This is a genomic window from Lysobacter alkalisoli (assembly GCF_006547045.1).
Lineage (GTDB): Bacteria > Pseudomonadota > Gammaproteobacteria > Xanthomonadales > Xanthomonadaceae > Marilutibacter > Marilutibacter alkalisoli.
Genome location: NZ_CP041242.1, coordinates 2,342,758 through 2,399,550, shown reverse-complemented (window position 1 = coordinate 2,399,550; position 56,793 = coordinate 2,342,758). Strand labels below are relative to the sequence as shown.

General features: G+C 66.5%; 55 protein-coding genes, 1 tRNA gene and 1 pseudogene (2 of these 57 cut by a window edge). 31 read left to right on the top strand and 26 right to left on the bottom strand.

The window, feature by feature from the left end; genetic code table 11:
- The 4 genes from FKV23_RS10465 to FKV23_RS10450 form a co-directional block, all read left to right on the top strand.
- Positions 1-857: the 3' portion of a hypothetical protein gene (locus tag FKV23_RS10465; protein WP_141623792.1), read on the top strand. Its footprint begins 391 nt before the window's first position; the window shows 857 of its 1,248 coding nt (coding positions 392-1,248); its start codon lies off the left edge, out of view; the stop codon is at positions 855-857.
- A gap of 13 nt (positions 858-870) precedes the next feature.
- The gene (locus tag FKV23_RS10460; RefSeq protein ID WP_141623791.1) at positions 871-1,770 is read left to right on the top strand and encodes a hypothetical protein; all 900 of its coding nucleotides are present in this window, start codon (positions 871-873) and stop codon (positions 1,768-1,770) included.
- A 1-nt stretch (position 1,771) separates the two neighbouring features.
- Entirely contained in the window at positions 1,772-3,355 is a 1,584-nt protein-coding gene (locus FKV23_RS10455; protein ID WP_141623790.1) for a hypothetical protein, read from the top strand.
- A gap of 125 nt (positions 3,356-3,480) precedes the next feature.
- Entirely contained in the window at positions 3,481-3,873 is a 393-nt protein-coding gene (locus tag FKV23_RS10450; RefSeq protein WP_141623789.1) for a host attachment family protein, read from the top strand.
- 34 nt (positions 3,874-3,907) lie between these two features.
- On the opposite strand, the gene FKV23_RS10445 is transcribed toward FKV23_RS10450, so the two are convergent.
- The 9 genes from FKV23_RS10445 to FKV23_RS10405 form a co-directional block, all read right to left on the bottom strand.
- Entirely contained in the window at positions 3,908-4,486 is a 579-nt protein-coding gene (locus FKV23_RS10445) for an exopolysaccharide biosynthesis protein (RefSeq protein ID WP_279633049.1), read from the bottom strand.
- 152 nt (positions 4,487-4,638) lie between these two features.
- Positions 4,639-5,766, bottom strand: coding sequence for a serine hydrolase (locus FKV23_RS10440; RefSeq protein WP_244243981.1), 1,128 nt, complete (start codon positions 5,764-5,766; stop codon positions 4,639-4,641).
- Positions 5,763-6,875 carry a serine hydrolase gene (locus FKV23_RS10435; protein ID WP_141623787.1) on the bottom strand — a complete coding sequence of 371 codons (1,113 nt, stop codon included), beginning with the start codon at positions 6,873-6,875 and terminating at the stop codon, positions 5,763-5,765. Before FKV23_RS10435 ends, FKV23_RS10440 begins: the two co-directional genes overlap by 4 nt.
- A 23-nt stretch (positions 6,876-6,898) precedes the next feature.
- Entirely contained in the window at positions 6,899-8,053 is a 1,155-nt protein-coding gene (locus FKV23_RS10430; protein ID WP_244243980.1) for a heparan-alpha-glucosaminide N-acetyltransferase domain-containing protein, read from the bottom strand.
- A gap of 115 nt (positions 8,054-8,168) precedes the next feature.
- Entirely contained in the window at positions 8,169-9,584 is a 1,416-nt protein-coding gene (locus FKV23_RS10425; protein ID WP_141623785.1) for a PQQ-dependent sugar dehydrogenase, read from the bottom strand.
- Positions 9,585-9,844: 260 nt separating this feature from the next.
- Complete coding sequence (locus FKV23_RS10420) at positions 9,845-11,791, bottom strand: AsmA family protein (protein WP_141623784.1); 1,947 nt, start codon at positions 11,789-11,791, stop codon at positions 9,845-9,847.
- 173 nt (positions 11,792-11,964) lie between these two features.
- Positions 11,965-14,223, bottom strand: coding sequence for a PAS domain S-box protein (locus FKV23_RS10415; protein ID WP_141623783.1), 2,259 nt, complete (start codon positions 14,221-14,223; stop codon positions 11,965-11,967).
- 107 nt (positions 14,224-14,330) lie between these two features.
- Positions 14,331-14,723 (bottom strand): response regulator transcription factor, encoded by a 393-nt coding sequence (locus FKV23_RS10410; RefSeq protein WP_167285159.1) that lies wholly within the window; start codon positions 14,721-14,723, stop codon positions 14,331-14,333.
- A 192-nt stretch (positions 14,724-14,915) separates the two neighbouring features.
- Positions 14,916-15,518, bottom strand: a complete 603-nt coding sequence (locus FKV23_RS10405; protein ID WP_208543157.1) for a response regulator transcription factor — start codon at positions 15,516-15,518, stop codon at positions 14,916-14,918.
- A 468-nt stretch (positions 15,519-15,986) separates the two neighbouring features.
- On the opposite strand from FKV23_RS10405, the gene FKV23_RS10400 reads away from it, so the two are divergent.
- The 15 genes from FKV23_RS10400 to FKV23_RS10330 all read left to right on the top strand — a co-directional run bounded on the left by FKV23_RS10400 (position 15,987) and on the right by FKV23_RS10330 (position 29,440).
- Positions 15,987-16,544, top strand: coding sequence for a DUF4136 domain-containing protein (locus FKV23_RS10400; protein ID WP_141623780.1), 558 nt, complete (start codon positions 15,987-15,989; stop codon positions 16,542-16,544).
- 54 nt (positions 16,545-16,598) lie between these two features.
- Complete coding sequence (locus FKV23_RS10395; protein WP_141623779.1) at positions 16,599-16,859, top strand: hypothetical protein; 261 nt, start codon at positions 16,599-16,601, stop codon at positions 16,857-16,859.
- A gap of 173 nt (positions 16,860-17,032) precedes the next feature.
- On the top strand, positions 17,033-18,019 hold the full coding sequence (locus tag FKV23_RS10390; RefSeq protein WP_141623778.1) for a formylglycine-generating enzyme family protein: 987 nt from the start codon (positions 17,033-17,035) through the stop codon (positions 18,017-18,019).
- 4 nt (positions 18,020-18,023) lie between these two features.
- Positions 18,024-18,371, top strand: a complete 348-nt coding sequence (locus FKV23_RS10385) for a DUF1622 domain-containing protein (protein ID WP_141623777.1) — start codon at positions 18,024-18,026, stop codon at positions 18,369-18,371.
- Complete coding sequence (locus tag FKV23_RS10380; RefSeq protein ID WP_208543156.1) at positions 18,368-18,859, top strand: YidH family protein; 492 nt, start codon at positions 18,368-18,370, stop codon at positions 18,857-18,859. Before FKV23_RS10385 ends, FKV23_RS10380 begins: the two co-directional genes overlap by 4 nt.
- 9 nt (positions 18,860-18,868) lie before the next feature.
- The gene (locus tag FKV23_RS10375) at positions 18,869-19,252 is read left to right on the top strand and encodes a hypothetical protein (protein ID WP_141623776.1); all 384 of its coding nucleotides are present in this window, start codon (positions 18,869-18,871) and stop codon (positions 19,250-19,252) included.
- A gap of 64 nt (positions 19,253-19,316) precedes the next feature.
- Positions 19,317-21,641 (top strand): arylsulfatase, encoded by a 2,325-nt coding sequence (locus tag FKV23_RS10370; RefSeq protein WP_208543155.1) that lies wholly within the window; start codon positions 19,317-19,319, stop codon positions 21,639-21,641.
- A 92-nt stretch (positions 21,642-21,733) separates the two neighbouring features.
- On the top strand, positions 21,734-22,948 hold the full coding sequence (locus FKV23_RS10365; protein ID WP_167285158.1) for a hypothetical protein: 1,215 nt from the start codon (positions 21,734-21,736) through the stop codon (positions 22,946-22,948).
- Between the two features lie 106 nt (positions 22,949-23,054).
- Complete coding sequence (locus tag FKV23_RS10360; protein ID WP_141623774.1) at positions 23,055-23,807, top strand: hypothetical protein; 753 nt, start codon at positions 23,055-23,057, stop codon at positions 23,805-23,807.
- A 45-nt stretch (positions 23,808-23,852) separates the two neighbouring features.
- The gene (locus FKV23_RS10355) at positions 23,853-24,326 is read left to right on the top strand and encodes a glycine zipper family protein (RefSeq protein WP_141623773.1); all 474 of its coding nucleotides are present in this window, start codon (positions 23,853-23,855) and stop codon (positions 24,324-24,326) included.
- A 25-nt stretch (positions 24,327-24,351) separates the two neighbouring features.
- Positions 24,352-25,164 carry a transporter gene (locus FKV23_RS10350; RefSeq protein WP_141623772.1) on the top strand — a complete coding sequence of 271 codons (813 nt, stop codon included), beginning with the start codon at positions 24,352-24,354 and terminating at the stop codon, positions 25,162-25,164.
- Positions 25,165-25,178: 14 nt separating this feature from the next.
- Positions 25,179-25,964, top strand: coding sequence for a bestrophin-like domain (locus FKV23_RS10345; RefSeq protein ID WP_141623771.1), 786 nt, complete (start codon positions 25,179-25,181; stop codon positions 25,962-25,964).
- A 30-nt stretch (positions 25,965-25,994) separates the two neighbouring features.
- On the top strand, positions 25,995-26,744 hold the full coding sequence (locus FKV23_RS10340; protein ID WP_141623770.1) for a carbonic anhydrase: 750 nt from the start codon (positions 25,995-25,997) through the stop codon (positions 26,742-26,744).
- Positions 26,745-26,873: 129 nt separating this feature from the next.
- Positions 26,874-29,180, top strand: a complete 2,307-nt coding sequence (locus tag FKV23_RS10335; RefSeq protein ID WP_244243979.1) for a patatin-like phospholipase family protein — start codon at positions 26,874-26,876, stop codon at positions 29,178-29,180.
- Positions 29,180-29,440 carry a hypothetical protein gene (locus FKV23_RS10330; protein WP_141623769.1) on the top strand — a complete coding sequence of 87 codons (261 nt, stop codon included), beginning with the start codon at positions 29,180-29,182 and terminating at the stop codon, positions 29,438-29,440. The genes FKV23_RS10335 and FKV23_RS10330 overlap by 1 nt, the downstream gene beginning before the upstream one ends.
- Here FKV23_RS10330 and FKV23_RS17235 read toward each other — a convergent pair.
- From FKV23_RS17235 to FKV23_RS10310, 6 genes are all read right to left on the bottom strand, one after another.
- A complete protein-coding gene (locus FKV23_RS17235) occupies positions 29,437-29,595 on the bottom strand; it encodes a hypothetical protein (protein ID WP_167285155.1) in 159 nt (52 codons plus the stop codon). The two genes, FKV23_RS10330 and FKV23_RS17235, sit on opposite strands and share 4 nt — an antisense overlap.
- A gap of 119 nt (positions 29,596-29,714) precedes the next feature.
- Positions 29,715-29,790: transfer RNA gene (locus tag FKV23_RS10325), tRNA-Ala, on the bottom strand.
- 70 nt (positions 29,791-29,860) lie between these two features.
- Positions 29,861-30,070, bottom strand: coding sequence for a hypothetical protein (locus FKV23_RS17375; protein WP_208543154.1), 210 nt, complete (start codon positions 30,068-30,070; stop codon positions 29,861-29,863).
- Positions 30,067-30,447 (bottom strand): hypothetical protein, encoded by a 381-nt coding sequence (locus FKV23_RS17370; RefSeq protein ID WP_208543153.1) that lies wholly within the window; start codon positions 30,445-30,447, stop codon positions 30,067-30,069. Before FKV23_RS17370 ends, FKV23_RS17375 begins: the two co-directional genes overlap by 4 nt.
- A gap of 13 nt (positions 30,448-30,460) precedes the next feature.
- On the bottom strand, positions 30,461-32,647 hold the full coding sequence (locus FKV23_RS10315; protein WP_208543152.1) for a xanthine dehydrogenase family protein molybdopterin-binding subunit: 2,187 nt from the start codon (positions 32,645-32,647) through the stop codon (positions 30,461-30,463).
- A 45-nt stretch (positions 32,648-32,692) separates the two neighbouring features.
- A complete protein-coding gene (locus FKV23_RS10310) occupies positions 32,693-33,178 on the bottom strand; it encodes a (2Fe-2S)-binding protein (protein ID WP_141623768.1) in 486 nt (161 codons plus the stop codon).
- A gap of 84 nt (positions 33,179-33,262) precedes the next feature.
- Between FKV23_RS10310 and FKV23_RS10305 the strand changes: the two genes are divergently transcribed.
- Together FKV23_RS10305 and FKV23_RS10300 are read left to right on the top strand one after the other, a co-directional pair.
- Entirely contained in the window at positions 33,263-34,252 is a 990-nt protein-coding gene (locus FKV23_RS10305) for an XdhC family protein (RefSeq protein WP_141623767.1), read from the top strand.
- Positions 34,249-34,944 (top strand): nucleotidyltransferase family protein, encoded by a 696-nt coding sequence (locus FKV23_RS10300; protein ID WP_141623766.1) that lies wholly within the window; start codon positions 34,249-34,251, stop codon positions 34,942-34,944. The genes FKV23_RS10305 and FKV23_RS10300 overlap by 4 nt, the downstream gene beginning before the upstream one ends.
- 37 nt (positions 34,945-34,981) lie before the next feature.
- Here FKV23_RS10300 and rnd read toward each other — a convergent pair whose 3' ends face one another.
- Positions 34,982-36,091 (bottom strand): ribonuclease D, encoded by a 1,110-nt coding sequence (rnd, locus tag FKV23_RS10295; protein WP_244243978.1) that lies wholly within the window; start codon positions 36,089-36,091, stop codon positions 34,982-34,984.
- A 236-nt stretch (positions 36,092-36,327) separates the two neighbouring features.
- On the opposite strand from rnd, the pseudogene FKV23_RS10290 reads away from it, so the two are divergent.
- Together FKV23_RS10290 and FKV23_RS10285 are read left to right on the top strand one after the other, a co-directional pair.
- Positions 36,328-38,159 (top strand): annotated as a pseudogene (locus FKV23_RS10290) (SUMF1/EgtB/PvdO family nonheme iron enzyme).
- Between the two features lies 1 nt (position 38,160).
- On the top strand, positions 38,161-39,075 hold the full coding sequence (locus tag FKV23_RS10285) for a M48 family metallopeptidase (protein ID WP_407067624.1): 915 nt from the start codon (positions 38,161-38,163) through the stop codon (positions 39,073-39,075).
- Positions 39,076-39,227: 152 nt separating this feature from the next.
- On the opposite strand, the gene phaR is transcribed toward FKV23_RS10285, so the two are convergent.
- From phaR to gluQRS, 3 genes are all read right to left on the bottom strand, one after another.
- The gene (gene phaR, locus FKV23_RS10280) at positions 39,228-39,728 is read right to left on the bottom strand and encodes a polyhydroxyalkanoate synthesis repressor PhaR (protein ID WP_141623763.1); all 501 of its coding nucleotides are present in this window, start codon (positions 39,726-39,728) and stop codon (positions 39,228-39,230) included.
- A 213-nt stretch (positions 39,729-39,941) separates the two neighbouring features.
- Positions 39,942-40,682, bottom strand: coding sequence for an acetoacetyl-CoA reductase (gene phbB / locus FKV23_RS10275; RefSeq protein ID WP_141623762.1), 741 nt, complete (start codon positions 40,680-40,682; stop codon positions 39,942-39,944).
- 12 nt (positions 40,683-40,694) lie between these two features.
- The gene (gluQRS, locus tag FKV23_RS10270; RefSeq protein ID WP_244243977.1) at positions 40,695-41,684 is read right to left on the bottom strand and encodes a tRNA glutamyl-Q(34) synthetase GluQRS; all 990 of its coding nucleotides are present in this window, start codon (positions 41,682-41,684) and stop codon (positions 40,695-40,697) included.
- Positions 41,685-41,762: 78 nt separating this feature from the next.
- Between gluQRS and htpX the strand changes: the two genes are divergently transcribed.
- A complete protein-coding gene (htpX, locus tag FKV23_RS10265) occupies positions 41,763-42,677 on the top strand; it encodes a protease HtpX (protein ID WP_141623760.1) in 915 nt (304 codons plus the stop codon).
- Between the two features lie 115 nt (positions 42,678-42,792).
- Here the strand turns inward: htpX and FKV23_RS10260 are convergent, their stop codons facing one another.
- The gene (locus tag FKV23_RS10260; protein WP_141623759.1) at positions 42,793-44,868 is read right to left on the bottom strand and encodes an EAL domain-containing response regulator; all 2,076 of its coding nucleotides are present in this window, start codon (positions 44,866-44,868) and stop codon (positions 42,793-42,795) included.
- A gap of 162 nt (positions 44,869-45,030) precedes the next feature.
- Positions 45,031-46,074 (bottom strand): EF-P beta-lysylation protein EpmB, encoded by a 1,044-nt coding sequence (gene epmB, locus FKV23_RS10255; RefSeq protein WP_141623758.1) that lies wholly within the window; start codon positions 46,072-46,074, stop codon positions 45,031-45,033.
- Positions 46,075-46,195: 121 nt separating this feature from the next.
- Between epmB and efp the strand changes: the two genes are divergently transcribed.
- The 6 genes from efp (at position 46,196) to folE2 (ending at position 51,574) form a co-directional block, all read left to right on the top strand.
- Positions 46,196-46,762, top strand: coding sequence for an elongation factor P (gene efp / locus FKV23_RS10250; RefSeq protein WP_141623757.1), 567 nt, complete (start codon positions 46,196-46,198; stop codon positions 46,760-46,762).
- Between the two features lie 150 nt (positions 46,763-46,912).
- Positions 46,913-48,256 (top strand): TRZ/ATZ family hydrolase, encoded by a 1,344-nt coding sequence (locus FKV23_RS10245; protein WP_141623756.1) that lies wholly within the window; start codon positions 46,913-46,915, stop codon positions 48,254-48,256.
- Between the two features lie 96 nt (positions 48,257-48,352).
- A complete protein-coding gene (gene ubiG / locus FKV23_RS10240; protein WP_141623755.1) occupies positions 48,353-49,069 on the top strand; it encodes a bifunctional 2-polyprenyl-6-hydroxyphenol methylase/3-demethylubiquinol 3-O-methyltransferase UbiG in 717 nt (238 codons plus the stop codon).
- Positions 49,070-49,090: 21 nt separating this feature from the next.
- Positions 49,091-49,762 (top strand): phosphoglycolate phosphatase, encoded by a 672-nt coding sequence (gene gph, locus FKV23_RS10235; RefSeq protein ID WP_141623754.1) that lies wholly within the window; start codon positions 49,091-49,093, stop codon positions 49,760-49,762.
- Positions 49,759-50,508, top strand: coding sequence for an isoprenoid biosynthesis enzyme family protein (locus FKV23_RS10230; RefSeq protein WP_141623753.1), 750 nt, complete (start codon positions 49,759-49,761; stop codon positions 50,506-50,508). The genes gph and FKV23_RS10230 overlap by 4 nt, the downstream gene beginning before the upstream one ends.
- A gap of 130 nt (positions 50,509-50,638) precedes the next feature.
- On the top strand, positions 50,639-51,574 hold the full coding sequence (gene folE2 / locus FKV23_RS10225; RefSeq protein ID WP_141623752.1) for a GTP cyclohydrolase FolE2: 936 nt from the start codon (positions 50,639-50,641) through the stop codon (positions 51,572-51,574).
- A 76-nt stretch (positions 51,575-51,650) separates the two neighbouring features.
- Here the strand turns inward: folE2 and FKV23_RS10220 are convergent, their stop codons facing one another.
- Genes FKV23_RS10220 through yidD form a run of 3 tightly spaced genes read right to left on the bottom strand, consistent with a single transcriptional unit; the run spans position 51,651 to position 54,198 of the window.
- Positions 51,651-52,508: a M23 family metallopeptidase gene (locus FKV23_RS10220; protein ID WP_141625159.1), complete on the bottom strand. Its 858-nt coding sequence runs from the start codon at positions 52,506-52,508 to the stop codon at positions 51,651-51,653.
- A gap of 50 nt (positions 52,509-52,558) precedes the next feature.
- The gene (locus FKV23_RS10215; RefSeq protein WP_141623751.1) at positions 52,559-53,929 is read right to left on the bottom strand and encodes a dihydroorotase; all 1,371 of its coding nucleotides are present in this window, start codon (positions 53,927-53,929) and stop codon (positions 52,559-52,561) included.
- Complete coding sequence (yidD, locus tag FKV23_RS10210) at positions 53,905-54,198, bottom strand: membrane protein insertion efficiency factor YidD (protein WP_141623750.1); 294 nt, start codon at positions 54,196-54,198, stop codon at positions 53,905-53,907. The genes FKV23_RS10215 and yidD overlap by 25 nt, the downstream gene beginning before the upstream one ends.
- Before the next feature lie 108 nt (positions 54,199-54,306).
- On the opposite strand from yidD, the gene dksA reads away from it, so the two are divergent.
- A complete protein-coding gene (gene dksA, locus FKV23_RS10205; RefSeq protein ID WP_244244175.1) occupies positions 54,307-55,344 on the top strand; it encodes an RNA polymerase-binding protein DksA in 1,038 nt (345 codons plus the stop codon).
- A 121-nt stretch (positions 55,345-55,465) separates the two neighbouring features.
- Here dksA and FKV23_RS10200 read toward each other — a convergent pair whose 3' ends face one another.
- Positions 55,466-55,918: a SufE family protein gene (locus FKV23_RS10200; protein ID WP_141623749.1), complete on the bottom strand. Its 453-nt coding sequence runs from the start codon at positions 55,916-55,918 to the stop codon at positions 55,466-55,468.
- A gap of 248 nt (positions 55,919-56,166) precedes the next feature.
- On the bottom strand, positions 56,167-56,793 hold the final stretch of the coding sequence (gene cysS / locus FKV23_RS10195; protein WP_141623748.1) for a cysteine--tRNA ligase. 753 nt of this gene lie beyond the right edge of the window; the window shows 627 of its 1,380 coding nt (coding positions 754-1,380); its start codon lies beyond the right edge, outside the window; it ends in the stop codon at positions 56,167-56,169.

The following is a 56,793-nucleotide window of genomic DNA, read 5'->3' as shown; positions in this document are numbered from 1 at the left end:
GCGCGGTGGATTTTCCGGAGTTCGTTGGTGGCCTGATCCAGAACGTGTTCCAGGCCATCGTCGATGCCACGATCCAGCAGATGCGGGCGTATGGCGAACTGCTCAAATCGGTGTCGCAGACCGTCGACCAGTTCGCCTCCGACAACATCAGCCTCAACAACGCCCGCGACTGGCTGGTCGATCGTTTTCCAGGTGACTTGCGCATCGACACCAGCGGCGGCGACGGATTCGACGATGCCGGTGGCCCCCGCCTGGCCGTTGTCAACGAGGACAATGCAGAGGGGGTGATGACACGGGTGAGCCAGGAGATGCAGATCGCGCAGGCCATCACCGACCTGTCCGATCCCGAACAGGAAGGACGCCTGGCGCAGGCCGCGCGGATGCAGATGGCGCGCAGCCGCCAGCAATTGCTGTCGTCGATGGTGATCCTTGGCATCAATCGCATCGTGGTTACCGACGGCGCGATCAATGCCAAGGTGGTGTTCGACTTCCGCGCCTCCGACGAAGCCAAGCGCAGCGCTGCCGCTTCGCTGTACGACCGCGACACCAGCTACAACCGCAACACCACCGTGGCCGGCGCACATTTCGGCTGGGGCGGCGCGGCGACCAAGAACACCAATGTGCAGACGCACATGACCACCGTGTCCTCGTCCGTGAACGAGGAGTCCGAATCCAAGCAGGAGATGAAGGCCAAGCTCACCGGCGAGGTGCGGGTCAACTTCAAGTCGGACTACTTCCCGATGGAGAAGCTGGCATCGCCGGCGATGATCGCCGCGATCCAGGGCAACTCGACCCCGGTCGATCCGAACTACATCCCGGCGGCACGCGGCGGCGCCGGTACCTCGGGCAATCGCTGAGCGGAGGCCGCGCATGCGCCTGTTACCGCCACCGCCGGATATCTGCCTGTATCCGAACTACGAACATTCGGGACTGATGCGCTCGCTGGCGGTGGCGATGTCCGCGCTCGCGCCTGGGCATGCCGCGATGGCCTGGGCGATGTCGGACCTGGGCGCGATCGACCTGCCGCCCGGTTCGCCCGGGCCACAGGACCGAGGGCGCCTGCAGGCCGCCGCGCCGCTGTATTTCTCCAGCGCGCTCGAGGATGCCGGGCTGTTGTCGACGGCGGAGCTGATCGCCGGCCTGTTCGCCAGCGGCGCGATCATCCAGCCGCTGGGACCGTCCGCCACCCTGATCAACAATTTCTGGCGGAGCCGGCGTGAACGGCTGGACGCCAACGAGCGTCGCGCCATCTTCAATCGCGTCATCGAGATGCCGTACTTCGACACCCTGATGGCGCGCCTGTGCGAAGCCATCGTCGCCCAGGCCGATGGTGGCGACCTGCGCGAGCGCGTGGCGCTCGAAGCCGCCGCGGGGACCCTCGGCGAGTTCCTGGCGCAGCGCGTCGATCCGATGGCGGCGATCGCCGCGCGCGACATCGTCGACACCATCAACCTGGCGCTCGGCTTCATGCGCGACCGGCTGCTACAGACTGCCTTCGGCGTGCAGTCGCTGTGGCAACTGGTGGCCGTCGCCGGTCAACGCCAGGGGCAGGGCGCGGGCATGGTGCAGCGCTACGTCGACCAGGGGCGTGCCGGCCAGACGGTGCTGTTGTGGCTGGCCGACAACGTGACCGCGCAGGCGCCACTGCTGGATCCGAACGACTTCGAGCTGATCGGCGCCGCGCAGCGCTGGCTGTCGGGCCGGATTCATGCGTCGAAAGCCCCGTCGCAAGTCCCGGTGATCTCCACTGCATTGCCCGCGGCGGCCTGACATGAATGCCGTGGCGGCCCATGTCGCGCCCACGGGACCGGCCCCGCAGGCCGCACCGGCACCGTGGATACGTGGTGCCGTGCGCGAGGTGCTGGAGCGTTCGCCGAACTACCGCAACCTGTCGACCGACGAGCGTCGTTCGCTGGCCCGGGCGATGGTCAAGGTCTCGGCCCTGGCGGCCGATCTGGTCGCCGAGGAAGGGCAGGCGCAGCAGGACATGCAAGATAACCGCATGCAAGGTGACCGCGTGCGACGCACCGCGCCACTGGCCCGCGCGCAGTCGCAACCCGGCTTCGGCGAAGCCGCCGATCGCATCGCCAGCACCACCCGCAACGTGCTCAACGCGGTGTCGTTTCCGCGCTTCGTCACCGATCTCATCAACGGCGTATTCAGCGCCATGATCGATTCCAGCACCCAGCAGATGCAGCAGTACGTGCAGTTGCTCAACTCGGTGTCGGCATCGGCCGAAGGCTTCGAGCAGAGCCAGTTCGGCCTGGTGCAGGTGCGGCAATGGGTCGCCGATCACTTCCCGGACTCGATCGAGTTCGAACTGCCCGACCCCGACGACGAGCCCGACCCCGAGGACATCGCCGAAACACGCCTGCGCCTGAAAAGCGGTGCGTCCATGCCCGGCGAGGAGAGGGTCCGCGCGACGCTGGGCATCCCGCCGGAGGAATCGGTGGATGCCAGCAATCCCGAACAGCTGGTGCCGTTGGCGCGCCGTTTTCTCGCCCGGCAGCGCCAGCAGATGCTGGCGACCATGGTGATGATGGGGATGCAGCGGATCGTCATCGACAGCGGCCGGATCAACGCCGCGATGCGTTTCCACGTCGACACCCGCAGTGCCGCCAGCGAGGACCGCGGCAGCCAGTTCAGCCTGCAGAACCGCGTCCGTGCCGCCGGCAAGTTCGGCGTGGGGCCGTGGGGCGCCAGTGCCGAGATCGAGAACAACATCGGCTACGTGTCCACCCAGCGGTCGCAGAGCACCGAGGAGATGAACACCGACCTGGAACTCAATTCGTCGGTGGAACTGAATTTCCGCAGCGACTATCTGCCGCTCAATCGCATGGCCGCGCAGGCCCAGGCTGACCGGATCCGCAACGCCTCCATCAACCCCTCGGCCGAGGTCGACCCGACCGCCGCCCGCACCGCGCGCCTGCAGGCCCAGCACGAGTCCGAGCGAGCCCGGCGCAGCGCCATGGATACGGCCATCGACGGGGCCGGACGTACCTCGATGGCCGATACGCCACTGGAGGTTCCCGAGCCCAATGCGGGCGGCGACGCAGGCGGTGCCGCAGGCGCAGGCGGCTCCGGCGGCTCTGGCGGGTCGGGTGGAGAGGGTGGTTCAGGCGGTTCAAGCGGTTCGGGTGGTGGGGGAGATAGCTCCGGAGCCGGTGCAGGCGGCACGGACGCCACCTCCGGCTCCGGCGAAGGCGGTTCCGGCACCACCACGGGCGGCGGGGAAGGCGGCGGCACCAGCGGTTCGGGCGATGCCGCGGGCCGCCCGGCGACGGAGACCGGCGGCGCAGCGAATTCAGCATCGACAGACTCCGCATCGACGGGGGACGCCGCACTCACCGGTTGATCGGATATCGTCCCGTTGTTATGGCATCGGCAAGGAATGAGCCGGATGGTGTGGCGTATTCATCACGGTCACCCCCCTAGACTTCCGGTGACGCACGCAATGCCCGATCGATCGAGGAGGTCAAGATGAAGATTCCTGCCGGAACGTTGGTCGTGGTCGCCGATGGCACCCACGCGCGGGTATTCCGCAATGTCGGTGACGAGCGCAGCCTGACGCTGAAGCAGGAGGATCTGCTCGAACTCATGAACATGAACGATGACGGTCCCGGCGGATCGATGCCGGCCGAATCGAGTGGAATGCAGATCAACGAGGCCACCTTTGCCAAGCAACTGGCGCGGGGGCTGAACGATGGCGCACTGAAGGGCCGCTATGCGCATCTGGTGCTGATGGCGGATCCGCATACGTTGGGGCGGGTACGGCCGATGCTGCACAAGGAAACCATGCAGCGCCTGCTGTCGGAAACGGCCAAGACACTGACCAACGCGCCGCTCGAGGACATCGAGCGGGCACTGGCATAGGCGGGGCGATATCGTCACGCGTTGTGGCGATCGCTCAGGCGAACAGGTCCAGAGCGGACAGGTTGCCGGCGACCAGCCACACGATGGCAGCACAGACCGCGCCCGCCAACAGCACCAGCAGGCCGTCCCGGGTGATGAGTGCCAGGCCGAAGATGGTGAGTGCTGCACCGGCGAGCGAGTTGGCGAAGGGAATCAGCTCCAGCGGTGGCATCGTCAGCGCGATCAGCAGGCACAGCAGCGCGACGGGATAGCCGGTGATGCCGTCGGTACCGGCCAGTATCTGCAATCGTGGCCGCGTCATCCGGTCGGCGACGCGCGCCACCGGTCTCAGCGCACGCAGCGCCTTGAGCAGTATTCGCGTGTCGATCGAGCGCCGCAGCACCCAGCCGGGCAACCAGAAACAGCGACGCTGCAACAACAGTTGCGTCGCCACCAGAGCGACGATGATCGCCATCGCGGTCGGCAACCCCGGAACGGCACTCAATGGCGAGAGCACGGTCAGCCCCGGCACCAGCAGCATCGGACCGAAAGAACGCTGCCCTACGGCCCCCAGCATGTCCGAAACTTCGATCCGGGAATCCTGCTCCGCCTTGCCCGACAGGAGGTCGAGCAGATCTTCCAGGCCCTTGACGGGGGCTTCCGGTCCAGGGCAGGGGGCGGTCTGTTCATGTCCCGTCGCGATGACGAACTTCGGTGATGCTATCGGCTGCCCCGTGTGGGCCGCGTCTGGATCGTCGCTCCGCGCGCTGCCGCATGGCCGATGGCCTACCTTGCCAGCCCGGTTTCGCCCAGCGCCTGTCCGAATTCCCGGAAGGCGCGTTCAGCCTGGGCGAGATCCTCGAAGTCCTCCGCGCAGGCGACCACGACGGTGGCGCCTCCGGCTCCCTTGTCCGGATCGAGCACACCCACATTGCAGGCGCGTGCGACCTGGGTCCCGGTCTTCTGCGCGAAGTCGGTCCCGGACGGAAGGCCGGCCTGGATCCTGCGGTCGCCGGTGGTGATGGCGCGCATGTGATCGAGGATGCGTCGTGTGCTTGCTTCCGACAACAGTTCGCCGGTGACGAGTTTCTCCAGCATCAGTGCGTAGGCTTCCAGCGTGGCGGAATTCCTGCCGGTCTCGTAGTACCTGCCGAACACGTCATCGAGGTCGCGGGTGTCGAGCTCATCGCGCGGCACACCAAGCGCCTTTGCCAGCGCGACCAGCCGCGCCTCACCGGCCCTGCTGTTGCGCAGTCGCACCAGATCCATGTTGGACAGCTCGGCGACGCCGGGATGCAGCGCACCATAGGCGTCGTAGCGCACCTGCACGATGGTGGTGATCGGACCGAAGCCGCCTCCTGTCCAGTCCGCGATGCGCCGGTTCAGCACGTCCTCGCCGATCAGCCGGATCAGCATGTCGGTAGCGGTGCTGTCGCTGTCCTGCAACGACTTCTCCAGCAGTGTCGCGATGCTGTAGCGCGTACCGGGATCCTGCATGAGCAGGTCGCCCGCGCCGTCGACGTAATCGGTTTCCGACAGCACAAGCTCCTCGTCCAGCGCCAGGTCGCCGGCATCGACGCGCTCGAGCACGGCGATCGCCACCGGCACCTTGATGGTCGACGACAGGTACCAGCGGCGGTCGCCACCGCGATCCAGGCTGCCGGCCTGGTTGTCGGTGGCGGTGTCGAGATGGCGCACATGGATGCCGAAACTGCCGGGCATGGCTTCATCGATGCGGGCGGCGGCGGTATCGAGCGGTTCCGCCCATGGCGGTACGGGTGCGCCAGTGGGCACCTCGATGGAGCCGTGCTCCGGTTCCTGTTGCCCGGGGCGGCATCCCGCCAGGACTACTACGGCGGCGACGATTACGGCGCAAAGCATGGTGGGCAGGCGGCGCATCGAAATGACCTTCATCGGGACTCCGGATGCGGGATCGTGGCTCCGGTTACCGGTGTCGTCCGTGCCAGCACCCCGGAGGCGGTGACGGCGGCGCCCACTTCACGCAGCGCGCGCTCGCTTTGGGCAACGGACGCCGGGCCGCGCACGCACGCTACGATCACCACCTGCTCGATGGTGTCGCCCGCCGGCATCAAGACGATGCCCAGATCGCATGCGCGACGGTGCTGGGTCCCGGTCTTGTGCGCGAAGCGCGCCTCGGGAGGCAATCCGGCCTTGATGCGCTTCTCGCCGGTCTTTGCCCGCGTCATCGTGTCGAGCAGGTAGGTGGTTCCCTCCTGTCCGAGCGCCAGCCCATTTGCCACCGTCACCAGCATGCGACCGAAGTCGCGCAGCGGTGCGGTATTGACGTGGGTGGCGTAGTAGGCCTCGAAGGCACTGTCGATGTCAGGATGCAGGAAGTCCGCGGGCGTCACTCCCAGCAGTTCCGCGAGCCGGTGCATGCGCGTGGGGCCGGCCGCGGCCCGACGCAGGGAGAGCAGGTCCTGCGAATCGAGATCCGCGGCGCCGGCGTGGAACATGCCGTACGCGAGGCGGCGGACGTCGGCCAGGCTGGTGATCACCAGACCGTCTCCCTCCAGCAATTCGGCCGCCACTGCATTCACGGCATCCAGGCCGACACTGCGGATCAGCACATCGGTGGCAGTGTTGTCGCTGTAGACCAGCATCTGCTGAAGCAGGTAGTCGACACGCAGCGGCGTGCCGGCGCGATGCCAGTTGGTCTGTCCCGCACCGTCGACGAAGTCGTTGGCCTGAAGCCGGATGTGCGTATCGAGGGTCAGTTCGCCGTCTTCGATACGGCGCCACACCGCAATCGCCACCGGCACCTTGATCCCGGACGCCAGGTACCAGTTCTCGCCGGCGCGGTACGAGAACGACTCGTCGCGACCGACATGGTGGACGTAGACGCCGATCTCGCCCGGGAGGCGCGCCTCGACGGCTTCGAGCCTGGCACGCAGCGGATCCGCCCACGGCGGCTCCGGCATCGCCAGGGGAGGCGGGGCACCTGCTTGTCCAGCCGAGACCAGCAGCAGGATGCCGAGGAGGATGCATCGTGTCCCGATCATCGGTGTGGATGCTACGCGCATGATCATGATCTGCGCTGAACCCTCTGCAGCAGCCAGATCCATGCCGACGTGGCCAGGATCAGGCCAAGGCTCAGGGTCAATGCGAACTGATAGGAGACTGTGTGGAGATACCCCAGCATGTCGCGGAACAGGATGAAGATCACCGCGATGTGGAACACGAAGGCCATCAACGCGTCGCTGCCGATGAGGGTGACCGGGCGCAGCACCCGTGCCAGCCAATCGCCGCCGGCCACCGCCAGTGCCAGCAATGCAGAGGCACCGCCCAGGCTGAACAGCATGAACATCAGTTCCGGGGGGTGCTTGCCGGCGTTGCGCGCGATGCCCTGGAGCCGGTCGTCGAGGCTGTCGCCGGCCAGGGAAACGAAAGCGATCAACAGCGCCGCCGAGATCAGTGCCAGCGCGCCGGCCAGCGCCATGCGCGCGTGCGTCCGGTCATGGCAGCGCAACAACAGGCCCCCGATCAGCAGGCCGAGCAGGACCAGCGGTCCGCGTGAAAACTGGCCCCACGTGTAGTAGTCGGGATGCTCGACCAGGATCGCCTGCAGCTGCGGCACGCCCCGGAAGTCGAAGTTCTCGAGCAGCCACCACGACGCCAGCGCCAGCAGCGCCGGACTTGCCCAACGCAGCAGCGCCGGCGTACGTGCCCACAGTGGCAACAGCCACGGAATCCACAACAAGGCGATGGCGTAGAAGCCGAGGATCTCGGCGTAGGAGGGAAAGTTGCGATACCGCAGCGTGTCGAGGATCGCTTCGCGATCGTGCTGCGCGTACATCTCCACGACCGTCAGCACCTTGTACCAGAACAGCACCACCAGCCCGCGCCACAACAGCCTGTTGCGCCGTCGTGGCCAGTCCGGTGCACCGGTCTTCGGCACGAACGCAACCGCCAGAGCGATGCCGAACACCATGATGAACAGCGATGACGAGAACTTGGTGATCGCATGCAACGGCACCATGCCCCAGTCGGTGAAGTCGTCGAACTCCAGCAGGCCGTTGACGCCGTGGCTGAGGATCATCAGGCACACCGCGAGTCCACGGGCGAAGTCGATCGTCTCGATGCGGCCGTGAGCCGGACTGCCGGAGGCTGGCGCGGTCTTCGGCCGGTCCCGGTCGCCTGCCGCGGCGTGCGAGCCGATAGTGCTGTCGTTGCCGCTCACGGACATTCTCCGAATCGACGGTCTAGGGTAGACAGGGGTGACAGGTGGCATCGCCGGCATGACGAGGGCCGAACTGCCATCGCCATCCGCTTCCACGCCTGAAACGCAAGGGCATTCAGGGCGTCGGCGCGGTCACCGTCGGTGAGGCTGCCGTGATCCGCCAGACCGCATTGCCGACATCGTCGGCCACCAGTACGGCCCCGCGTGCATCGATGGCTACACCGACCGGCCGGCCCTGCGCTTCACCGTCGGTGTTGACGAAGCCGCCCAGGATGTCTTCCATCGGCCCTGCCGGTCTTCCGTCGGAAAACGGCACGAACACCACCTTGTAACCGGATTTCGGGCTGCGGTTCCACGAGCCATGCAGGCCGAGGAAGGCGCCATTGCGATAGCGTGCCGGCAGCGCCTGCTGCGATCCCGGGTCGGTCGTGTGGAACGCAAGTCCCAGCGGCGCCACGTGCGACCCCAGCGCATAGTCCGGCACGATCGCCTTCGCCACCAGGTCGGGCCGTTGCTCATCATTGTCTATGCGCGGGTCCGTATGCGGGCCGAAATAGCTGTAGGGCCAGCCATAGAATCCGCCCTCCTGCACCGAGGTGAGGTAGTCCGGCACCAGGTCATTGCCGAGTTCGTCGCGCTCGTTCACCACCGTCCACAAGGCGCCGGTATCCGGGTTCCAGTCCAGTGCGGTCGGGTTGCGCAGACCGGAAGCGAATACCCGGGTTTCGCCGCTGGCGGCGTCGACCTCGAGTATCGCGGCGCGATCGACTTCCATCTCCATGCCGTTCTCGCCGATGTTGCTGTTGGAGCCTACGCCGACGTACAGCTTGCTGCCGTCTGGGCTCGCAATGAGCGCCTTGGTCCAGTGGTGATTGAGCGGGCCGCCGGGTAGCGGGGCGACTTCGATCGGCGAGCTGGTGATCCGGGTCGTGCCTTCGGCATAGGGCACTTTCACCAGTGCGTCGGCATTGGCGACATACAGCGTGTCTCCTACCAGCGCCATGCCGAACGGCGATGTCAGGTTCTCCAGGAACGCCGTACGCATCTCGGCGACGCCGTCTCCGTCCGCGTCGCGCAGCAGCGTGATGCGATCGGCGCTGGGCACGCCTGCGCCCGCGCGCTTCATCACCGCATCCATCGCCCGGCGTTTCAGGCCCTTGTCCACTTCCCTCGGCGGCGCATTGCTTTCGGCCACCAGCACATCGCCGTTGGGCAACACGTGGACAGTGCGTGGATGGTCGAGGCCGCGGGCGAATGCAGTGACCGCGAAGCCGTCCGCGGGCGTCGGTTGCGCATCGTCCGCCCAGCCCACCGCAGGCGCAATGTCGACGGTGGGGATCAGCGAGGACCGCGGGTCCGGCAACTCGGGGTTCGGGCCGGTGCCCGCCGCATAGGTGGCGGTGGGTGGCGGTTGCTGGTTCTGCGTGGAATCGTCGGGTGGAACGCCACGGCTGCTGCAGGCACCGAGCACGATCGCGGCGAGCGTCGTGGACAGTGCGCCAGGCACCAGGATGGAGAGCGGGGGATTCATCGCGGGCTCCTGTGCGGATATGACGGGATGACGACATCCGGACCCAAGGCGCTCAACCGTTGCTTCATCGTGCCGGTTGCCCGGAGTCCGTTTGTGCTTCTTCTTGCCGGCGGGCTCACGTCAGCTGATGACGATTTCTCCGCAGCATCGCCGGAACCAGCCTGCCTCCGGGGCCATTAACGTGGCGGCAAGTCGACGAGAAGGAAAAGTTCACCATTGCCACCGGCCCCGCGTGGGTCATTGCAGGCTGCGGCAGGGGGTCACTTGGCGTATTGGCCGCCGCAATCATGGTCTTGCCCCCCTCCGAGTTCCAACATGGCGAGCAGGGCAGCGGGAGGGGCGATGCTGCCCAGGGTGAGCGCGATCGCGCCGCGCACGCCAAGCCGCCCCATGTCAGGGTGGAAGTCGGGATCGCGGAACGTGCCTTCGAGTACCAGCGGCGAGCGCAGCGCCAGGATGCTGCGGTCCTTCGGACGCGGGCGCAGTTCGAGGTCGAACGTTTCCTCGCGCAGGTTGATGTTGCCTTTACCGACGATGAGCGTGTCGGTCGTGTCGAAGGCCAGCGTGCGCGCGTCCATGATGCCGTCCTTGACCGCGAAGTCCCCGAACGCGCAGCGGATCGGCACCTTGCGATCCCCGGTCAGGAGGAAGCGCAGCGCCTCGGCGATATCCAGGCCCGCATATTCGAGCAGCAGGTTGCTGATCTGGCCGCGGCCCATGCCGATCGCGACGTCGCCATCCGCGCTGCCGAGGATCTGCGCCACCGAATTGCCGGTGCCCGAGATCTTGAGACTGCCGCCGATCTTGCCGATGGCATCCTGCGTAAGCCGGACGTCGGGGAACAGCTTGCCGAGGTCGAGGCTGCGGACCTCGCCGTCCACCCGGGTGCGGATGGTGTCCTGGCGCGCGTCCATGTGGATGTCGGCGCGGACATGTCCGCCGGCGACGCCGAAGTCCAGCGGTTGCAACTGCAGCACGCCAGCCTCGAGTTTGAGGCGGGCATCCATCCCGTCCAGTGGCAATCGCGGCGCGTTGATGCGAAGCGCGCGCAGGCGCACCTGTGCGTCCATGGCCCGCAGTTTGTCCAGCTCATAGGGCGTGTCCGGCAGCACACGGTTGCCGCTGTTGCGCCGGTCCGGTTCCGGCCGGCCGCCTCCATCACCGCTCCCGTCGGCATCCAGTCGTGGCGTGCCGCCGACAAAACCGGCGAGGTCATCGAAATCCAGCCGCTTCGACACCAGGTCGGCACGCAGGTAAGGGCGGGTGCCGCCGACGGTGACACTGGCGGAGCCGGCAAGGTCGCTGTCGCCGACCGTGCCGCTGAAGCCGTCGTAATGCCAGGTGTCATCGTCGCGGCTGAAGCGGCCGTCGAGCGTGTAGGGGGGCGTCGGCGGCAGCGCGATACCGATCAGTGGATAGAGGTCCTCCAGATCCTGCCCCGACAACTTCAAGCGCAGATCGAAGCCTTGCAACCGCAGCGGGTCGACCAGCTCGCCGCGCGCGTGCGCCCGGGTGTCGCCGGCCCGTGCCTGGAGATCGATGCGATAGGACGGGTCGTCGTCCTGCAATGCCAACGGTGATTGGGCATGGCCTTCGAGCTCGAACGCGGCCCCTTTCCAGTGGCCGCCGCCGGCAATCCCGATGGGGGCGACGGAGGTCCCGGGCGGCGGTTTGCTGCTGGAGACAGCCAGGTCGATATCGGTCTTGTGCGACGCATCCAGGAACCGGAGTCGGCCGTCGTCGATCCACAGCCTGCGCAGCCGGATCGGGTCGCCATCACCACCGGTCGCGAAATCCCAGTTGCCACCACCCTCGGGATTGGCTTCCAGGAGCAATCGTGGCTTCGTCAGCCGGATCTCGGGCGCGCGCACGCGACCAATGAGCAGCGGCAACGTCTGCAGCCGCAACTCCAGACGTTCGGCACTGGCCATGCCCGGATGCTCCGACCACGCGGCGTTGCCCAACTGCAATGCATCGGCGCGGACCAGGGTGACGCGACCGGGCTTCACGTCCAGATCTCCGCCGATCTCGAAACTGCGCTGGGTGCGTGCCTGGACGATCCGTTCAACGGGACCCTTGAACCAGTTCCAGTCCCACGCCAGCACCAGCACGACGATGGCCGCGGCCAGTACCGCGGCGGCGCTCCACCAGGGATGGCGTGCAACTGCCGCGAACGCGTGGGAGGAGGCTAGCTCTTGCGGTGTCATGCGAATGGACCGGCGCTTTGCCAACTACCATCGATGGCACCGGGTCAAGCCAGGGTGAACGGTCATTGCCGAAGCGGCGGCGGCCGATCGCGATTGCCGATCGGCGTTAAGGCCTCGTTACCTGGCCTGAACGAGTGGTAACGCGTATGGAACCATCTTTCGCACGCTTCCACCTAACTCGACTTTTGGAATTCTCGAGAACCGGGAGCATTACGAAATGCTTCGTCGGATCCGGCAGAACACGCCGGCAACAGGATCTTCAAGGTGGCGCCCACGCCCGGGTTGTTGACTGCCACGAGCGTGCCGTGGTGTGCGTGGATGATGGTTCGGCAGACCGCCAGTCCTAGACCCAGCCCCTGCGGCTTGCTCGTCGTGAATGGGGCGAATACGCCTTCCAGGTCGTCGGGCGGAATGCCCCGTCCAACGTCGCTGACCAGGATCTCGACACCGGGATCCTCCGTGCTCCGGGTCAGGATCGCCAGGGCACGGTCGGTCTCGATCTGGTCCATCGCATCGCACGCATTGATCACCAGGTTCAGCAACACCTGCTGCAGCTGCACCCGGTCGCCGCTGACCGAAGGAAGTGGCGACGCCAGATTCAGGCGTACGGACACGTTGCGGTTCAACAGGTCGCTGTTGATCAGGCGCAGGACGTCGTGTACGACATCGTTGACCTGCAGCTCCTCGTAGCTGACCTGCTCCTTGCGGAGCATCGCGCGCAGCCGGCGGATGATTTCGCCCGCACGTTTGTCGCTCTCGACGATCTGTGTCAGGCACGCGTGCACTTCGTGCAGGTCCGGTCGATCGTTGTCGAGGAAGCGCAATGCGGCCTGGGCGTTGCTCAACACCGCCGTCAGCGGCTGATTGAGCTCATGGGCCAGCGAGCCTGACATCTCGCCCAGAAGGGCGATGCGCGAGAGGTGAGTGAGCTCCTCGCGCTGGACCGCCACTTCATTCTGGATGCTCACGCGTTTGCTGATGTCATGGATGGAAGCGAGCACGAACTGCTTGCCGTCGACGACGATCGGACTGACAGTCACCTCTATCGGGACGTTGCTTCCGTCCTTGCGGTATCCAGGCAGCTCACGCGCGGGGGGGATGCCAGGAGTGTCCATGACCCACACGCCACGGTGCGAGCGTTCCGCGCGGAGCTCCGGCACCAGCCGGTCGATGTGCTGATCCAGAAGGTCCGCCCGGTCGTGGCCGAACACGCGCGCCGCCTGGATATTGGCGAGCACGATGCAGCCGTCACCATCGACCATCAGTTTGGCGATAGGGGAGTTCTCGAACACGACACGGAAGAGTTCTTCGGCCTGACGCCGTTCGCTGATGTCGATGATCACGCCACGCAGGCACTTGGGCGCGCCCAACGGGTCGTACTCGACGCGACCGCTGGCGGCGATCCAGCGGACGCCACCGCCTGGCTGCGGTAGCCTGTACTCACACTCGAACCTGCCGGTGTGGAGTAGGGCGTCGTCTCGCGCCTGAAGGAGCGCGGCGCGGTCTCCGGGATGGATGCGAGACAGCAGCGATTCACGGCTCAACCTTTCGCCCACTGGCATGCCGATCATGGCACTGCCCACTTCGGTGAGCCACGTCTGGCTGCTTTGGGCGTCCCAGATCCACAAGCCGAGTCCGACGGCCTCCGCCGTTGACCGGAAGCGCTCCTCGCTGCCGCGCAGCGTCGACTGGCTCTCCTCCAGCCGGCGCTCGAGCCAGAACGAGCGCGCGACGCGCCCGCCCAGCTCGAGACTCATCACGATGAGCACACCGAGGAACGGGATGTTGACCATCAGCGGCGCATGCACGCGGCCGAACGCCACCAGCGACGCCAGGGCACCGGCGATCAGCACGAACACGATCATGCTTCCGCACACGAGCATGGCGCGTCGTCGCTCAGAGTGGTCTCGCGTACGTCGCCAGACCGATGCGATCGCATCCGCGAGGAACAGCACCAGGACCAGCTCGCTGGCCTGGGCGAGCAGCAGCCAAGGGCTCGCATTGCCGACGGGCACCGCCACGACGGCCCCTCCCCAAAGTTCGACCTGCCGCAGTTCCTCGATATTGAGGAATCTGAGGCTTCCTCCCGAGACCAGGCCGGGGAGCAGGCTGCCCACGCGCAACGCGAACGCGGTGAATCCCAGCCATGGCCGGCCTGCACGGAAATGCAGGAGGACGAATCCGATCAGGGAAACGAGCACCAGCAGGACCGGCAGTTGTGCCTGGCGCAGTATCGCCGCGTACTGCTGTGGTGTCTGGGCGCGCATCAGGGACAGTTCGAAGACCGACAACACTGCGATCGCGCCTGCAGCCAGGGCAAACATCAGGAATGCGGGCTGGTTGCGCAGCCGGAACCAGATCAGCACGTGGATGAGGCCGAGGGTCAGGCTCACCCCTCCCATCAACGGCCAGAGAATGTCGACCCAGTCCATAGTTGATCCCCTGCCCGGCCCGCGCCGGGACAGGCGCCAGTCTAGCGCCGACCTCCGGGGAAAGAATCTCCTATGTGTCCGTCATCGCGGGACTTGTCGTCCCGGGTTCAACGGTCGTGGTTGCTGCCGGTCACCCAGTTGATCGCATCGATAAGGGCCTGGTCGTCGACCGGTTTGCGCAGGAACATGCGCGCCCCGAGCTCGCGCGCCCAGGATCGCGTCTCGGCATCGTCGCGGGCCGAGACGGTGATCACCGGCAAGGCGATCTCAAGACTGGACAGGCGTGCCTGGACGTCGGCGCCGGTCATGCGTGGCATGGTGATGTCCAGCAGCACACAGGCGTCCGGGGTATTGATTACTTCCTCAAGGAACTGCTCCGGCGATCCATAGGGGCGTGGGGCCAGCCCCGCCGAACGGAGGAGCCGGGCGAAACCTTCGCGCACGGCAGCGTCGTCGTCGACGATGTAGACCACCGTGGCTGCTACTTCGCGCTTGACCACCTCGGGTCTCCTGTCGCGTCCTGGGGCAATGCCGACGGTTCGGTCAGGACTGGCGTAGGCTGGGAGAAGCTGGCGCAAGTCTTGCCCCACTGGACACTAGTCCGGCCGGGAGGTGAAAGAGTATGGGACCTTGATCCCATCCGATGGGGCGCTCCAGGTTCTGTCGGGCAGACCGGGTGAGCTGGGAAGCCCTCAGGCTGCTTCCGGCTCCGCGATACCGAACTGGTCGCATTGGTGAACCAGTTCGGCGACGGAGCGCACACGCATCTTCGCCATCATCCGGCCGCGGTGCACCTTCACCGTCTTCTCGGAGATGCCAAGGTCGGCGGCGATCTGTTTGTTCAGCCGCCCGAGGATCACGTGGTTCATGACCTCGCGTTCGCGCACGGACAGCGTTCCGAGCCGGGTGCCGAACGCATCGGAGGCCTGGCGGCGGGAACAGTCTTGACGATGGCGTTCGACGGCGGCAGCGATCGCCTGCAGCAGGACATCGGCATCGGCGGGCTTCTCGAGCACATCGGAAGCCCCCAGTTTCATTGCCTGGACGCTCGTGCGGATGTCGCAAAAGCCGGAAAGATAGATCACGGGCAACGAAATGTCGTGCTCGCGCATCCAGGCGTGCAACTCCGGGCCGGTGAGTCCGGGCATGCGGATGTCGAGCACGATGCAGCCCAGGTCATCGGTAGCGTCGGAGGCGAGAAACTCTTCCGCGGACGCGAACGGCGTCGCGTTCCATCCGGCCGAACGAATCAGCCGGACCAGGCCGTTGCGCACGGCTGCATCGTCGTCGATCAACAGTACGCTGGCATCAGTGCAATCCAAGGTCCTGCGCTCCCCGGAACGACATCAGATTTCTCCCGCCAGTACTACAACGATATCGGCGACTGCAATCGGCCACGGTCCGGACGACACGGGTGTAATGCGCCAATAAGGCAGCATGCGCGTGCATGGCCGTGTTGCACAGTAGGCCCTTGGTCCCACCCCTGGCGACCGCTGGTCGGATTCGTGTCGAGGCGGCCGACCCGAGAATATGCCTGAATGGGATCAAGGTCCAATTACGCCCCGCTCCGCCCCGGCCTAGCCTGCCCATCACAGCTGCAAGCACGCAGCCATCGGGATCCGGTTCGACTGCCAGCGAGGGCATGACATGGGTCATCTCCGTTCAATCGAAACGATGCTCACTGTGATCGTTCTGGTACTGACGCCAGCCGCAGCAGTGCGATGGACATGCGATGCATTGGTTCCTTGCGTTGGGAGACGGAGATGAAGTCATTTTCGCGCATCGTTCTGACGGCCGGGCTTTCGCTTCTGTTGGTGGCTTGCGCTACCGGGCCCAAGATCACCTCGGACTACGACCGCAGTGCCAACTTCGCCGCTTACCGAAGCTTTGGCTTCTACGAGCCGCTGGGTACTGACCAGGCCGGTTACGAATCATTGATCACGCAGACACTGAAGGCCGCCGTGCGCGGGGAAATGGAAGCGCGCGGCTATACGTACGCGGAGACCGGCGCCGACCTGCTGGTCAACTTCAACGGTCGGTTGGCGCAGCGCACCGACATCAGCCAGGTCCCTGTAGCACCGATGTACTACGGCTACCGGCGTGGCTTCTACAGCGGGTGGGGCGGGTACGAGACCCACGTGGACCAGTACGTCGAGGGCACGCTCAACGTCGATCTCATCGATGCGCAGCACAAGCAGCTGGTGTGGGAAGGGGTGGCCGTCGGCCGCGTCACCAGGAAATCGCAGGAAGACCGTCAGGCCGCGATCCGCGCCGCTGTAGCCGAGATCTTCGCGAAGTATCCGTTCAAGGCCGGAGGCTGAGCTGGGTCGCGTGCCATCCATCAATCCCTCCATCGATTCGTCAAGGAGCACCTCATGCTTGCACTGGCTCGTTTGGGTCTGATCGCCGCGTTCACCGCCGCCCCGGCCTGGTCGCAGGAAACCGGGAATCCCGGTTACAGCGCCGACGAAGCGCTGGATATCGAAAAAGACGAGGCCAGGCAGATGGATCGCACGTTCCGCAAGCTCAGGAAGGCGGTGCCGGTGGTCAAGGCCGCGCGCTACCTGCAGGTCGAGAACAAGCTGCGCGCGATCGTGCGATTCGAGCAGGCGGTGCAGGTTCCCTATGCCCGCTAGCTTCACAAAGTGCCCGCGAGGGCTGGCCGTATCGCCGCACCGGGCGCGCCTTGACGCGTTCGGCACCCCCGCGCAGATCGCAGGCGACGAACGCGACGCCGCACGAGCGCTGTTCGAGTGCCTGTCGCAGTACGACCAGGTGCGTTCGCGCGTCCGGCCACAGGAGAATAGCCATGAATGCCGTGACCCGGCCCGCCAACGTGGCGACGCTTGATGAAGCACCCGCGCCCGGCATGGTCTGGGTGCCGCCCGGCGAGTTCCGCATGGGCTCGGATTACCACTATCCGGAGGAAGCGCCAGCACATCCGGTCGAAGTAGACGGATTCTGGATGGATATCGCGCCGGTGACCAATGCCCAGTTCCGGCGTTTCGTCGAGGCCACCGGCTACGTCACCTTCTGCGAAGTCCCTCCGAACGAGGCCGACTACCCGAACGCCGACCCGGCGTTGCTGGTGGCGGCATCGGTGGTGTTCGTGCCGCCACCGCATCGTGTGGGGCTGCACGATCACTACCAGTGGTGGCAGCTGGTTCCCGGCGCCGACTGGCGGCACCCGCAAGGGCCGGACAGTTCGATCGACGGCCGCGACGATCATCCCGTCGTGCATGTCGCCTATGCCGACATCGAAGCGTACGCAAGGTGGGCAGGCAAGCAGCTCCCTACCGAAGCCGAGTTCGAATGGGCGGCGCGCGGCGGTGGCGGCGACAGCGAGTACGCCTGGGGCGATGAACTCGCGCCGGGCGGCAAACACCTGGCCAACACCTGGCAAGGCGAATTCCCTTGGCAGAACCTGGCCGAGGACGGACACATTGGTACGTCACCCGTGGGCGCCTATCCGGCCAGTGCCTATGGGCTGGTAGACCTGATCGGCAACGTCTGGGAATGGACCTGCGACTGGTACAGCCCGCGTCATCCGCAAGCTGCACTCAAGGCCTGCTGCATCCCCAGCAATCCTCGTGGAGGCGCACGTGATGCCAGCTACGACCCTGCGCAGCCGCACATCCGTATTCCACGCAAGGTCATGAAGGGCGGTTCGCATTTGTGCGCACCGAACTACTGCCAGCGCTATCGCCCGGCCGCACGCATGTCGCAGCCGGTGGACACGTCCACCTCGCATCTTGGTTTTCGTTGCGTTGTCCGCAGCGTCACATCCGGGGAGTAGTGCTTTGGAAGAAGTCTTCAAAACCTTGGCCGAGTACGTCGCGCTTACATTGGAAGCGATTTCGATCCTGGTCGTCGCCGTCGGTGGCCTGGAGGCGGCGTACCGGTCGCTGTGGCCGATGCTGCGCGGACACGTCAGCCATGGGATGCGCCGGGCTGCCTGGCTGGGCCTGGCACGCTGGCTGTTGCTGGGGCTGGAATTCATGCTTGCCGCCGATGTCGTGCGTACCGCCATCACTCCGGACTGGCAGGCGATCGGCCAGCTTGGTGCGATCGCGGTGATCCGCACCTTCCTCAACTATTTCCTCGAGCGCGATCTCGAGGCCGCATCGCATGTGCAGGAGGCCGCGTGAACGAGTCCCAGCCATCCAATCCCGGCCTGCCCGAGGACCTGGCGCGCTCGATCGAAGGCAAGGACAGCGGCACCGCGTCGACGCTGCTGTCGACGCACCGCACCAGGCTGTCGATCAAGCGCACCGGGCTGGCCGACCTGCGCTCGCATCTGGCCAACGAGCGCACGCACGTGGCCTATTTGCGGACATCGATCTCGCTGATCGGCTTCGGAATAACCATCAATCGCTTCAGCATTTTCCTGCAGGAGCACGGAAAGCTGGCCTCGGACCAGACCGGGCCGATGCTGCGCAGCTCCGAGCACGCGGGCGCCGGTATGGTCGTCATCGGCTTGGCGTTGATCGTTTGGTCGCTATACCGCTACTGGCACGTCAACCAGGACATCGAGACCGCACGGTTCAGGCCACTGCATCGCGCGGTGATCATGCTCACCGTGCTGCTGGTGCTTGCAGGCGGATTCACGGCGTTCTGGTTGTTCATCCAACAGTAGGAACTCGATATGGACGACATCTGGGTGCGCTTCGTCGAAAACATGGGCGATCGGATCAGCGGACCAATGAAGTTCAGGCTCCTGCTGCAACCCATCATGGCTTTGATCTTCGCGACGATCGCGGGCCTGAAGGATGCGAGGACTGGCAAGCCGCCGTACTTCTGGGCGCTGCTGACCGAACCTGCCCATCGTAGGGACATGGTCAAGGACGGATGGAAGAGCGTTGGAAAGATATTCGTCCTCGCGCTCGTGCTCGATGTCGTTTACCAGTTCATCGTGGCGCGCTTCGTCTATCCGGGCGAGGCAATCATCGTAGCGATCGTCCTGGCGATCGTGCCTTACCTGATCGTGCGTGGACTGGTGACGCGCCTCTCGCGCAGGGCATATCGATGACTTCCAGCAACTCGCCGACACCCCAGCCGTCATCACTTGGTACGAGCAACGCAGGAGAGACCCCATGAGCGACAAGAAGATTGCGAGGCAGGACTCCCTGCCGTTTCCGCCCAAGGCATCCGGAAGCACTGCGGGCCGCACCATGCAGGAGTCCGTCTACAAGCCTGCCCCGGCGGAGCGGCATCTGCCAGAAGACGCACCCAACATCCTGATCATCCTCATCGACGATGCCGGCCCTGGATTGCCCATTACCTTCGGCGGCGAGGTGCAAACCAGATCGCTGGACCGCATCGTCGCAGAAGGTATCACCTACAACCGTTTCCATACGACGGCCATGTGCTCGCCAACGCGTGCCTCGCTCCTGTCCGGGCGAAATCACCACCGCATCGGAAACGGCCAGATCGCCGAACTCGCCAACGATTGGGACGGCTATTCCGGGCACATCCCGAAAAGTAGCGCGCTGGCGGCGGAAGTCCTGAAATGCTACGGCTATGCAACCGCCGCGTGGGGAAAATGGCACAACACCCCAGCCGAAGAAACCACGGTCGCCGGACCGTTCGATAGTTGGCCCACCGGTCAGGGCTTCGAGTATTTCTACGGGTTCCTGGCGGGAGAAGCATCCCAGTACGAACCCAACCTCGTGCGCAACACCACAGTAGTGCTGCCGCCAAGAACTCCGGAGGAGGGTTACCACCTCAGCGAGGATCTTGCCGACGACGCAATCGACTGGTTGCAGAAGCACCGCGCGATGCAACCAGACAAGCCGTTCTACATGTACTGGGCAAGCGGCGCCATCCACGGTCCGCACCATGTCACGAAGGAATGGGCAGACCGCTACAAGGGCAAGTTCGACGACGGCTGGGATGCCTACCGGGAGCGTGTGTTCAAGCGCGCGAAGGAAAAAGGCTGGATTCCCCAGAACACGCAGTTGACGCCACGCCATCCAACGATGGCCTCGTGGGAGAGCATTCCGGAAAGCGAGCGGCCATTCCAGCGCCGTCTGATGGAGGTGGCTGCCGGTTATGCCGAACACGTGGACGTGCAGGTGGGCCGCTTGCTCGATGAAGTCGACAGGCTCGGCTACGCCGAGAACACGCTGGTGTTCTACATCTGGGGCGACAACGGTTCCTCGTCCGAGGGTCAGAACGGAACCATCAGCGAACTGCTGGCCCAGAACGGCATTCCTACGACGGTGCAGCAGCACATCGCGGCGCTCGAGGAGCTCGGCGGCCTTGACGTGCTGGGCTCTCCGAAGACCGACAACCAGTACCATGCCGGATGGGCGTGGGCCGGCAGCACGCCCTACAAGGGCACCAAGTTGCTTGCTTCGCACTTCGGCGGAACGCGCAATCCAATGGCAGTGCGCTGGCCCGCAAAGATCAAGCCGGACGCGACTCCCAGGGCCCAGTTCCACCATTGCAACGACCTGGTCCCCACGATCTACGAGGTAATCGGCATCACGCCGCCACGCGTGGTGAATGGCATCCCGCAGGATCCCATCGACGGGACCAGCTTTGCCTACTCATTCAATGATCCGAAGGCCGAGGGGCAGTTGCTCACGCAGTACTTCGAGATCATGGGCAGCCGAGCCATCTACCACGACGGATGGATGGCCTCAGCCTTCGGGCCACGTACGCCCTGGCTGGCGGGCTTGCCGCCGGGCATTCACGAATGGACGCCCGACGACGACGACTGGGAGCTCTACAACCTGGACGAGGATTGGAGCCAGGCCAACGACCTCGCGGCGACGAATCCGGAAAAGCTTGCACAACTCAAGGACATCTTCCTGATCGAGGCCACGCGCAACAAAGTGCTTCCTGTCGGCGGAGGACTGTGGGTTGCGGCGCTGCATCCGGAGATGCGCATCGCGCCGCCGTACAAGGAGTGGACGCTCTCCGGCAGTACGACGCGCATGCCGGAGTTCTGTGCGCCTGCGCTTGGCAACAAGCCGAACGTGGTCACCATCGATGCCGACATTCCGGCCGATGCCAACGGCGTGTTGTACAAGCTTGGCTCGGCCGCGGGCGGGCTCACCTGCTTCGTGGAAGACGGCATCCTCTGCTACGAGTACAACCTGTTCCTCATCCAGCGTACCAAGATCCGCGCCAAGGACAGGTTGCCATCGGGCAAGGTCAGGATCGAGGTGGAGACCGACTACGTCGAACGCCGGCCAGCCGGTCCTTTGAAGGTGACCTTGAAGGTGAACGGAAAAGCGGTAGCCGAGGGCACGGTCCCGGTCAGCGCGCCGTTGCTGTTCACCGCCAACGACTGCCTCGACATCGGCGTTGCGCTCGGCTCGCCGGTTTCGCTCGACTACTGCGACAAGGCGCCGTTCAAGTTCAACGGCACCATCGATCAGGTGCATGTGAAGTACGTCGAGGCAACTTAGGACAGAACCCGCCGGTAGCCGAATGTCGGTTGCCGGCGCTTTCCAGCCGGGAAACAGGGGCTGATTCCAGGCATGGATGATCCTGACGCAGAATGATCAAACCATTGCCATCTCCAGCGAACGGTAGCGCCAGCACTCCTGCTTCCACTGGGGACTTCTCGTTGGTCCTGGGCGGGCCGCTGTATCAGCTGCTGCTCAGAACCCGGCTTGCACGGGTACCTCTAGGGCTCATGCTCCGGCGCGTGCTGGTGATTACGGCGCTGGCGTGGCTGCCGCTGCTTGCACTGAGCCTAGTCGAAGGTCACGCCGTTGGCGGGGTGGCCGTACCGTTCCTGGCCGACGTGGAAGCGTATGCCCGGTTCCTGATCGCCATTCCGATCCTGTTGGTGGCGGAGCTGGTCGTGCATCAGCGACTGTGGCGGATCGTCGATGAGTTCCGCGAACGCGACATAGTCGCCTTGTCGTCTCGGCCGCGCTTTGACGAAGCCCTCGCCGCAGCGATGCGCCTGCGCAACTCGACGATAGTGGAAGTTGCTTTGCTGATTCTGGTCTTCGTGCTGGGGCCGGTGCTGTGGAAGAACGGCCTCGCGCTGCATGTCGACACATGGTATGCGCGCGTAGATGCCGGCCGCAGCGAGCTCACAGGGGCGGGCGTCTGGCTCGCCCATGCAAGCATTCCGATCTTCCAGTTTCTGCTGCTGCGCTGGTACTTCCGCCTGGCGATCTGGTGGCGGTTCCTCTGGCAGGTATCGCGGCTGCCGCTCGACCTGAAGGCACTCCACCCGGACCGCGCCGGAGGCCTGGGTTTCCTGGGCGACAGCGTGTTTGCGTTCGCCCCCTTGCTTGTCGCACAGAGCGTGCTCTTGTCCGGGATCGTCTTCAGCCGCGTGCTGACAGGCACCGGCACAGCCACAGAGTTTCAGGGTGAGATTGCACTGCTGGTGACCTTTCTGGTCGCGCAGATCATCGGTCCTCTGCTGTTCTTCACATCGGGCCTCGGGCAGGCGCGCCGCAGGGCGATGCATGAGTTCGGAATGCTGGCCACGGCCTATGCGCGCGATTTCGAGCGCAGATGGATGCAGGGTGCGCCACCTGAGGCCGACGTACTGCTCGGCAGCGCCGACATCCAGTCGCTGGCCGATCTCGCCAGCAGCAGCGACATCCTGAGCGGCATGCGATCGGTGCCGTTCGACTGGCGAACGCTGTTCCGTCTGGTCGTTGCAACTTCCGCGCCGTTCTTCCCGCTAGTGCTCACCGTCATTCCATTCGTGGAACTGGTGCGGCGCGTACTGGAGATGATGATGTGAATGGAATCCACGGTTCTGTGCAGCACGACCCCTGGCCGTCAGACAGTCCGATGACACACAAGCGACGCCGGGCAGCACGCCGGCCCAAACCTGAGGAGATCTAATAATGAACGTGATCCGACAAGCAACGTTCGGTACCGCAGCGCTCTGCCTGATGGCCATCTCTCTGCAGGCGCAGTCCGCGGACGGGAACGGTTGGGACTGGATTGTGGCGCCCTATGGGTGGGCGGCCAGCATCGGCACCGATCTGGAGAGGGCTCAACCGCCAGCGGGGGGCGTCAGTACCGACAGGGGCTTCGACGACATCGTCGACAAGATCGACGGCGCTTTCCAGATCCACATCGAAGGGCAGGGCGACCGCTTCGGCATGTTCGCGGACTTCACCTATCTGGGCCTGGCCGACGAGCGCGAGCACCCGAGGTTCCACACCGAGTCGGACCTGGATATGCGCCTGTTCGAACTGGCGGCGGTGTGGAGCCCGGGCGAGGGTCGTTATCGCGGCTTGGACCTGTTCGCGGGCCTGCGTTACATCGACGTCGATCTGACGGTGCGGTTCGTTCCGGCCAACACGGCGTTCAGCCCCTCGACATTCGACGGCAGCGACAGCTACAGCGACTTCATGTTCGGTGCGCGTTACACCTGGGCGCTGTCCGACCGCTGGGGCTTGACGTTGCGCGGTGACGGTTCCTTCGGCGATACCGAAGGAACCTGGAACGCCAGCGCGGTGGCGCAGTACCGGATGAAGCACGGCATGTGGGTGTTCGGCTACCGCTACCTGTCGGTGGAACTGGAGACGGGAGACACCAGCACGGAGATCACCATGAGCGGGCCGATGATCGGCTACGGCTTCACCTTCTGAGTTGTCCGCAGCCTCAGCTTCACCGCTTCCCTCAGGAGTATCGAGATGCGCAACGCGACCCGTACCGTGATCACCCTCGTAACCGTCTTCTTGATGTCGTGTCTGCCAGGAATCGTGATGGCGCAAAAGCCCAGCGCCTATCCTGGCAAGGGCCAGGACGCGGAACAGCAGAGCGTCGACGACGCCCAATGCCTGGCTTGGGCGAAGCAGGACACCGGCATCGATCCCGCGGCCGTCGCGGCAACGCCGGCTCCGCCCACGGGTCCGCAGGGCGAGCGCCTGCGCGGTGCGGTGCGCGGTGCCGCGGGCGGTGCGGTGATAGGCGAGATCGTCGACGACGACGCCGGCAAGGGCGCGGCGGTAGGCGCCACCGCTGGCGTACTGGCCGGTGGACGACGTTCGCGACAGAGGCAGGCACAGCAGGCGCAGCAAGTGCAGGCGGTGAAGGCTGAATCGCTCGACACCTACTACCGCGCCTACGGCGCGTGCATGCAGGGTCGCGGTTACACCGTCAAGTAGTCCGGTCGGCAAGGGGGAAAGCACGATGAATTCGCAGCGTATCTATCTGCCGACATGTGTTGCACTGGCGCTGGGCTGCGCTTCACTCGTCACGCGGGCGCAGGACACCGAGGCGCTGGCCAAACAGCTGGCGAATCCGATCGCCAGCCTGACCAGCGTACCGATGCAACTCAACTACGACGACGGCATCGGCGCACTCGACGACGGCGACAAGTTCACCCTCAACCTGCAGCCGGTGATTCCGGTCTCGATCGGTGAAGACTGGAACATGATCTCCCGCACCATCCTTCCGATCGTCAGCCAGCACGACATTTTTCCAGGAGCCGGCACGCAGTTCGGGCTCGGTGATACCACGCAGAGCCTGTTCTTCTCACCCAAGGCCCTGACCCCTAGCGGCTGGACATGGGGCGTCGGACCCGTACTCCTGATTCCAACCGCGACCGATGACCTGCTTGGCGGCGAAAAATGGGGCGCAGGTCCGACCGGTGTGGCGCTCCGCCAGACTGCCACGGGCTGGACGTACGGTGCACTGTTCAACCATATCTGGTCGTTCACCGGCGATGACGATCGTGCGGACATCAACGCCACGTACCTGCAACCGTTCCTGGCCAAGAGCCTTGGAAAAGGAAGGACGGTCAATGTCGCGCTGGAATCGACATACGACTGGGAAGGCAAGCAATGGACCGTGCCGCTCAACGTCGGCTACAGCAAGGTCAGCCGCATCGGCACGCAGCTGGTGAGTTACCAGGGCGGCGTCCGCTATTACATCGAAGCGCCGGACAGCGGCGCCGAATGGGGGCTGCGCTTCACCTTCACCTTGCTGTTCCCCAAGAAGTAGCACGAGGGCACGCAATGGGCCGCTATTTCCTCGAAGCGATGCCGATGGCAGGAGTCTACCTCTGCATCGTGCTCCTGATCTTCGCAGCGTGCGAAGCCGGCATCCTGATCGGCCGCCACCACCAGCGCACCCGCCAGGACGAAGGCGCCCAGACATCGGTCGGGCCAATCGTCGGAGGGCTGCTCGGCATGTTGGCCTTCCTGCTGGCCTTCACGTTTTCCACGGCGTCCACGCACTACGGCGCACGGAAACAGGACGTGCTGACCGAAGCGATCCACATCGGCACGGCCTATCGGCGGGCGGACTTGCTTGGCGACGCACGCGGCCCTCAGGTCAAACGCCTGCTCGATGAGTACGTGGACGTCCGCCTGCGCGCGGCGCGTCCCGGCGGCGATCTGAAGGCAGGCGTGGCACGGTCGCTGGAGATCCAGGACCTGATCTGGGCACAGGTGTTATCCGCGGTCCATGAGGATCCCGATCGTTTCACGTCCTTGGTGGTCGCGTCGGTCAACGACGTGATCGCCGTGCACGAACGACGTGTCGCCGACGGCGTCCATGCGCGGATACCGGGCAGGATTTGGGTCGGATTGCTGGCGATCACCATGCTCACGATGGGCACCCTGGGCCTGCAGATCGGCCTGTCGGGCAAGCGCAGGCTGGTGGGCATCATCCCGATCACGCTCACGTTCGCCGTGCTCGTCACGTTGATCGTGGACCTGAACCGGCCGCAAGGCGGCTTCATCACCGTGAGCCCGCAGCCGTTGATCGAGCTGCAGGACAGGTTGCGTTCGGAGAACTAGGTTCTTGCTCCCACAAACGAGGAACACGACATGAAAACACGATCACTCCTTGCCAGCCTGTTCGTTGCTTCGCTTGCGCTGCCGACCGCTGCGCAGGAAGGCGGGCATCCACACCACTGGGGCTATGCAGGCGAAGTCGGCCCGGAACATTGGGCGGAGTTCGAGTCCGATTTCGGCACCTGCGGCGTTGGCAGGAATCAATCGCCGATCGACCTGGACAACTTCATCGAAGCGGAGTTGCCGCGGATTGCATTCGACTACAAGCCGGGTGGCCACGAGGTGGTCAACAACGGCCATGCGATCCAGGTCAACTACAACCCGGGCAGCAAGATCACCGTGGACGGCACGGACTTTGCGCTGAAGCAGTTCCACTTCCACTCACCCAGCGAGAACACCATCAAGGGAAAGTCCTTCCCGATGGAAGCGCACTTCGTGCATGCCGACGCGAAAGGCAATCTGGCTGTCGTGGCACTGATGTTCGAGCAGGGCCACAGCAACAAGCCGCTGGAGAAAGTGTGGCCGCAGGTGCCGCAGGTCGAGAACGGCAAGGAGGCACTGAGACCGGAGGTGTCCGCGGCCGACCTGCTGCCCGCCAATCGCGATTACTACCGTTACAACGGCTCGCTGACCACACCTCCATGTTCGGAAGGAGTGCGCTGGTTCGTGCTGAAGCACACGGTCGAAGCCACGGCCGATCAGCTGACCATGGTCGGCAAGGCGGTGGGTCATGCCAACAATCGCCCGGTTCAGCCGACAGGCGCGAGGGCGATCCTGGAATGACCGGGTGATCGTCCTTCGCGAAGCCTTGCTTGCTTCGGTGCCGCGCGTCCTTCTTGCATGGAAACAGCCATTGCAGGGTGACATCGTGGTGTGCGTGGTGGGTCCAGCCCTGATCCAGGGGAGCCTGTGATGGCGCGGCGGCACTTCTACCCGATGTTGTCACTGGAAGGCGAGCACGCCACGTTCCGGTCCCGACACCGGGGCGTGGCGACCTGGCTGGCGGTACTGTTGCTGGCTGCAGGCGCGGCCAGAGCACAGGAACAATCCCCTGCGTCCAGCGTCGCAACGCCCAGCTGCGGTATGCGGGGAGCTGGTGATGTACGCCCTCGGGTCGGCCTGGCTCTGGGTGGCGGAGGGGCGCGGGGTATCGCGCACATCAGCGTGCTGCGCAAGATCGAGGAGTTGCGCATTCCGGTCGATTGCATCGCCGGCACCAGCATGGGTGCGCTGGTGGGCGGGCTGTATGCGTCTGGCATGCCCGCGCAGGACCTGCGCGAGCTGGTGGAATCGACCGACTGGAAGCGGCTGTTCGACGATTCGCTTGCACGTCCCGAGCGCTCCTATCGGCGCAAGCAGGACGACCGGGATTCCCTGACCACGGTCGGCGTCGGCATCACGCGCAAGGGGTTGAGGCTTTCCCCAGGGCTGCTGCAGGGCGAACGGATCCTGGCGATGTTCGAACGCAACACGCTCGGCGTAAGCGCCATCGAGGACTTCGACCTGTTGCCCATCCCGTACCGCGCCGTGGCGACGGACCTCAACACCGGCGAGGCGGTGGTGCTCGATCATGGCAGCCTGGCGATGGCGATGCGCGCGAGCATGTCGCTGCCCGGTATCTTCCAGCCGGTGGAAGTGGACGGGCGCGTGCTGCTCGACGGCGGGCTGGTCAACCAGGTTCCGGTGGACATCGTCCGTGGCATGGGTGCGGACATCGTGATCGCCGTCGATGTCGGCACGCCACTCGACAAGCTTGACCGCAATGCCAGCCTGCTGCAGGTGGTCTCGCAGATCAGCGGCATGATGACCACCGGCAACACGCGCCGGCAGCTGCAGACGCTGGCCGATCGCGATGTGCTGATCGTGCCGGAGCTTGGCGATGACGTCGCCACCGGCGATTTCGAAAAGGTGGGCGAAGCCTTGGCGATCGGCGACCGCGCGGCTGACGCGGCGCATGCGGATCTCGCGCGGCTGGGCGCTTCGCAGGAGGTGTATGCGGCTTCGCGTTCGCAACATGGCGTGGAAGCGACGGCACCGGTGGTGGAGTTCGTCAGGCTCGACAACGAAACCGGCTATGCCGACGAGATGCTGCTGGACCAGTTGCGGATCCCGGTCGGCCAGCAGCTCGACGCGGACGCGGTGGAGTCGCGGATCCTGCGCGTCTACAGCCTGGGCACGCTGGCCAGCGTCACCTACGAAGTGGTCCGCGAGGACGGCCGCACCGGCGTACTGGTACGCGCGCGCGCCAAGCCGCAGGGGCCCAATTATCTGCAGTTGGGACTGACCTACAGTTCCGATTTCGAAGGCACATTCGAGAGTACGCTGCGGGCCGGCGTCCTGTTCTCGCCGCTGTCGCCATTCGGCGCCGAGGGAAGGGTGATCCTCTCCGTGGGCAGTGAACCCGGCCTGGGCGCGGAGTACTACCACCCGCTCGACGTCTCCAACCGCAATCTGCTGTACGCCCGCGTCGGCTACGACAATCCGAACATCCACGTGTTCGACGCTGCGGGCAACAACTTCGCTACCTACGATGTCCGCGTGCTTGGCGTGCGTTTGCAGGCGACGCGTGAATTCGGCAACTACGGCGCGCTCTCGATCGGTACGGAGTTCGGCAAGGGCAAGGCGAAGGTGGAAGTGGGCGACCCGGCACTGGAGGAGTTCGAGTTCGACCAGGGCGCTCTGTATGCGCTCGTCAACGTGGATCGCCTCGACAGCCTGTTCTTTCCGCGCCACGGGCACTACCTGGCGCTGGGCTACACCGTCTCCCGTGACTGGCTGGGCAGCGACGCCGAGTATGACAAGTTCGACCTCGACGCGATGCTGGCGCGGAGTTTCGGCAGGCATGCGGTGCAGCTTGGCGGGCGCTACCACGTGACCACGTCGGGCCAGCTTCCGCTCCAGGACCGCTACCGGCTGGGTGGCCGCACGCGCCTTGCCGGCTTCCGGCTCAACCAGCTGACCGGCCAGCACTACACCGTCGTATTCGTGGGTTACAGCTACCAGCTCGCCGAGGTCTTCGGCCGCTCCGCGCAGGTGGGCGGCACGCTGGAGTTCGGCAATGCCTGGGAGCGGCGCGCGGACGTGAGCCTGGGCGACGGCATCCTCAATGGCAGTGTCTACCTCGGCTTCGACTCGTGGCTCGGACCGATGCAGCTTGGCTACGGCTGGCGCGAAACCGGTGACGGCGTCATCTTCCTGGAAATTGGGCAGGCGTTCTGATGACCATCGCGATATGCTCGACGCGCGTCGTGGCCGGCCTTCTGGCGTTGCTTGCGAGTTTCGGCGCATCCGCGGTGGATCCGGAGACGGAAAGCTTGCGCGAACTCGAACTACGCTATCGATTCGACGCCAGCACCCGCCTGCACGCATCGGTTTCGTTCGCCTCCGACAACCTGCGTTCGTTCCGCGAGTCGGCGTTCGGCATTGCGCTGGATCGCCGGCTGGCAGAACGCTGGTCGATCCGCGTGGGTGGCCGCTAGATCGGCAGGGACGATGCCGGCGCCAGCGACTCGGTCGAACACCGCGGCATCGTCGACCTGACGTACAGGCGCACGCTCGGCGACGAGTGGACGTTGAGCAACCGCAACCGGGTGAACCTGCGCTGCCTGTCGCGTCGGCTCAGCGTGATCGGCATGCATTTTCTGGGAGCGCGGCCCATGCCTGCCGTACAGGCCAACGCAGTGATATCTGGCACATCACGGAGACAGAAAGAGAAACAGCGCGTTGATAGCGCGCTGTTTCTACTGGAAAAAATGGTGGAGCGGAGGAGGATCGAACTCCCGACCTTCGCATTGCGAACGCGACGCTCTCCCAGCTGAGCTACCGCCCCACGAAGGTGGAGATTCTAGCGGCCAATGGGGGCGGGGGCAATGCGGGCCGGATCGTTCGAAAGCGCCGGCTCAGCCTCCGGCAGTGGCGACAGGCTCGGGACAGGGCCCGCCTGCATCCGCCCAGGTCCTGAATGCGGTGACGAACGCGTCGTGGGGTACGTCCACGGGGGCGCGGTTGCCGCCGGGCTCCCAGCCCCACAGCACCAGCTTGTCCTCGGTCACGTGCTGGGTGAGGGCGGCGAAATCGCGGTCGCCGTTGCGCGACTTGTCCTGGATCATCTTGCACAGTTCCGCGGCGGGCAGCCCAATCCAGGCCATCTTCTGGTCGGGGGCGGCAGTTGCCAATGCGGCGCGCCCGGGGGCGATTGCGGGTCGTAGCCGGCCGGCGGGTTGGCTTCGCCGTGGCAGGCGGCGCAGGGCAGGCCCGGTGCGCCCTTGCCCTCGGGGCCGCGCACCACGTTCATGGCGTGTGGGACCTGGTTGTCGAATTGCAGCGGCTGGTCACCGGGGATGTGGCAGTTGCTGCAACGTGGGTGCTGGAAGACCTTCTCCACTGTGGCGAAGGCATCGAGTGCCTCGGCTTTCTGTTCGGGGCTGAGGCGCGGGCCGCAGGCCGACAGCAGCAGGGTGGCAACGGCAAGGGTCAGGATGCGCATGCTCGTCGTCTCCTCAGGCCTTGAGTCGCAGTGGAAGTTCGCGCAGGCGCTGTCCCGTCAGGGCGAACACCGCATTGGCCACGGCCGGGGCGATGGGTGGCGTGCCGGGTTCGCCCACACCGCCGGATTTCTCCGTGCTGGGCACGATGTGCGTCTCCACCCTGGGCATCTGCGCCATGCGCAGGACCGGGTAGTCGTGAAAGTTGGACTCGACCACGCGTCCTTCCTTGATGTTCAACGCGCCGTACAGCGCGGCGCTCAGGCCGTACACGATGCCTGATTCCATCTGCGCCGCGATGCCCTCGGGATTGACCGCAATCCCGCAGTCGATGGCACAGACCACGCGGTGGACACGGATCTGGCCGTTGTCTACCGAGATCTCTGCTGCCTGCGCGACGAAGCTCCCGAAGGATTCATGCACGGCGATACCACGACCATGCCCTTTGGGCAGCTCGGCGTCCCAGTCGAACTTTTCCGCCGCCAGGTCGAGCGCACCCAGGTGACGTGGGTGGTCCTTCAGCAGCATCCGTCGGTAGGCCAGTGGATCCTGCCCGGCCTTGGCGGCCAGTTCGTCGACCAGGCTTTCCATCACGAAGGCGTTGTAGCTGTGCCCCACCGAGCGCCACCACAGCACCGGGATCGCGGTCTTCGGCGAATGCAGGTCGACGCGATGCGCGGGCGTGTCGAGGACATACGGCGAGTTCGGCACGCCTTCGATCGAGGAGTGATCGACACCGTTCTTCACCGCCATTGCTTCCATCGGCGTGCCGGTCATGATCGACTGGCCGACCAGCACGTGGTGCCACGACGTCGGCCTGCCTTGGTCGTCCAGCTTGATGCGCGCGCGCTGCACGAAGGCCGAGCGGTAGTAGCCGCCACGCATGTCGTCTTCGCGGGTCCACACCGTCTTGACCGGCTTGCCCACGGCCTTGGCGATCTCGACCGCCTCGCCGACGACGTCCACCGCGAAGTTGGCGCGGCGGCCGAACGCACCGCCGAGGAAGGTCGTATGTACGTGCACCTTTTCCGGCGGCAGGCCGGTGATACGCGCGGCGGCCATCTGCTCGAGGGTCTGGAACTGCGTGCCGATCCACAGCTCGCACTTGTCGTCCTCGATGCGCACGGTGCAGTTGAGCGGTTCCATCGCCGCGTGCGCCAGGTAGGGCACGGCGTAGTCGGCCGACACAATGCTGTCATCGACGGTGCTGTCATCGGTCGCTTGAGCGTCGGTCGCAAGCGTGCCCACCTGTGCCGCAATGGCGCCGGGCTGGCCAGCCAACTCGTTGAACCGGGTCCGGAGGGCGGCGCTGTCGGTGCCGGCGAACTCGCCCGGCTCCCATTCCACCTTCAAGGCGTCGCGGCCGCGCTTGGCGGCCCAGAAATGATCGGCCACCACTGCCACGCCGCTCGGCACGGCCACCACCTCGCGCACGCCGGTCACGGCACGGGCGGCGCTGTCGTCGAAACTTTTCATGCGGCCGCCGAAGACCGGCGAACGCGCCACGACGGCGGTCAGCAGCCCTTCGAACTGCACGTCCATGCCGAAGATGGCTTTGCCGGTGATTTTTTCCGGCGTGTCCAGGCGCTTGGTCGGCTTGCCGATGACCTTCCAGTCCGCGGGTTCCTTCAGCGTCAGCGTGGCCGGATCCGGCGGCGTCAACCGGCCGGCCTCGTCGGCCAGTTCACCGAAGCGCAGGCGCTGATTGCCGGCGATCACTTCGCCGTTCTCCACCCGGATGTCGCCGACCGGGACGCCGAGGCGATCGGATGCCGCCTGCACCAGCATGGCGCGCGCGGTGGCGCCGGCGCGGCGGTAGCGGTCGAACTCGGACCAGGTGGTGGTCGAACCGCCGGTGCCCTGCATGCCGAACACCGGACTGGCGAGCGCGGGCGAGGCCGGGCCGTGTTCGACCGCGATCTTCGACCAGTCGGCGTCCAGCTCCTCGGCAATCAGCATCGACAAGGTGGTCCAGATGCCCTGGCCCATTTCGGAATGCGCCAACACCACGGTCACCCGATCGTCGTTGCCGATGCGCAGGAATGCATTGGGCGAGAAGGAGGTGGCGGCCGGGTCAGAGCTTTCCTGCGCAGCGGCGAACCGCTTGCTGCCCGGTATCACGAAGCCGATGACCAGGCCGCCACCCACTGCGGCGCTGGCCTTGAGAAAGCGGCGGCGGGAGGCATTCATGACTGCGTTCATGCGGATCTCCGTCGGGCCAGGGGCCGGATCGGGCAGGGAATGAGGTCAGCCTTCGCCATGCTCTGCGGCGGCAGGCTTCGTGGCAGAGTGTTCCGCGGCACGATGCACGGCGGCGCGGATGCGCTGGTAGGTGCCGCAGCGGCAGATGTTGCCGGACATGGCCTGGTCGATGTCGGTATCGCTGGGCGAGGGCACCGCGGCCAGCAGCGCGGCGGCGGACATGATCTGCCCGGACTGGCAGTAGCCGCATTGCACGACGTCCAGTTCCGCCCACGCCTTCTGCACCGGGTGGTCGCCGTCGCTGGAGAGGCCTTCGATGGTAGTGATCTTGCGTGCACCAACGGCCGACACCGGCGTGACGCAGGCGCGCAGCGGTGCGCCATCCAGATGCACGGTGCATGCGCCGCATTGGGCGATACCGCAACCGAACTTGGTGCCGGTGAGTCCCATCAGGTCGCGCAACACCCAGAGCAGCGGCATGTCGGGCGGCGCATCGACTTCGTGTTCGACACCATTGACGTGCAGTTTCATGAGCGTTGCCCTGGCGGTGGCTGGGGTGGATCAAACATACGCTCTCGGATGCAGGCGTGCCACCTCACGCCGTATCCTGCGTGCATGCCTGCCTTGCGTACCGTGATCGAAGCCGCCCTGGCCGCCCACCGGGACGGCGATGCCGCGACGTTGGCCGTGGTGGTGGCGACCGAAGGGTCCACCTACGTCGGCCCGGGCGCGATGGCCGTGTTCGGTGAGTCGACCGGCCAGGTGGGCTGGCTCAGCGGCGGCTGCCTGGAGCCGGAGATCGAGCGCCGCGCCCGCGACGTGGCGGCCGGCGGCAATCCGGCGTGGATGAGCATCGACACCCGCGATGACACGGCGCTTTTTTCCGGTTCGGCGGTCGGTTGTCGCGGGCAGTTGCACATCGTGTTGTTGCCATTGGCCGGGCTGCCGGGATGGACCGGTCTTGCGCAGGCGTGGCTGGCGGGCCAGGGCGGATTGCATCTGTCGTTTGTCGGTGCGGGCACCATCGACGCACGAGTGGCGGCACTCCGGCAGTGCTGGGAGTTCGAGCGAGTCGACACGTTCGACGATGCCTGCGCGCTCCGCGACGTGGCGCTGCATCTGCCGCCGCCGCCCACGGTGCTCGTGCTGGGCGCGGGCCCGGAAACCTCGCTGCTGCTGTCGTTGCTGAAAAGCCTGGGTTGGGTAACGACGTTGGCGGAATGCAGGCCGCGCTGGCGACCGCAAGCCGATGCCGCGGACCACGTGCTGGCGCTGTCGCCCGGGGACGCCCTGGCTGTGCAAGGCGGGGACGGGAAAGATGGGGGCGGGATCTGGGACGCCGCCCTGATCATGCATCATCATTTCGAACTGGACCGCGAGGCGTTGGTGGCGCTTGCGGCGTCGGCGATTCCGTTCATCGGCCTGCTCGGTCCGGTACGCAGGCGCGAAGATCTGTTCAAGCTGCTGCCCGATGCCACGCGACAGGCATTGTTGCCGCGCCTGCACTCACCCGTCGGGTTGAATCTGGGCGGGCAGGGGCCCGAAGCCATCGCCTTGAGCATTGCCGCGCAGTTGCAGTCGCTGCACATCGGCACGGCGGCATGATGACCGGGCACTGTGCCGTGGTGCTCGCGGCAGGCGGCAGTCGGCGTCTGGGCCGGCCCAAGCAGTTGCTCAGGCGCGAAGGCGAAACGCTGGTGCATCGCGTCGCGCGGCTGGCGATGGCAACCGGGCCGCAACGGGTACTGGTGATCTGCGGCGCGCATGAGCATGGCATTCGCGAGGCTGTCGCAGATCTGACTATCGAACGCCTGACCATGGAGCGCGTGGCTATGGAGTGTGTGTCCAACGCGCAGTGGCAGGAAGGCCTGGCAAGCAGCCTGCGCGTGGCGGCGGCATCACTGGCAGGCCATGCGGGTGCCACGCTGTTGCTGGCGTGCGACCAGCCCGCACTGGAAGCGCATCATCTCAATGAGCTGTTGACGCACGCGGCGGCATCCGCATCGGGTTGTGCGGCGACCCGGCATGGCGACGCGGGCGACATCCGCGCCGGCATTCCGGCGGTGGTGTCGTCATCGGTCCTGCAATCGGCGATGGACCTGCACGGAGATCGCGGTTTGCGACATGCGCTGAACACGCAAGCTGCCGACACGTTGGGATGGCTGGATGCGCCGGAGTTGCAGTTCGATCTGGACACGGCGGACGACGTGGCCAGCGCAAGGCGGCAGGGCTGGCTGGACCTGTTCGACGCGGGCACGCGCCGGGACGCGGCCGGTTTCGGCGACGACCCCGCGTAGACGATCTCGCATAGAACGTGCGCTTACCGCCGTCCGCTCAGTCTTGCGGGGCCAGCAGTGGGGTCAACCGCGGCTCCAGGGCCGTGCGCCGCCAGCCGGACAGGGCGTCGGGCCAGGTGCCGTGGTCGAGCAGGGCTTCCAGCCAGCGGCGCGAGGCGAGCACGCCGTCGGGCAGGCCGAGCTCGGCGCTGCATTCGGCCACCGCGGCCTGCATCTTCTTCAGGCGGTTGCGATCCCGGCGTTCGGCAAGACCGGCGTCGGGGGCTTCGGACTCGTCTTCCAGCGGGGTATTGAGGACGTCCCAGACCGTCTCTGCCAGCTTGCGTGGCGCTTTGGGATGAGCGTCGAACTCGCGCTGCAGGCCGGCCAGATCGATCGGCGGGTTGCGGGCCAGGGCATGGGCCAGCTCGTTGTCGAGGATCCAGGTCTTTGGCCGGTCGCTGCGACGGGCATGGTCCTCGCGCCAGCGCAGCAGCCGTACCAGCCGGCGCTGGGCGTCGAGGTCGAGGAAACGAGCGCTGCGCATCGACAGGTGCGGCCAGGGGTCGGGGGTGTCGCCGGCAGCCTGTTCGACAGTGCGGGCAGCGTCCTCGGCCAGCCATTCACGGCGGCCGAGTTCGCCGAGGCGGTGGTCGAGCGCGTCATGCAGTTCGAACAGGTGGCGGACATCGTCGGCGGCGTATTCCAGCTGTGCCGCCGACAGCGGTCGCCGCAACCAGTCCGAGCGGGTCTCGCCCTTGGCCAGAACCACCCCGGTCACCTGTTCGACCAGCTTCTGGTAGCCGATGCCGCTGCCGATGCCGGACAGCGCAGCGGCGAGCTGGGTGTCGAACAGTGGTGTCGGCACCGTGCCGCAGGTGTGCCTGAACGCGATGAGGTCCTCGCTGGGACTGTGCATCACCTTCAGGATCGCGGTATCGGCGAGGAGCCCGGCCAGCACTTCGGTAATGCCCGGGGCGAGTGGGTCGATCAGCAGGATTTCGAGCTCGTCATCCGGCCCGGCCGGGCCTTCCAGGGCGATCTGGACCAGCGCCAGCTGCGGCCAGTAGGTGCGTTCACGGATGAATTCGGTGTCCAGGCCGATGCGGGCCGGGCGGGTGGCGAAGCGCGCCTGCAGCGCGGTGGGGTCGGTGATCAGGGCGGGCACGGGCAGGTCTGGATGAGCGGAAGTTGCCGGAGCGGGCGACAATAGCCTACTTTCACCGGGCACGAGAAAATGGAGGGCCCGGACAAGGCACCATCCATGCTTGATCTGCGAGCGCGCCAACCATGGCGCGCAGGGGCCACCCCACCCGGCACCAACGCCACGGAGGATGCTTGCGCGCAACGCCCCCAATCCGCTCGAATCAGAAACGGTCCCATGCCGCCCGTCCGGTGCCATTCATGGCCACAGCCGCATTCGTGGCGCTGGTGGCCATTGCCGGCTGCTCGCGCGGGCCGGCACCGGCCGAGGACGAAGCGGAGGTCATCCGCACCGACCCGGCCGGTCCCTCCGTCACCATCAGCGTCGACCAGGAGGTGGCTCCGGTGCCGGCCTGGGAGGCACCGGAGGTCGCGGTCGATGACGACGATGTCGAAGCGCTGAAGGCACGGGCCGGCGAGGCGCTGGAGGCGGGTGACCTGTTCGAGAGCGACGAGGATTCGATCCCGATCTATCTCGCGTTGAAGGCGCATGTGCCTGATGACGCGGAAGTGGCCGAAGGGCTGGATGCGGCGCTCGCTGCTCTGGTCGCACAGGGCGACGAGGCCCTCGGGGAAATCGACGACGTGCCCGAGCGCCTGCAGCAGGCCCATCGTATCGGCATGGTGGCCAGTTCGGTTGCGCCGGAGTCGGATGCGGTACAGGCCTACCTGCAACGGCTGGACACGGCCGACCAGGCTTCACGTGCCGATCGCCTCGGCGAGCAGGCACTGGAGGCCGGTCGCATCGACACCGGCAAGGATGCCGCCGTCGGCCATTTCCGCCATGCATTGGAGCTGCGCCCGGGCGATGCGCGCGCGTTGCAGGGCTGGCTGCCGCGGAGAGTGCGCTGATCCGGCAGGCCGAACTGGCCGCCGAAGGCGATGACTACGACGGTGCCGAGAGCTGGCTGGTCCGTGCCGGCAAGGTCCGGCCCGATGCCGCCACGGTCGGGCATGCTCGCGAGCGCATAGCGGACATGCGGCGCGCACGTATCGGCAGCCTGCGCGACCAGGGCATCGCCGCGCTGTCGGAGGAGGCTGGGCTCGACCCGGCACGCGAGGTCCTGGCCGAACTGCTGAGGATTGCGCCGGCTGGCGATCCGGCCGCGGTGGAATTGCGCGAACGGATCGAACTGGTCACCCACTACGGCCTGTTCCGCCCCGGCCAGGTGTTTACCGACGCGCTCAGGCACGGCGGCCGTGGACCTCAGATGGTGGTGGTGCCGCATGGCGCGTTCACGATGGGCGCGGCCGATGGCGAGGCCGGCGCCACCGACGCCGAGCGCCCGACCCGCAACATTCGCTTCGAGCGCGGCTTCGCGATGGCCCGGACCGAGGTGACCGTCGCCGAGTTCCGTCGCTTCGTCGAGGCCAGCGGACATCAGCCGCGGGCGGTGCGCCGAGGCTATTCGACCGCCTACGACGAACGCAGCGGCAACCTGACGCGTCGCAGCCGGGTCGGTCCCGGGCATGACTACGCGGGCAATCGGGCCGATGACAATCTGCCGGTGATCCACGTCAGTTCCGGTGATGCGGCAGCCTATGCCGAATGGCTGTCCGAGCAGACCGGCCACACCTACCGGCTGCCGAGCGAGGCCGAGTTCGAGTATGGCCTGCGCGCGGGCAGTCAGGCACGGTTCCCCTGGGGCGATGGCGATCCGCCGGAGAACAGCGGCAATTTCACCGGTGGCAAGGACGTTTCCCCAAGTGGCCGCAACTGGCGCAACGCCTTCCCGGATTATGGCGATGGTGCCTGGGGGCCGGCTCCCGTCGGAAATTACGCGGCCAATGCCTTCGGCCTGCATGACATGGCCGGCAACGTGAGCGAGTGGGTGGCCGACTGCTGGCACGACAACTACCGCCGGGCGCCGCGCGACGCTCATGCCTGGGTCAACCCGGGCTGCCGCGAAAAGGTGGTGCGTGGCGGCTCGTGGGCGAACTCGCCGGAGCAGACCCGCTCGGCGTGGCGGCTGTCGGTGCGCAATGATGTCACCAATGCCCGGGTCGGGTTCCGGGTGGTGCGGGAGATCTGAGATGAGACGCAGTCCGATGCCGGGCACGCGACAGCCAACGGATGCCCGTCGCGGAGGCAAGTTCCGCTGGTGGATCCTGCTGCTGTTCGCGGTCTATGCAGTCTGGCAGTGGTTCGGCACCGCCGAGGTCGATCCCTACACCGGGGAAACGGCCCATTACGGCGCCAGTCCCGGCGAGGAAGTGCAACTGGGTGCGCAGGCGTTCCAGCAGGTGCTGGGCGATGCCCACGCGCAGGGTGCGCTGTTGCCGGCCGATGCCGAGGTCAGCCGCGAAATCCGTGAGATCGCCCAGCGCCTGATCAGCCGGGTGCCTCAGGTCACCGCCGAACTGGCGGCGATGTATGACCAGGAGGTGCCGACCAGCCACGAGGGATTCCAGTGGGACGTGGCGGTGATCCAGTCCGAGCAGGTCAATGCGTTCTGCCTGCCCGGCGGCAAGATGGCGGTCTATACCGGTCTGATCCCGGTCGCCCAGACCCGCGACGCGGTCGCGGTGGTGATGGGGCACGAGATCGCCCACGCGCTGCTGCGTCACGGCTCGCAACGGATGGCGCAGCAGAAACTGGTGCAGATGGGGCAACTGGCCGCCGGCATGGCGGTCGGCGACATGTCGCCGCAACAACAACAGGCGATCATGGCCGCGATCGGCGCCGGCACCCAGTACGGGTTGGTGTTGCCCTATGGGCGCAACCATGAAACCCAGGCTGACCGGGTCGGCCTGATGCTGGCCGCGGCGGCCTGCTACGACCCGAACCAGGCGATCGGGCTATGGCAGCGCATGGGCCAGCTCGGCGAAGGACAGCGTCCGCCGGAGTTCGCCTCGACCCATCCCGATCCCGACAACCGCATCCGCGAATTGCAGGCGTTGATGCCGCAGGCGGAAGCGTTCCGGGCGAAGTATTGCGAGGCACGCTGAGCCGGGCAGGGATCAGGTGTCAGGGCTCAGAATCCCCGGTTGTCCACCGGCTCTGCCGATCATCGAAAGAACGTAGCCCGGACAAGGCGCAAGCCGCACCCGGGACGTCGGGAGGGGCAGCCTTACGAGTTGCCGATCCCCGACCGCATAAGTCAGCGCCCGCGCTTGCCGCCTTCCGGCCGGCCCGTGTTGCGGCCCGAGGTCGGGGTCTGGCCGACGCTGCCCGACAGGTTCTGCTGGAATTCCTTCCAGATCGCCAGGTTGCGCTCGGTCAGCTGGTTCATCATCGCCCACGGGGTCTCGCCCACCAGTCCGCCCATCTGCTTGCGGAACTGCTGCTGCTGGTCGAGGAACAGCTGCATGGAGCGCTCCAGGTAGCTGCCCATGAAGCCCTGCAGCGAGTCGCCGTAGAAACGGATGATCTGGCTCAGCAGCTGGGTGGAGAGCACCGGCTCACCGTCCTGTTCCTGCTCGGCGATGATCTGCAGCAGCACCTGGCGGGTCAGGTCATCGCCGCTGCGGGCGTCGCGGACTTCAAAGGACTCACCGTCGACGATCAGCTGGCGCACGTCTTCGATGGTGATGTAGCTGGAGATCTCCGTGTCGTAGAGGCGGCGGTTCGGATATTTCTTGATGACACGGATTGCGGCCATGAAACGTCAGCTCGTGTACGTGGTGCCCTGCAGCATGGCGCAGGGACACTTGCCTTGCAACTGTTGGCGAATTCGCATCAAGGCCCATGGCCCCCTGAGTCAGGGGGCGATTCGCGGCGCAGGCGCGAATGGGGGTGTGGGAGCGCATTGACCGGGCCCGAAACCTGCGCAGCAGGTTTTGGAGTTTACCGAGCAAGGCTTGGTAAACGTCCCTTACCAACCCATGTGGTGGCCGCCGTTGATGTCCAGGTTGGAGCCGGTGATCCAGCTCGCTTCCTCGTCGACCAGGAACGCCACCGCATAGGCGATCTCGTCCGGCCGGCCGAGGCGGCCGGTCGGGATGTCGGCAGCGATCTTGGCGCGGACTTCTTCCGGCACCGCCATCACCATGTCGGTGGCCACGTAGCCGGGTGAGATGGTGTTGACGGTGATGCCCAGCTTGGCGTTTTCGCGCGCCAGCGAGATGGTGAAGCCGTGCATGCCGGCCTTGGCCGCGGCGTAGTTGGCCTGGCCGTACTGACCCTTGAGGCCGTTGATCGAGCTGATCTGGATGATCCGTCCCCACTTGCGCTCGCGCATGGCTTCGATGACCGGACGGGTCACGTTGTAGACCGAATTGAGGTTGGTGCAGATCACGTCGTTCCACTGCTCCGGCTTCATCTTGTGGAACGTGGTGTCGCGGGTGATGCCCGCATTGTTGACCAGGATCTCGATCGGGCCGAGCCGGTTCTCGATCTCGCGCACCATCGCTTGGGCTTCGTCGGCGGAAGTGACGTCGCCCTTGGCCATCGTCACTTCGATGCCCTCGGCCTTCATCTTTTCCTGCCAGGCCTTGGCGCGGCTCTCGTCGCGATAGTTGGTGGCGACCTTGTGCCCCATCGAGGCCAGCCGTTTGATGATGGACGTGCCGATGCCACCGGTTCCGCCGGTGACCAATGCAACGCGTGACTGCATGTTGTCCTCTCCTCAGCCGCGACCGGGCGGCCCAGCGCCGATCATAGCGTCAGGATGTGTGGATGCCATGTCCGTATCGACGATTGTCGCAACCGCCGGTGCCGGGAGTGTGCGTGGGATCCTCGAAGGATCGAAGGCGCTGCGAGCGGCGGCCAGCACCGCAGGCACGTCGGAGGCGCCGGCGAGGGCGGCAGGATCATGGCCCAGTACGATCCAGGCCCGGCGCAGGGCGGGCAGCGGATCGGCAGCCTCCACCGGCAGGGCTGCGTCGGATTTGGACAGCTTGCGGCCCTGCGCGTCGACCACCAGTGGAAGGTGCGCGTAGGCGGGAGTCTGCAAGCCGAGCGCGCGTTGCAGCAGGATCTGGCGCGGGGTGGAGTCGAGCAGGTCGGCACCGCGTACCACATGGGAGATGGCCTGCGCCGCATCGTCCACGACCACCGCAAGTTGGTAGGCCCAGAAGCCGTCGGCGCGGCGCAGCACGAAGTCGCCGACCTCGGTGGCGACGTCCTGTCGTTGCGGTCCCTGGATCGCATCGTCGAAGACGACCACGCTACCGTCGGGCACGCGCAGGCGGATCGCAGGCCGATCGCGCCGACGCCGGGCGATGCAGCGGCGATGGATGCCCCCACTGGCCGCAAGTTCGCTGCGGCTGCAATGGCATTCGAAGGCGGCGCCGGAGTCGAGCAGGCGGTCGAGCGCCGCCTGGTACAACGCGTGGCGATCACTCTGGCGGACGACCGGCGCATCCGTTTCCAGTCCGAACGCACGCAGGGTGGCCAATTGCCGGGCGGTGGCGCCGGCAACCTCGCGCGGCGGATCCAGGTCCTCTATCCGCACCCACCATTCGCCGTCGGCGGCGCGCGCCAGCAGCCAGCTGCCGAAGGCCGCCAGCAGCGAGCCGAAGTGCAGGTCGCCGGTGGGCGAGGGGGCGAAGCGGCCACGATAGCCGGAGGGGTGGCGAGGCGCGGCATCGGGCCCGGGAGCGGGGAGCGCGGTCACGTCGGGCATTCACTTGAAATTGCCCGAAGCCTGCCACACTTCGACGGGATCGCATATTGCCGTGCTGAGGAATCAGACATGTTCAAACGAGTTGCCCTGTTCCTGGCCACCAACCTGGCGGTGCTGGCCCTGATCAGCATCGTGCTGGCGGTGCTGGAGAACGTGTTCGGTATCCGCATCGCCACCGGCAGCAATGCCGGCCTGCTGGTGTTCGCGTTGCTGTTCGGCTTCGGCGGGTCGTTCATCTCGCTGATGATGTCGAAGTGGATGGCCAAGCGCGGCACCGGCGCCCATGTGATCGAGCAGCCGCGCAACGAGGCCGAGCAGTGGCTGGTCTCGACCGTGCGCCGCCAGGCCGACGCCGCCGGCATCAAGATGCCGGAAGTGGCCATCTACGACGCGCCGGAGATCAACGCCTTCGCCACCGGCCCGAGCCGCAACAACTCCCTGGTCGCGGTATCGACCGGCCTGTTGCGGGCGATGAATCGCGACGAGGCCGAGGCCGTGCTGGGTCATGAGGTCAGCCACGTCGCCAACGGCGACATGGTGACCATGGCCTTGATCCAGGGCGTGCTGAACACCTTCGTGATCGTGCTTGCGCGCGTGGTCGGCCGGGTCATCGACGGTTACCTGAGCGGTGGCCGAGACAGCGGGCCGGGGCTTGCCTACTACGCGATCGTGTTCGTGCTCGACATGGTGTTCGGCCTGTTCGCCAGCATGATCGCGATGTGGTTCTCGCGTTACCGCGAGTTCCGTGCCGATGAGGGCGGTGCAGCGCTTGCCGGCAAGCAGAAGATGATCGCCGCGCTGGAGCGGCTGTCGGTCACCTATGGCGAGAACACTCTGCCCAAGCAGGTCGCCGCGTTCGGCATCAGTGGTGCCGTTGGCCATGGCCTGCGCAAGCTGCTGATGAGCCACCCGCCGCTGGCGGAGCGCATCCAGGCGTTGCGCAACGCACCGATCCAGCCGGCCGGAGGCCGCGTGGTGAGCTGATCGGCGCCAATCCGCAGCCTGGGCAAGGTCGCAGGCCGCGCGCGGAGAAGGTCGGCGGCATGAATGCTCCCGGGCGAGGTTCGCCGCCCCCGGGGAAAGAACCTGCCCCAGGCCCCTAGAACTCGTAGTTCATCTCCGGCCCTGGCGCCGCCAGGAACTGTCCCTGGGCATAGTCGAGGCCGGCGCCGAACAGAATGGTCATGCTGGAGGCGTCCTGGACGAATTCGGCGATGGTCAGGCGACCGGCCTCGCGGGCCTTGCTGGCGATCTCGCGGATCCGTTCCTGATTGTCGGCATTGTTCTGCAGGTCGTCCATGAAGCCGCGGTCGAGCTTGACCAGGCCGGCGTTGAAGTGGTTGAGCAGCTGGAACGAATTCAGGCCGCTGCCGAACTGTTCCAGCCCGACCCGCACGCCGAGCTTGCCGGCCTCGATCTGGAACGTCTGCGCCGCGCGCAGATGGGTGAACACTTTCGACTCGGGCAGTTGCACAACCAACTGCCGGCCTTCGACACCGTGGCGGGCCAGCTGCTCGCCGATGTGCTTGAGCAGACTGTCGTCCTGCAGCGACACCTCGGTGATCTTGATCAGCAGGGTGGTGTCATGCCCGGCCTTGCGGCGTTCGCCGAGGACGCTGATGGCATGGCCGGCCACCCAGCGGTCGATCTCCCACAGCAGGCCGTGTTCTTCGGCGATCTGCAGGAAGGTCATCGGCTGGACCAGTTCGCCATGCTCGTTGAGCAGCCGCAGGTAGGCTTCGTAGATCTCGTCAGGCGCACCGTGCAGGCCGATCAGCGGCTGGAAGTGCATGATGAAGCGGTCATTGTCGATCGCGTCGCGGATGCGCTTGACCCAGGCCTCGACGCGCTCTTCCTCGGCGCGGTCGGCGGCGCTGGGATCGAACAGCTCGACCCGGTTGCCGCCCACGCCGGCGGCGGACTGCACGCCCTGGCTGGCCTTGCCCAGCACCGCGGTCACGCTGGCGATCTTTTGCCCGATCTGCACGCCGCCGATACTGACGGTGGCGTTGAGCGAGCGCTTGCCAGTGTCCAGCACGGCGTCGGCGAAGGCGGCGCGGACCGTTTCGGCCAACGCCACCGAGGCGTTGTATTCACTGTTGCGGCGCAGGACCGCGAACTGATGCTCCCCGAAACGGGCCACCACGTCGGTGTCGGCCAGCACCTCGCTGAGGCGACGGCCGCAGGCGGCGACGAGTTCGTCGGCGGCATCCAGGCCGATCTCCTGCAGCAGGTGCGCGTAGTGGTCGGGCTCGACCAGCAGCAGCACGTGGTGGCTGGCCTTCTCGGCTGCATGGGCCACGGTGTCCTCGAGTGCGCGCAGGAAGGTCGGGCGGTTGAGCAGGCCGGTGACCTGGTCGCGCTGGCGCAGCTCCTCGACTTCGCGGGCGAGGGCCGGGTCGATCTCCTGCTGGCGCAGGACCACCTGCTGGCAGGGCTCGCCCTCGTAGGTGGCGGCAGTGAACTCCATCGTCGCCGGGAAGGCATTGCCGTCCATGCCCCGGGCTTCCAGTTCGTAGCGCGGCGGCGGCGCTTCGCCCTTCGACAGCTTCTTGAGCAGTTGCTTGAACTCGTCGACGTGGTGCGGCGCGACCATGTCCAGCAGCGACATGCCCTCGATCTCCTCGAAGTCGTCGAAGCCGAACATCTCCAGGTAGGCCGCGTTGGCACGGATGTGCATGCCCTCGTGGATGTAGGCGATCGGGTCGCGCGAGGATTCGATCAGCGCATCGCAGCGGCGCTCGGTCTCGCGGACGTGGTTTTCCAGCTTGCGCAGGCCGCGGCGGGCCTGCAGGTCGGACCATTCGCGCACCACGGTATCGCGTAGCAGGTCCAGCTGCGGGCGCAGGACGATGCCGCGGGCACCGATCGAGGCCGCGTTCAGTACCCGCTGGGTATCGATGTCGTCGTGAAGCACCAGTACCGGCAGGTCCTTGCCGCTGGCATCGACCCGCTGCATCACCTCGGCGAGAGGCACGCTGCGCGCGCCATGCGCGGCGATGACGATGTCGAGCGGCTGGCCGGCAAGCAACTGGTCCAGCGCCGCGGCGTTTTCAGGACGGCTGGGCCGCACCGCTATACCGGCATTGCGCAGGGTGCTGACGATGGCCTCGGCGGCCTCGACGCTGTCGTCGACGACCAGCAGCCGGAGTGGCAGGTCTTTGCCGAATTGCATGTGTGTTGTCCTCCCCGGATCCGTTTATGTCATGAAGCCGGCAGCGCGTCCATGCACAAGGTAGTGTTTTCGCAAAGCTGTCAGCATTTGAATGTCGATTGACGATCCATCATCTCGATGACGAATCGTCGATGGCGGGTCGGCGGTGTTCGCCACAGCCGCTCACAGTGGTCGCTTGCCCGGATCGCCGGCCACCTCGCGGACCAGTCGCGGTACCAGGTAGCCCGACAGCCGCGCTGCCAGCCCGGCGTGCAGGCGTCTGGCTTCGTCGTCGCCGACCTCGAAATGGGCGGCGCCCTGGACCCGGTCGAGCTGGTGCAGGTAGTACGGCAGCACGCCGGCCCGGTGGCCGCGCTCGGACAGGCCGGCCAGTGCATCGACCGAGTCGTTGACCCCGCGCAACAGTACCGCCTGGTTGAGCAGCGTGGCTCCTGTGCCGCGCAGGCGGGCGAGGGATGCGTCGACGCCGGCATCGAACTCGTTCGCATGGTTGGCGTGCAGCACCACCGTGACCGGCCAGGGCAGGGCGGCCAGCCAGGCGAGCAGGGCGTCGTCGACGCGTTCGGGCAGCACCACCGGCAGCCGGGTATGTATGCGCAGGCGCCTGATGTGCGGGATGCCGGCGAGGGTGCCGGTCAGCTCGGCCAGTTTGTGGGTGGCCAGCGACCACGGGTCGCCACCGGACAGGATCACCTCGTCGATCGAGCTGTCGCGGCGGATCAGAGCGACGGTGTCGCGCCACCCGGCCGCGGCGGCGGCCTCTTCGGCATAGGGAAAGTGGCGGCGGAAGCAGTAGCGACAGTGCACCGCGCAACTGCCGGTGGCGACCAGCAGGGCCCGGCCGCTGTACTTGCGGATCACCCCGTCGGCGGCCTTGGCTGCGCCATCGCCGACCGCATCGAGGCTGAAGCCGGGGACGGGACGCATCTCCTCGTCCAGCGGCAGGACCTGGCGCAGCAGCGGGTCGTTGGGGTCGCCATGGCGCATGCGGGCAATGAAGCCGCGCGGTACCCGCAACGGGAACTGTTCCGCGGCCGCATCGGAGATCGCCAGCGCGGCCCGTTCCAGCCCGAGCAGGGCCAGCAGCTCGCGCGGATCGCGCACGGCCTCGCGCCAGAGCTGCTGCCAGCGCTGGGACGAGTTGGGGGCACTGGCGGGTCCGGACGGTCCCTCCGGCTGCATGGAGGCCAAGGCTGCGGGTATCATGTGCGACTGCTCGTGCTCGAGCGGTGGGCTGAACGATTCACCCCGCCGCGAGCCCGTCATTCTACCGCCGACCGCATGCCCGCGGCCGGCATCCAGACAAGAACACTGCAGGAGTTGTGCGATGGCCAGCTATGGCATGAACGACGTCAAGAACGGGATGAAGATCCTCGTCAACAACGAGCCGTGCATCATCACCGATACAGAGTACGTCAAGCCGGGCAAGGGCCAGGCGTTCACCCGCGTGAAGTACCGCTTCATCAAGTCCGGCCGCGTGGTCGAACTGACCATGAAGGCGACCGACGCGCTCGAGGCCGCCGACGTGGTCGATACCGACATGCAGTTCCTGTACGCGGATGGCGAGTACTGGCACTTCATGAACCCGGAGAGCTTCGAGCAGGTCCAGGCCGACAAGGCCGGAGTCGGCGAAGCGCGCAAGTACCTCAAGGGCGAGGAAGAATGCGTGGTCACGCTGTGGAACGGCACGCCGATCGCGGTGCAGCCGCCGAACTTCGTCGAGTTGAAGATCACCGAGACCGATCCTGGCGTGCGCGGCGATACCTCCGGTGGCGGTGGCAAGCCGGCGACCCTGGAAACCGGCGCGGTGGTCCGCGTGCCGCTGTTCGTCAACCAGGACGAGACGATCAAGGTCGATACCCGCTCCGGCGAGTACGTCAGCCGCGTCAAGTGACGATTTGGCCCGTGGCCGTAAGGCGGCCACGGCTTTGCCAAGTCGTCATCCCCGCGAAGGCGGGGATCCATGGACGTTGCTGTTGACTGTCTTTCGAGGCGAAAGTCCTTGGATTCCCGCCTTCGCGGGAATGACAAGCAAAGGAAACGAATGACCCCCGATACCGCCCCCAAGCCCTGCGACCTGTTGATCGAAGCCGGCTGGGTGGTGCCGGTCGATCCGCATGGCGTGGTGCTCGAGGACCACGCCGTCGCCGTATCCGGTGGCAAGATCGTCGCCATGCTGCCGACCCGTGAGGCACGCGCCCGCTTCGCCCCGGCGGAGATCGTGTCGCGCCCGCATTCGGCGCTGATCCCGGGGCTGGTCAACGCCCACACCCACAACCCGATGACCCTGCTGCGCGGCGTCGCCGACGACCTGCCGCTGATGGAGTGGCTGCAGGGCCATATCTGGCCGGTCGAGGGTGCGGTGATCGGGCCGGAGTTCGTCGCCGACGGCATCGAGCTGGCGATCGCCGAGATGCTGCGCGGCGGCACGACTTGCGCCAACGAAAACTACTTCTTCCCCGACGTGCAGGCCGCGGTCTACCAGCGCCACGGCTTCCGTGCCCGCGTGGGCCTGCCGGTGATCGACTTCCCGACCGCCTGGGCCCAGTCGGACGACGAATACTTCGACCGCGCGATCGAGGTCCACGACCAGTGGCGCGACGACTCGCTGATTGCCACCGCCTTCGTGCCGCATGCGCCGTATACCGTGTCCGATACCAGCTTTGAACGCATCCGCATGCTGGCCGACCAGCTCGACATGCCCGTCCATCTGCACACCCACGAGACCCGGCACGAGGTCGAGGAGTCGCTGCAGAAGTACGGCCAGCGGCCGCTGGCACGGCTGGACCGGCTCGGCCTGGTCACCGATCGGCTGGTCGCCGTGCACATGACGGCCCTCACCGATGCCGAGATTGCCCTGTGCGCGGAGCGCGGGGTGGTGGTCGTGCATTGCCCGGAGTCGAATCTGAAGCTGGCCTCCGGCTTCTGTCCGGTCGGCAAGCTGGAAAAGGCCGGCGTCACGATCGCTGTCGGCACCGATGGCTGCGCCAGCAACAACGACCTCGACATGTTCGGCGAGACCCGCACCGCGGCGCTGCTGGCCAAGGCGGTGGCGAACGATGCCGCCGCGTTCGATGCCGCCAGCGCGCTGCGCGCGGCGACCCTGGGCGGCGCGCGTGCGGTCGGATTCGAGGACCGCATCGGCTCGATCGAACCGGGCAAGCAGGCCGATCTGGCCTGCGTCGACCTCGCCCAGGTCGAGACCCAGCCGCTGCACCACGTGATCTCGCAACTGGTCTACGCCGCTGGCCGCCACCAGGTCACCGACGTGTGGATCGCCGGCCAGGCCCGGTTGCGCGACCGGGAACTGGTCACGCTGGATGCGGCAACCTTGATTGCGAAGGCGCGCGAATGGCGCAAGCGGATTGCATCGATCAGGCTGTCATGACGATGGGTTTCGCCTCCGGCGCTGTCCACACTGCGGGTTGTTGCAGGGTGGGTTGAGCGCAACGATACCCACCACGCGAACGAAATCAGACCCACCATGAGTCAACCCGACAACACCAACTTCAGCCAGGCCGAACTCGACAAGTTCGGCGCGCTCGCCCAGCGCTGGTGGGATCCGCAAGGCCCGCAGAAGGCGCTGCATGCGCTGAATCCGGCGCGTCTGGGCTACGTCACCGGCCGCGTCCCACTGCAAGGCGCGAGGGCGCTCGACGTCGGCTGCGGCGGTGGCCTGCTCAGTGAGGCGCTGGCGGGCGAGGGTGCCGAGGTCACCGCGATCGACCTGGCCCCGGAACTGGTCAAGGTCGCCCGCCTGCACCGGCTGGAGACCGGCGTCAGCGTCGACTACAGGCTGCAGTCGGTGGAGTCGCTGGCGGCGGAAATGCCCGGCCGGTTCGATGCCGTCACCTGCATGGAGATGCTCGAGCACGTGCCGGACCCGGCCGCGATCGTCCGCGCCTGCGCCACGCTGCTCAAGCCGGGTGGCCGCCTGTTCCTGTCGACGCTCAACCGTACCCCGGCCGCGTTCGCGCTGGCGATCGTCGGCGCCGAGTACGTTGCCCGCGTGCTGCCCAAGGGGACCCACCACTACCGCGATTTCATCCGTCCGTCCGAGCTGGCCGCCTGGCTGCGCGCCGCCGGTCTGCAGCTGGAGGACGTCAGCGGCCTGATGTACGAACCCTGGCGCAATGCCGCGCGGGTGATCGAACGTACCGATATCAACTACCTGGCTTGCGCACTGAAGCCGGCGATGTAGTCATCTCAGAACCGCCTTCCAATGTCTCCAGTCTTCCCCAAGGCCGCCCTTTTCGACCTCGACGGCACCCTCGCCGACAGCGTCCACGACCTGCTCGCCGCGGCCAACGCGATGCTTGAAGCAGACGGCCGCGCGCCGATGACCTTGGCTGGATTCCGTCCGCATGTCTCGCGCGGCGCACGGGCGATGCTGCAGGCGGCGTTCCCCGACCTGGCCGAGGACGAACGCCTCTCCCGGGTGCCGGCCTTCCTCGACCACTACCAGCGCGAGATCGGCCGTCATGGAGGCGTGTTCGACGGCGTCGAGGCCATGCTCGGCGCGCTTGAAGCGGCCGGCACGGTCTGGGGCATCGTCACCAACAAACCCGAGCATCTGGCCCGCGAATTGCTGCCGCATCTCGGCTGGGCGGAGCGCTGCGCGGTATTGGTTGGCGGCGACACATTGCCCGAGCGCAAGCCGCACCCGTTGCCGCTGCTGCATGCGGCCAAGGCGATCGGAGTCGATCCGGCCGATTGTGTCTACGTCGGTGACGACGAGCGCGACATCGTCGCCGCGCACGCGGCTGGCATGCGCTCGGTGGTTGCGTTGTGGGGCTACCGCCTGCCGGACGACCGACCCCGGGACTGGGGCGGCGATACGTTGATCGAGCAGCCGGTTGAACTGGCCGATCGCGGGCGTTGGCCGCAGCGATGAATATCGAGACCGCTTCCAACCAGGATGCGCTGGACAGCTTTATCGCCAAATGGCGGCAGCGCTGGCCGGAGTGGAGCCTGGCCGAGGTCTTCGTGCCCGCGGGCCAGCGCGCGACCGTTCTGGCCTGGGCTGCGTTGTTGCAGGAACTGGGCGACGCCGCCTGGGGCGGTCGCGATCCGCGTCCCGGCGAGGCGAAGTTGGCCTGGTGGGCCGAAGAGCTGGGTGGCTGGTCGCGCGGTGCGCGCCGGCATCCGCTCGGGATCGACCTGCAACGGTTGCCGGCAGGCTGGGACACGCTGGCGGCAGCCTTGCCGGCGCTGCAGGCCAGTCGCGAACGGCCGGGCGACCATGCCGAGGCCTTTGCATTGCTTGAGCCATTCGCCACGGCTGCGGCAGAAGTGGAGTTGCGGTTGTTCGGCGCCGGGCTGGACAGGGCGCAGGACCCCGCGCCGGGGGCCGTGCGGGCCTCGCGCGACGCGATCGCCGCCTGCCTGCTGCAGGCGCGCTTTTTCCACGAAGGCGACGGCCACGTGCCGCTGGCGATATTCGCCCGGGCCGGGGAGGGCGAGCCGACGGCGATCTGGGCCGGGCAGTTGCGCCAGCGCTGGCCGATGGCACCGGCCGCGACCCTGCCACGCCGGCTCTGGACCGCGTTGGCTAGGGCCCGATTGGGGCTGGCCGAGCCGGGCCGGGCACTGAAACCCTGGGCCGTATTGGCGAAGGCCTGGCGGGCGGCCCGCAACTGACCGTTCCGCCTGCGTTGCGGAGCGGCTGGCGGGAGACCGCTAGAATGGCCCCGTTGTTGCATCCCGGGGCGGTGCCCCCATCTCGGCCCGGGTGAACAGCACTTCCTCCCCGAAATCGCAAGGCCTTGCCGTGAATCCCCAGTCCAGCTCCTCCCGCCAGCTCCCCGACGTGGCCTTCGATGCCGCCGCCGAGGCGCGAGCGCTGGAATGGGTCGGCATGTCGCACATCGCCCTGCCGTTGCGCATCGCCACCCCCGGTGGCGAGCCGGTGCAAGTGGCGGCTTCGGTCGATGTCGCGGTCAGCCTCGATGACGCCGATGCGCGCGGCATCCACATGTCGCGCCTGTACCTGCGCCTTCAGGACGCCTTTGCCAGCGAGGCGGTGACCCCGGCCGGCCTGCGCCGCGTGCTGCAGTCGCTGGTCGACTCGCAGGATGGCCTGTCGTCGGCCGCGCGGCTGGTGTTGCGCTACGACCAGATGCTGCTGCGGCCGGCGCTGGCCAGTGGCAATGCCGGCTGGAAGCGCTACCCGATCGAGATCGAGGCCCTGCTGGTCGACGGCCACCTGCGCCTGTCGCTGGCGTTCATGGTGGAATATTCAAGCACCTGTCCGGCCTCGGCAGCGCTGTCGCGGCAACTCAACGCCGAACGCTTTTCCGCCGACTTCGCCGACGCCCGGCCGATCTCCACCGCCGTGGTCGGCGACTGGCTGGCCTCCGAACGCGGCCTGGCCGCGACCCCGCACGCCCAGCGCAGCCGCGCCAGCGTGCGCCTGCAACTGCGTCCGCAGTTCGAGGAGTTGCCGCTGGCGGCTCTGATCGACGCGCTCGAGCAGCGTCTCGGCACGCCGGTGCAGACCGCGGTCAAGCGTGAAGACGAGCAGGCCTTCGCCGCGCTCAACGCCGCCAACCTGATGTTCTGCGAGGACGCGGCCCGTCGTGTCGCCGCGGTGCTGGGCAACGACCCGCACGTGGAACGCTACGAGGCCGAGGTCGCCCACTTCGAGAGCCTGCATCCGCACGACGCGGTGGCCAAGGTCAGCGGCAGCGGCCCCCGGCACGACTGATTTACGATCGCGGCCAAGGCCGCTCCTGCGGGCGGGGTTGCCAGCAAGGTGGGCACTTCGGGTGCCATGCGTCGGTCTAGGGAGCGTCGCCCAGCACCAGCAGCGGGTCGACGCGGGTGCCGAACCAGTTCATCCCCCAATGCAGATGTGGCCCCGTCGCACGGCCGGTGGCGCCGACTGCGCCGATCACCTGGCCCTGCTCGATGCGATCGCCGACCCTCACGTCCAGCCGCGACAGGTGCAGGAAGTTCGAGCTGACGCCGTGGCCGTGGTCAAGCAGGACGGTACCGCCGGTCAGGTACAGGTCCGCGTCGGCGAAGGTGACGATGCCTGCGGCCGGGGCCTTGACCGGGGTGCCGTTGGCGGCGGCAATGTCCATGCCCGAGTGCGCCGAGCCGGGTTTCCCGTTGTAGACACGCTGGTTGCCGAAGCGGCCGCTGATCCGTCCCTGCACCGGCCAGATGAAAGTCTGGGTGAAATCGGTACGGGCATCATCGCGGGTGCGTGCGGCGGTGACCCGGGCCTGCTCGCGGGCGATGCGTTCAGCGATGGCCTTGGGCGGATCGACGGTCTTCGGCGGCACGCCGCTGACGCGCTCGACCGGCCAGTCGCGCGGGGTCACCGCGATCCGGTGGACCAGGGATTGCCCGTCGGGCTGAGTGATCCGGACTTCCAGCACGCCGCTGGCGTCGCGGCCAACGCCGAGCACGAAGCGGCCTTCCGGCGAGACCCGCAACACGCGGCCGTCGTACTCGACCCGGGCAGCGGGATCGGCCAGCCCGATCACCAGTGCGCCCTGCGAAACCGAGGTCGGCAGGAACGAGATGCCGGTGGGACGGGAGACCGGACGACCGGGGGCGGGCAGGGACGGAGGGCGGTCGGCCTGTGTCGATGTCGCCGCCGCGGTGGGCGGCGGGTGACTGGCGCAGGCCATCAGCAGCAGGGCGAGAAGCGGGCCGGGCCGGGCAAGCGCCGTCGCGCGGCTCATCGCGCGAACGTCAGTCGCTGGCCATCCGGCTCGCCGACCAGGCGCTCACCGTCCCAGACCAGCCGGCCGTTGACCCAGGTCGAGGCGATTCGCGACCGGAAGCTGCGGCCTTCGAATGGCGACCAGCCGCACTTCGACAGCACCTGCGAACGCTCGACCGTGAATGGTTTGCCATCGACAGGCGCGTCGTCGATGAGCACCAGGTCGGCGAAGTAGCCCTCGCGCAGGAAGCCGCGTTCGGCCACGTCGAACAGCTGCGCCGGTGCGTGGGCGAACTTCTGCACGATCTGGGCAGTGCCCATGTGACCCTCGTGCACCAGCTCCAGTGCGGCGACCAGCGCGAACTGCACCAGCGGCAGGCCGCTCGGTGCGCGCACGTAGGGGTTGTGCTTCTCCTCCAGCGTGTGCGGGGCGTGGTCGGTGGCGAGCACGTCGATCACGTCGCCGGCGACGGCCCGGATCAGCGCCTCGCGGTCGGATGGGTCCTTGATCGCCGGATTGCACTTGATCAGATGTCCGAGCGTCTCGTAGTCGCGGCGGTCGAAGCGCAGGAAGTGGATGCAGGTCTCGGCGGTGATCTGCTTGCGGCTGCCGTCGGCGCGGACCAGCGGACCGGCCTCGAACAGCGCCAGCTCGTCGGCGGTGGAGATGTGCAGCACATGCAGGCGGGTGCCGTGGCGGCGGGCCAGCTCGATCGCCAGCCGGGTCGACTTGATGCAGGCCTCGCGCGAGCGGATGTCCGGGTGGCAGGCGGCCGGGATGTCGTCGCCGTACTTCGCCTTGTAGCGGGCGGTCTCGGCCTCGATCATCGGCGTGTCTTCGCAGTGGGTGATGATCGGGGTCGGCACCTCGCGGAAGATCGCGTCGAGGATCTCGGGATCGTCGACCAGCATGTTGCCGGTCGAGGCACCCATGAACACCTTCACGCCAGGCGCGGTAAGCGGATCGAGGGTGCGGATCGCTTCGAGATTGTCGTTGCTTGCCCCCAGGTAGAAGCCATGGTTGCCCCAGACGCGGCCGGCGGCGCGGCGGTACTTGTCTTCCAGCGCGGCGGCGTCGAGTGTCGGCGGACTGGTGTTGGGCATGTCCATGAAGCTGGTCAGGCCGCCAGCGACCGCCGCGGCCGACTCGGTGGCCATGTCGGCCTTGTATTCCATGCCTGGTTCGCGGAAGTGCACTTGGTCGTCGATCATGCCCGGCAGCAGGCGGCGGCCGGCGGCGTCGATCACGGTTTCGTCGTCGCGCGCGGACAGGCCGGTGCCAATCTCGGCGATGCGGCCATCGGCGATTCGCAGGTCGCCGTCGAATTCGCGGCCTTCGTTCACCAGCCGGGCGTTGACGATCAGTGTTCGTGGGGATGAGGGCATGAGGGCGGGTCCGGGTTCTGTTCAGGCGACGGAGTGTCGGTGGCGTGGCCGGGTGGCTGCGGCACCGGATCGTACCCGCCGGGGTGCAACGGGTGGCAGCGCAGCACCCGACGGGCGGCCAGCCAGCTGCCTTTCAGGGCGCCATACTGCGCGATGGCCTGCATTGCATACACCGAGCAGGTGGGGTGAAAGCGGCAGCGGGGGCCCAATAGCGGACTTATCCACCGTTTGTAGAAGCGCAGCAGGGCAATGAGGAGACGGTCGATCACGGGGCCTTCGTGCGGAAATCCGCGGCGGTTGCGGTTGCCGCGGTAGCCGGGGCAGGGTATAACAGCGCGCTTTCCCGTCACAAGGGAATCAAGAAGGACGAGTCGCCCGTGGCAGTGAAAAAGAAAACCGCAAAGGCCGCCAAGCCTGCCTCCCGCAAGGCTGTGGCGAAGAAGACCGCCAAGACCGCCAAGAAGGTTGTGGCCGCGAAAAAGCCGGCCGCGAAGAAGGTCCCCGCAAAGAAGGTTGCCGTGAAGAAAGCCGTTGCCAAGAAGACCGCTGCCAAGAAGCCGGCCGCGAAGAAGGCTGCTGTGAAGAAGCCAGCCGCAAAGAAGGTCGCTGTGAAAAAGGCGGCCGCGAAGAAGGCTGTCGCCAAGAAGGCTCCGGCAAAGAAGGCGCCGGTGAAGAAAGCCGTTGCCAAGAAAGCTGTCGCCAAACCGGCGGCGAAGAAAGCCGCAGTGAAGAAGGTCGAAGTGAAGAAGGTCGACGTGAAGAAGGCCCCCGCAAGCAAGCCGGCCCCCGCGAAGGCGACCAAGCCCGGCGTGGTGAAGAAGCCGGCCGCACGTCCGGCCACCAAGACGGCCCCGGTCAAGGCTGCCGAGCCGGCCAAGAGCAAGCCGGCTGCTTCCAGACGCCCGGCCGGCAAGGTCGCGGTGGCGGTAGCCGCGCGCCCGCAGGCGCCGGCGCCGAAGAACAAGTTCAAGGTCGTGCCGTACAAGACCGATCCGGATACCGGCCGCCCGATCCTGCCCGAAGGCTACAGGCCGGGCGCGCAGGAGGAGTACATGAGCCCGTTGCAGCTCGAATACTTCCGCCAGCGCCTGCTGAAGTGGCGTGCCGACCTGGTCGAGGAGTCCAAGCAGACCATCGAGAACCTGAAGGAAGAAGTCCGCGATGTCGGCGACGAGGCCGAGCGCGCGACCCGCGAGACCGAAAACTCGCTGGAGCTGCGAACCCGCGACCGCTATCGCAAGCTGATCGGCAAGATCGACAGCACCCTCAAGCGCCTGGACAACGGTGACTACGGCTACTGCGTGGACACCGGCGAAGAGATCGGCCTGGAGCGCCTGGACGCACGCCTGACCGCCGAGCGCACCATCGACGCCCAGGAGCGCTGGGAACATCTGCAGAAGCAGATGGGGGACTGACGGTCCGGCTCCCGTTCGACTGCATCACAAAGGCCTCGCTCCGGCGGGGCCTTTTTGCTTCCTGAGTTCGTAGGAGCGCCCCTGGGCGCGACCGGGACGATGGTCGCGCCCAGGGGCACTCCTACAGATGCTTCGCCGCCTCGGCGCGGATGAAGGCCAGCAGCGAGGCCAGGCCGTTGCTGCGGGTCGGCGAGAGGTGTTTGGCCAGGCCGATGTCGGCGATGTAGTCGGCATCGCTGGCGGCGATCTCGGCGGCGCTGCGGCCCGAGTACACGCGCAGGGCAAGGTAGATCAGGCCGGAGACGATCGCCGAGTCGCTGATGGCGTGGAAGTCCAGGCGCGAGGCGTCACCCTCGGGCACGATCCAGACCATGGACTGGCAACCGTGCAGGCGGTGTTCCTCGGTCTTCCACTCTGCCGGCAGGTCCGGCAGCTTGCGGCCAAGGTCGATCAGGTACTGGTAGCGTTCGGCCCAGTCGCCGAAGAACGCGAACTCGTCGCGGATCGCCGCCTGTGCGTCGGTGGCGGTCGGTTCCAGCGGAAAGGGCGTGGCGGGGGAGGCGATGGCGTTCATTGCAAGGGTGATTTTACGCCGCTTTGCTGCAACGTAGCCCGGATAGGCGGAGCGCACCCGGGAAAGATGGAGAGAAGGGTGAAGCCGGTTACGTGCTGTGGAAGGCGGTGGCCATGCCTTTGCGCGACACGCCGTGAACCCATCCATGGGGGCTCATCCGCAACATCCATGTTGCGGACGGTCGCGCAAAGGCATGACCACCGCCTTCTGGACAGAGCGCAGGCTCTTTGTGAGGGGAGTGGTCTGCCCTAACCCCGTTTCCAGCGCACCCCTTGTGGGGTGTCTTCCAGGATGATGCCATCCTGGGCCAATTGATCACGGATCGCATCGGCGCGGGCGAAGTCGCGGGCCTTCTTGGCCGCGATGCGTTCCTCGACCAGGGCCTGGATGCGGGCGTCGTCCTCGCCGGAGGCGCCGCGCGCGAACCATGCGGCCGGGTCCTGCTGAAGCAGGCCCAGGGCGAGGCCGGCGCCGAGCAGGTCGGACTTCAATCGGGCCTTGTCCACATCGGTCGTGCCGTCGGCGCTGGCCTTGCGCGCCTCGGATGCGATGCGCGCCAGTTCGGCCAACGCCTGCGGGGTATTGAGATCGTCGTCGAGCGCGGCCTCGATGCCGTCCGGGATCCGTGTCTCGACCTCAATGTCGCCAAGGTCGCGCAACGTCCCGTACAGCCGGTCCAGCGTCCGCACGCTCTGCTCGATCAATCCGTCCGACCAGTCCAGCGGCTGCCGGTAGTGCGCGCTCAACAGGGCGTAGCGCAGCGCCTCAGGCGGGTGCTGCCGGATCAGCTCGTGCACGCGCTGGATGTTGCCGACCGACTTGGCCATCTTGGCGCCGTCGAGGTTGAGCATGCCGTTGTGCAGCCAGAACCGGGC

Coding starts and splice junctions, on each gene's coding strand:
- FKV23_RS10460 (WP_141623791.1), top strand. CDS start 871: ATGCGCCTGTTACCGCCACCGCCGGATATCTGCCTGTATCCGAACTAC.
- FKV23_RS10455 (WP_141623790.1), top strand. CDS start 1,772: ATGAATGCCGTGGCGGCCCATGTCGCGCCCACGGGACCGGCCCCGCAG.
- FKV23_RS10450 (WP_141623789.1), top strand. CDS start 3,481: ATGAAGATTCCTGCCGGAACGTTGGTCGTGGTCGCCGATGGCACCCAC.
- FKV23_RS10440 (WP_244243981.1), bottom strand. CDS start 5,766: ATGAAGGTCATTTCGATGCGCCGCCTGCCCACCATGCTTTGCGCCGTA.
- FKV23_RS10435 (WP_141623787.1), bottom strand. CDS start 6,875: ATGATCGGGACACGATGCATCCTCCTCGGCATCCTGCTGCTGGTCTCG.
- FKV23_RS10425 (WP_141623785.1), bottom strand. CDS start 9,584: ATGAATCCCCCGCTCTCCATCCTGGTGCCTGGCGCACTGTCCACGACG.
- FKV23_RS10420 (WP_141623784.1), bottom strand. CDS start 11,791: ATGACACCGCAAGAGCTAGCCTCCTCCCACGCGTTCGCGGCAGTTGCA.
- FKV23_RS10415 (WP_141623783.1), bottom strand. CDS start 14,223: ATGGACTGGGTCGACATTCTCTGGCCGTTGATGGGAGGGGTGAGCCTG.
- FKV23_RS10400 (WP_141623780.1), top strand. CDS start 15,987: ATGAAGTCATTTTCGCGCATCGTTCTGACGGCCGGGCTTTCGCTTCTG.
- FKV23_RS10395 (WP_141623779.1), top strand. CDS start 16,599: ATGCTTGCACTGGCTCGTTTGGGTCTGATCGCCGCGTTCACCGCCGCC.
- FKV23_RS10390 (WP_141623778.1), top strand. CDS start 17,033: ATGAATGCCGTGACCCGGCCCGCCAACGTGGCGACGCTTGATGAAGCA.
- FKV23_RS10375 (WP_141623776.1), top strand. CDS start 18,869: ATGGACGACATCTGGGTGCGCTTCGTCGAAAACATGGGCGATCGGATC.
- FKV23_RS10370 (WP_208543155.1), top strand. CDS start 19,317: ATGAGCGACAAGAAGATTGCGAGGCAGGACTCCCTGCCGTTTCCGCCC.
- FKV23_RS10365 (WP_167285158.1), top strand. CDS start 21,734: ATGATCAAACCATTGCCATCTCCAGCGAACGGTAGCGCCAGCACTCCT.
- FKV23_RS10360 (WP_141623774.1), top strand. CDS start 23,055: ATGAACGTGATCCGACAAGCAACGTTCGGTACCGCAGCGCTCTGCCTG.
- FKV23_RS10355 (WP_141623773.1), top strand. CDS start 23,853: ATGCGCAACGCGACCCGTACCGTGATCACCCTCGTAACCGTCTTCTTG.
- FKV23_RS10350 (WP_141623772.1), top strand. CDS start 24,352: ATGAATTCGCAGCGTATCTATCTGCCGACATGTGTTGCACTGGCGCTG.
- FKV23_RS10345 (WP_141623771.1), top strand. CDS start 25,179: ATGGGCCGCTATTTCCTCGAAGCGATGCCGATGGCAGGAGTCTACCTC.
- FKV23_RS10340 (WP_141623770.1), top strand. CDS start 25,995: ATGAAAACACGATCACTCCTTGCCAGCCTGTTCGTTGCTTCGCTTGCG.
- FKV23_RS10335 (WP_244243979.1), top strand. CDS start 26,874: ATGGCGCGGCGGCACTTCTACCCGATGTTGTCACTGGAAGGCGAGCAC.
- FKV23_RS10330 (WP_141623769.1), top strand. CDS start 29,180: ATGACCATCGCGATATGCTCGACGCGCGTCGTGGCCGGCCTTCTGGCG.
- FKV23_RS17235 (WP_167285155.1), bottom strand. CDS start 29,595: ATGCCGATCACGCTGAGCCGACGCGACAGGCAGCGCAGGTTCACCCGG.
- FKV23_RS17375 (WP_208543154.1), bottom strand. CDS start 30,070: ATGATCCAGGACAAGTCGCGCAACGGCGACCGCGATTTCGCCGCCCTC.
- FKV23_RS17370 (WP_208543153.1), bottom strand. CDS start 30,447: ATGCGCATCCTGACCCTTGCCGTTGCCACCCTGCTGCTGTCGGCCTGC.
- FKV23_RS10315 (WP_208543152.1), bottom strand. CDS start 32,647: ATGAACGCAGTCATGAATGCCTCCCGCCGCCGCTTTCTCAAGGCCAGC.
- FKV23_RS10310 (WP_141623768.1), bottom strand. CDS start 33,178: ATGAAACTGCACGTCAATGGTGTCGAACACGAAGTCGATGCGCCGCCC.
- FKV23_RS10305 (WP_141623767.1), top strand. CDS start 33,263: ATGCCTGCCTTGCGTACCGTGATCGAAGCCGCCCTGGCCGCCCACCGG.
- FKV23_RS10300 (WP_141623766.1), top strand. CDS start 34,249: ATGATGACCGGGCACTGTGCCGTGGTGCTCGCGGCAGGCGGCAGTCGG.
- FKV23_RS10285 (WP_407067624.1), top strand. CDS start 38,161: ATGAGACGCAGTCCGATGCCGGGCACGCGACAGCCAACGGATGCCCGT.
- phaR (WP_141623763.1), bottom strand. CDS start 39,728: ATGGCCGCAATCCGTGTCATCAAGAAATATCCGAACCGCCGCCTCTAC.
- phbB (WP_141623762.1), bottom strand. CDS start 40,682: ATGCAGTCACGCGTTGCATTGGTCACCGGCGGAACCGGTGGCATCGGC.
- htpX (WP_141623760.1), top strand. CDS start 41,763: ATGTTCAAACGAGTTGCCCTGTTCCTGGCCACCAACCTGGCGGTGCTG.
- FKV23_RS10260 (WP_141623759.1), bottom strand. CDS start 44,868: ATGCAATTCGGCAAAGACCTGCCACTCCGGCTGCTGGTCGTCGACGAC.
- epmB (WP_141623758.1), bottom strand. CDS start 46,074: ATGATACCCGCAGCCTTGGCCTCCATGCAGCCGGAGGGACCGTCCGGA.
- efp (WP_141623757.1), top strand. CDS start 46,196: ATGGCCAGCTATGGCATGAACGACGTCAAGAACGGGATGAAGATCCTC.
- FKV23_RS10245 (WP_141623756.1), top strand. CDS start 46,913: ATGACCCCCGATACCGCCCCCAAGCCCTGCGACCTGTTGATCGAAGCC.
- ubiG (WP_141623755.1), top strand. CDS start 48,353: ATGAGTCAACCCGACAACACCAACTTCAGCCAGGCCGAACTCGACAAG.
- gph (WP_141623754.1), top strand. CDS start 49,091: ATGTCTCCAGTCTTCCCCAAGGCCGCCCTTTTCGACCTCGACGGCACC.
- FKV23_RS10230 (WP_141623753.1), top strand. CDS start 49,759: ATGAATATCGAGACCGCTTCCAACCAGGATGCGCTGGACAGCTTTATC.
- FKV23_RS10220 (WP_141625159.1), bottom strand. CDS start 52,508: ATGGCCTGCGCCAGTCACCCGCCGCCCACCGCGGCGGCGACATCGACA.
- FKV23_RS10215 (WP_141623751.1), bottom strand. CDS start 53,929: ATGCCCTCATCCCCACGAACACTGATCGTCAACGCCCGGCTGGTGAAC.
- FKV23_RS10200 (WP_141623749.1), bottom strand. CDS start 55,918: ATGAACGCCATCGCCTCCCCCGCCACGCCCTTTCCGCTGGAACCGACC.